41 protein-coding genes (2 of these 41 running past the window's edge) are annotated in these 57,671 nt (G+C 74.9%); 24 read left to right on the forward strand and 17 right to left on the reverse strand.

What is annotated here, in order from left to right; all coding sequences use genetic code 11:
• The 3 genes from ACGF0J_RS15410 to ACGF0J_RS15420 all read left to right on the forward strand — a co-directional run.
• Nucleotides 1-633, forward strand: the 3' end of a protein-coding gene (locus ACGF0J_RS15410; protein ID WP_393146053.1) for a hypothetical protein. The gene continues 678 nt to the left of window position 1, outside the view; the window shows 633 of its 1,311 coding nt (coding positions 679-1,311); its start codon lies beyond the left edge, outside the window; it ends in the stop codon at nucleotides 631-633.
• Nucleotides 634-752: 119 nt separating this feature from the next.
• Entirely contained in the window at nucleotides 753-1,232 is a 480-nt protein-coding gene (locus ACGF0J_RS15415) for a hypothetical protein (protein ID WP_393146055.1), read from the forward strand.
• A gap of 195 nt (nucleotides 1,233-1,427) precedes the next feature.
• Entirely contained in the window at nucleotides 1,428-2,081 is a 654-nt protein-coding gene (locus tag ACGF0J_RS15420) for a class I SAM-dependent methyltransferase (RefSeq protein ID WP_393146057.1), read from the forward strand.
• Between the two features lie 89 nt (nucleotides 2,082-2,170).
• Here ACGF0J_RS15420 and ACGF0J_RS15425 read toward each other — a convergent pair whose 3' ends face one another.
• The 4 genes from ACGF0J_RS15425 to ACGF0J_RS15440 all read right to left on the reverse strand — a co-directional run bounded on the left by ACGF0J_RS15425 (nucleotide 2,171) and on the right by ACGF0J_RS15440 (nucleotide 5,062).
• Nucleotides 2,171-2,707: an NUDIX hydrolase family protein gene (locus ACGF0J_RS15425; protein ID WP_393146059.1), complete on the reverse strand. Its 537-nt coding sequence runs from the start codon at nucleotides 2,705-2,707 to the stop codon at nucleotides 2,171-2,173.
• A gap of 47 nt (nucleotides 2,708-2,754) precedes the next feature.
• A complete protein-coding gene (locus tag ACGF0J_RS15430) occupies nucleotides 2,755-3,738 on the reverse strand; it encodes a CU044_5270 family protein (RefSeq protein WP_393146061.1) in 984 nt (327 codons plus the stop codon).
• Nucleotides 3,731-4,321 carry an RNA polymerase sigma factor gene (locus ACGF0J_RS15435; protein WP_393146063.1) on the reverse strand — a complete coding sequence of 197 codons (591 nt, stop codon included), beginning with the start codon at nucleotides 4,319-4,321 and terminating at the stop codon, nucleotides 3,731-3,733. Before ACGF0J_RS15435 ends, ACGF0J_RS15430 begins: the two co-directional genes overlap by 8 nt.
• A gap of 132 nt (nucleotides 4,322-4,453) precedes the next feature.
• Nucleotides 4,454-5,062: an AAA family ATPase gene (locus tag ACGF0J_RS15440; protein ID WP_393146065.1), complete on the reverse strand. Its 609-nt coding sequence runs from the start codon at nucleotides 5,060-5,062 to the stop codon at nucleotides 4,454-4,456.
• A 149-nt stretch (nucleotides 5,063-5,211) separates the two neighbouring features.
• Between ACGF0J_RS15440 and ACGF0J_RS15445 the strand changes: the two genes are divergently transcribed.
• Nucleotides 5,212-6,252 carry a LacI family DNA-binding transcriptional regulator gene (locus ACGF0J_RS15445; protein ID WP_393146067.1) on the forward strand — a complete coding sequence of 347 codons (1,041 nt, stop codon included), beginning with the start codon at nucleotides 5,212-5,214 and terminating at the stop codon, nucleotides 6,250-6,252.
• 15 nt (nucleotides 6,253-6,267) lie between these two features.
• On the opposite strand, the gene ACGF0J_RS15450 is transcribed toward ACGF0J_RS15445, so the two are convergent.
• From ACGF0J_RS15450 to ACGF0J_RS15465, 4 genes are all read right to left on the reverse strand, one after another.
• The gene (locus ACGF0J_RS15450) at nucleotides 6,268-7,776 is read right to left on the reverse strand and encodes an alpha-N-arabinofuranosidase (RefSeq protein ID WP_393146069.1); all 1,509 of its coding nucleotides are present in this window, start codon (nucleotides 7,774-7,776) and stop codon (nucleotides 6,268-6,270) included.
• A 91-nt stretch (nucleotides 7,777-7,867) separates the two neighbouring features.
• A complete protein-coding gene (locus ACGF0J_RS15455) occupies nucleotides 7,868-8,896 on the reverse strand; it encodes a glycerophosphodiester phosphodiesterase family protein (protein WP_393146071.1) in 1,029 nt (342 codons plus the stop codon).
• 88 nt (nucleotides 8,897-8,984) lie between these two features.
• Nucleotides 8,985-9,620 carry a hypothetical protein gene (locus ACGF0J_RS15460; RefSeq protein WP_393146072.1) on the reverse strand — a complete coding sequence of 212 codons (636 nt, stop codon included), beginning with the start codon at nucleotides 9,618-9,620 and terminating at the stop codon, nucleotides 8,985-8,987.
• Nucleotides 9,621-9,679: 59 nt separating this feature from the next.
• Nucleotides 9,680-10,834 (reverse strand): RtcB family protein, encoded by a 1,155-nt coding sequence (locus tag ACGF0J_RS15465; RefSeq protein WP_393146074.1) that lies wholly within the window; start codon nucleotides 10,832-10,834, stop codon nucleotides 9,680-9,682.
• A gap of 236 nt (nucleotides 10,835-11,070) precedes the next feature.
• Here ACGF0J_RS15465 and moaA point away from each other — a divergent pair, with 236 nt between their 5' ends.
• The 9 genes from moaA to ACGF0J_RS15510 all read left to right on the forward strand — a co-directional run bounded on the left by moaA (nucleotide 11,071) and on the right by ACGF0J_RS15510 (nucleotide 40,186).
• On the forward strand, nucleotides 11,071-12,060 hold the full coding sequence (moaA, locus tag ACGF0J_RS15470) for a GTP 3',8-cyclase MoaA (protein ID WP_393146076.1): 990 nt from the start codon (nucleotides 11,071-11,073) through the stop codon (nucleotides 12,058-12,060).
• 843 nt (nucleotides 12,061-12,903) lie between these two features.
• Nucleotides 12,904-14,322: a thioesterase domain-containing protein gene (locus ACGF0J_RS15475; protein WP_393146603.1), complete on the forward strand. Its 1,419-nt coding sequence runs from the start codon at nucleotides 12,904-12,906 to the stop codon at nucleotides 14,320-14,322.
• Nucleotides 14,319-19,334, forward strand: a complete 5,016-nt coding sequence (locus tag ACGF0J_RS15480; protein WP_393146078.1) for an amino acid adenylation domain-containing protein — start codon at nucleotides 14,319-14,321, stop codon at nucleotides 19,332-19,334. Before ACGF0J_RS15475 ends, ACGF0J_RS15480 begins: the two co-directional genes overlap by 4 nt.
• Before the next feature lie 3 nt (nucleotides 19,335-19,337).
• Nucleotides 19,338-24,944 carry an SDR family NAD(P)-dependent oxidoreductase gene (locus ACGF0J_RS15485; protein WP_393146080.1) on the forward strand — a complete coding sequence of 1,869 codons (5,607 nt, stop codon included), beginning with the start codon at nucleotides 19,338-19,340 and terminating at the stop codon, nucleotides 24,942-24,944.
• Nucleotide 24,945: 1 nt separating this feature from the next.
• The gene (locus tag ACGF0J_RS15490; protein ID WP_393146082.1) at nucleotides 24,946-25,137 is read left to right on the forward strand and encodes an MbtH family protein; all 192 of its coding nucleotides are present in this window, start codon (nucleotides 24,946-24,948) and stop codon (nucleotides 25,135-25,137) included.
• 14 nt (nucleotides 25,138-25,151) lie between these two features.
• Nucleotides 25,152-28,280 carry an amino acid adenylation domain-containing protein gene (locus tag ACGF0J_RS15495; RefSeq protein WP_393146084.1) on the forward strand — a complete coding sequence of 1,043 codons (3,129 nt, stop codon included), beginning with the start codon at nucleotides 25,152-25,154 and terminating at the stop codon, nucleotides 28,278-28,280.
• Nucleotides 28,277-34,999, forward strand: a complete 6,723-nt coding sequence (locus ACGF0J_RS15500) for an amino acid adenylation domain-containing protein (protein WP_393146086.1) — start codon at nucleotides 28,277-28,279, stop codon at nucleotides 34,997-34,999. Before ACGF0J_RS15495 ends, ACGF0J_RS15500 begins: the two co-directional genes overlap by 4 nt.
• Nucleotides 34,996-38,916, forward strand: coding sequence for an amino acid adenylation domain-containing protein (locus ACGF0J_RS15505; protein WP_393146088.1), 3,921 nt, complete (start codon nucleotides 34,996-34,998; stop codon nucleotides 38,914-38,916). The genes ACGF0J_RS15500 and ACGF0J_RS15505 overlap by 4 nt, the downstream gene beginning before the upstream one ends.
• On the forward strand, nucleotides 38,897-40,186 hold the full coding sequence (locus tag ACGF0J_RS15510; protein ID WP_393146090.1) for an MFS transporter: 1,290 nt from the start codon (nucleotides 38,897-38,899) through the stop codon (nucleotides 40,184-40,186). Before ACGF0J_RS15505 ends, ACGF0J_RS15510 begins: the two co-directional genes overlap by 20 nt.
• A gap of 60 nt (nucleotides 40,187-40,246) precedes the next feature.
• On the opposite strand, the gene ACGF0J_RS15515 is transcribed toward ACGF0J_RS15510, so the two are convergent.
• Complete coding sequence (locus ACGF0J_RS15515; protein WP_393146092.1) at nucleotides 40,247-41,299, reverse strand: LLM class flavin-dependent oxidoreductase; 1,053 nt, start codon at nucleotides 41,297-41,299, stop codon at nucleotides 40,247-40,249.
• Between the two features lie 190 nt (nucleotides 41,300-41,489).
• Here ACGF0J_RS15515 and ACGF0J_RS15520 point away from each other — a divergent pair, with 190 nt between their 5' ends.
• Both ACGF0J_RS15520 and ACGF0J_RS15525 read left to right on the forward strand, forming a co-directional pair.
• Nucleotides 41,490-42,242, forward strand: coding sequence for a molybdenum cofactor guanylyltransferase (locus tag ACGF0J_RS15520; RefSeq protein ID WP_393146094.1), 753 nt, complete (start codon nucleotides 41,490-41,492; stop codon nucleotides 42,240-42,242).
• Complete coding sequence (locus ACGF0J_RS15525; protein WP_393146096.1) at nucleotides 42,239-42,496, forward strand: DUF6457 domain-containing protein; 258 nt, start codon at nucleotides 42,239-42,241, stop codon at nucleotides 42,494-42,496. The genes ACGF0J_RS15520 and ACGF0J_RS15525 overlap by 4 nt, the downstream gene beginning before the upstream one ends.
• Before the next feature lie 313 nt (nucleotides 42,497-42,809).
• Here ACGF0J_RS15525 and ACGF0J_RS15530 read toward each other — a convergent pair whose 3' ends face one another.
• The gene (locus ACGF0J_RS15530) at nucleotides 42,810-43,124 is read right to left on the reverse strand and encodes a DUF3099 domain-containing protein (protein ID WP_393146098.1); all 315 of its coding nucleotides are present in this window, start codon (nucleotides 43,122-43,124) and stop codon (nucleotides 42,810-42,812) included.
• Nucleotides 43,125-43,223: 99 nt separating this feature from the next.
• Between ACGF0J_RS15530 and ACGF0J_RS15535 the strand changes: the two genes are divergently transcribed.
• Both ACGF0J_RS15535 and ACGF0J_RS15540 read left to right on the forward strand, forming a co-directional pair.
• Nucleotides 43,224-43,436 (forward strand): dodecin, encoded by a 213-nt coding sequence (locus ACGF0J_RS15535; RefSeq protein WP_393146100.1) that lies wholly within the window; start codon nucleotides 43,224-43,226, stop codon nucleotides 43,434-43,436.
• A 77-nt stretch (nucleotides 43,437-43,513) separates the two neighbouring features.
• Entirely contained in the window at nucleotides 43,514-44,551 is a 1,038-nt protein-coding gene (locus ACGF0J_RS15540) for a linear amide C-N hydrolase (RefSeq protein ID WP_393146102.1), read from the forward strand.
• Here the strand turns inward: ACGF0J_RS15540 and ACGF0J_RS15545 are convergent.
• Complete coding sequence (locus ACGF0J_RS15545) at nucleotides 44,535-45,890, reverse strand: metallopeptidase TldD-related protein (protein ID WP_393146605.1); 1,356 nt, start codon at nucleotides 45,888-45,890, stop codon at nucleotides 44,535-44,537. The two genes, ACGF0J_RS15540 and ACGF0J_RS15545, sit on opposite strands and share 17 nt — an antisense overlap.
• Before the next feature lie 32 nt (nucleotides 45,891-45,922).
• Complete coding sequence (locus ACGF0J_RS15550) at nucleotides 45,923-47,416, reverse strand: TldD/PmbA family protein (protein ID WP_393146104.1); 1,494 nt, start codon at nucleotides 47,414-47,416, stop codon at nucleotides 45,923-45,925.
• A 77-nt stretch (nucleotides 47,417-47,493) separates the two neighbouring features.
• Here ACGF0J_RS15550 and fabG point away from each other — a divergent pair, with 77 nt between their 5' ends.
• Complete coding sequence (fabG, locus tag ACGF0J_RS15555; RefSeq protein ID WP_393146106.1) at nucleotides 47,494-48,189, forward strand: 3-oxoacyl-ACP reductase FabG; 696 nt, start codon at nucleotides 47,494-47,496, stop codon at nucleotides 48,187-48,189.
• 2 nt (nucleotides 48,190-48,191) lie between these two features.
• The gene (fabI, locus tag ACGF0J_RS15560; protein ID WP_393146108.1) at nucleotides 48,192-48,956 is read left to right on the forward strand and encodes an enoyl-ACP reductase FabI; all 765 of its coding nucleotides are present in this window, start codon (nucleotides 48,192-48,194) and stop codon (nucleotides 48,954-48,956) included.
• Between the two features lie 160 nt (nucleotides 48,957-49,116).
• Here the strand turns inward: fabI and ACGF0J_RS15565 are convergent, their stop codons facing one another.
• Nucleotides 49,117-50,004, reverse strand: coding sequence for a hypothetical protein (locus ACGF0J_RS15565; protein ID WP_393146110.1), 888 nt, complete (start codon nucleotides 50,002-50,004; stop codon nucleotides 49,117-49,119).
• A gap of 149 nt (nucleotides 50,005-50,153) precedes the next feature.
• Nucleotides 50,154-51,101: an aldo/keto reductase gene (locus ACGF0J_RS15570; RefSeq protein ID WP_393146112.1), complete on the reverse strand. Its 948-nt coding sequence runs from the start codon at nucleotides 51,099-51,101 to the stop codon at nucleotides 50,154-50,156.
• 64 nt (nucleotides 51,102-51,165) lie between these two features.
• Here ACGF0J_RS15570 and ACGF0J_RS15575 point away from each other — a divergent pair, with 64 nt between their 5' ends.
• The 5 genes from ACGF0J_RS15575 to mshC are packed head-to-tail and all read left to right on the forward strand — an operon-like array spanning nucleotide 51,166 to nucleotide 55,172.
• Nucleotides 51,166-51,852 (forward strand): MSMEG_4193 family putative phosphomutase, encoded by a 687-nt coding sequence (locus ACGF0J_RS15575; RefSeq protein WP_393146113.1) that lies wholly within the window; start codon nucleotides 51,166-51,168, stop codon nucleotides 51,850-51,852.
• A gap of 9 nt (nucleotides 51,853-51,861) precedes the next feature.
• A complete protein-coding gene (locus ACGF0J_RS15580) occupies nucleotides 51,862-52,410 on the forward strand; it encodes a DUF3090 domain-containing protein (RefSeq protein WP_393146115.1) in 549 nt (182 codons plus the stop codon).
• The gene (locus tag ACGF0J_RS15585) at nucleotides 52,407-53,171 is read left to right on the forward strand and encodes an SCO1664 family protein (RefSeq protein ID WP_393146117.1); all 765 of its coding nucleotides are present in this window, start codon (nucleotides 52,407-52,409) and stop codon (nucleotides 53,169-53,171) included. Before ACGF0J_RS15580 ends, ACGF0J_RS15585 begins: the two co-directional genes overlap by 4 nt.
• A gap of 23 nt (nucleotides 53,172-53,194) precedes the next feature.
• On the forward strand, nucleotides 53,195-53,854 hold the full coding sequence (locus tag ACGF0J_RS15590) for an NRDE family protein (protein ID WP_393146119.1): 660 nt from the start codon (nucleotides 53,195-53,197) through the stop codon (nucleotides 53,852-53,854).
• 10 nt (nucleotides 53,855-53,864) lie between these two features.
• A complete protein-coding gene (mshC, locus tag ACGF0J_RS15595; protein ID WP_393146121.1) occupies nucleotides 53,865-55,172 on the forward strand; it encodes a cysteine--1-D-myo-inosityl 2-amino-2-deoxy-alpha-D-glucopyranoside ligase in 1,308 nt (435 codons plus the stop codon).
• Nucleotides 55,173-55,201: 29 nt separating this feature from the next.
• On the opposite strand, the gene ACGF0J_RS15600 is transcribed toward mshC, so the two are convergent.
• The 3 genes in view from ACGF0J_RS15600 to ACGF0J_RS15610 are tightly spaced (each overlapping or abutting the next) and all read right to left on the reverse strand, a layout consistent with a single transcriptional unit that may run on beyond the window.
• Complete coding sequence (locus ACGF0J_RS15600; RefSeq protein WP_393146123.1) at nucleotides 55,202-56,176, reverse strand: UDP-glucuronic acid decarboxylase family protein; 975 nt, start codon at nucleotides 56,174-56,176, stop codon at nucleotides 55,202-55,204.
• The gene (locus tag ACGF0J_RS15605; RefSeq protein ID WP_393146125.1) at nucleotides 56,173-57,057 is read right to left on the reverse strand and encodes a glycosyltransferase family 9 protein; all 885 of its coding nucleotides are present in this window, start codon (nucleotides 57,055-57,057) and stop codon (nucleotides 56,173-56,175) included. The genes ACGF0J_RS15600 and ACGF0J_RS15605 overlap by 4 nt, the downstream gene beginning before the upstream one ends.
• Nucleotides 57,048-57,671, reverse strand: partial view of an SDR family oxidoreductase gene (locus ACGF0J_RS15610; RefSeq protein WP_393146126.1) — the 3' portion only. 51 nt of this gene lie beyond the right edge of the window; the window shows 624 of its 675 coding nt (coding positions 52-675); the start codon falls outside the window, past its right edge; its stop codon occupies nucleotides 57,048-57,050. The genes ACGF0J_RS15605 and ACGF0J_RS15610 overlap by 10 nt, the downstream gene beginning before the upstream one ends.

Here is a 57,671-nt window from a genome sequence, read left to right on the forward strand (position 1 = left end):
ACCGGCCGCAAGCCGTCGAACATGGACTGGCCGCTGTCACGCTGGCCGGCCCGCCCCGGCCAGGCAGGTCACGCCGGGCGCGGGCCCGTCCGCCAGGGGGAGATGGGGCCGGCCGCCTGGCCGGACCGCGCGGCGCGCCTGGCCGCGGAGCCGGTCCGGGGTCGTACGGAGGGCTGGGAGACCTGGCGTTTCCTGCCGGACAAGGCACTCAACCGCTTCTACCCGTCCGGCACGTGGACGATCACGGCGACGGCCCGGGACGCGGCCGGGGCGAGCGTCACCAGGACCACCACGTTCCAGTTGCGCCGCGAGACCAGGCTGACGTCGGTGCGCTTCGGCGAGGCGCAGGGTCCCGCCCAGGTGCGGCTGAGCGGGGTGCTCAACCGGGTGGGGTCACGCGGCCACGCCGGCTACGCGGCGTTCGCCGAGCAGCCGGTCGAGATCCTCTGGCGCGCCGGCGCCTCGGGCTCCTGGCAGAAGGTGGCCGCCGCGTCGACGGGGGAGAGGGGCGCCTTCACCAGGACGGTGCGCGGCCGTCCGGGCGGCGGCCAGTGGCGGGTCCGCTTCGCCGGCACCGAGGACTACGCCCCGGTCCTGTCCCGTGTCTTCGACGTGGGTGGTCACCGGGACTGAGCGCGATGGCCGTTGTCGAATCGTGATCTTCTATGCTGAAACCTTTCTTCCCTTTTGCACATCTTTGTGAGTGACGCGCTCCGCCTGGGGCGTGTGCACACGGGGAAGGACCTTCGATCATGATGCGACGACTCGCCGCCGGCCTGGCGGCGGCCGCCCTCGGGGCCACCGTGCTGGGAGCGGCCTCCGCTCCGGCGCTGGCAGATCCCGGCTACGACGGCGGTCAGACCCGGCTGCAGTTCGACGCCAACCCGGAGCCCGTCTGGCGCGGCAAGACGCTGAGCCTGGAGGGCAAGCTGTCGGTGCAGTGCGACGAGGACTACATCAGCGGCTTCGTCTCCGTCCACCACGCCGACGACTGTGGCGAGTCCGAGAAGTGGCACCGGCTCGGCTGGAAGCGGATCACCATCCTCTTCAAGCCGAACCACAGCGGCCGGTGGCACTACGTGGACTCCGTCCGGACCAGCTCCGACGGCTACTTCCACGCCACCGCCCGGGCCCACACCTCGGGCACGTGGAAGGCCGTCTTCGACGGCTCCCGCGGGCTGGAGCCGGCCGGGGCCACCGACTACGTCAAGGTGATCGGCCGGCACCACTGATCCGGCCGACCGCTCCCGGACGCCCGGCTCCCGTCACGGGACGCCGGGCGTTCCGCGTTCGCGAGCCGTTCCCGGGCATGACCCGCCTCCTCCCTGGGTGCCATGCCGCCGATGATCCCCGGGGACGATGACGAACGGGGGACGGGCGGCTTAGGTTCGTGTCGAGAGGTACCTCGGCCGGAGGGTGGAACCGTCGTGGCGCGACTTCCCGAGCTCATGCACCGGGCCTTCTTCCAGACGATCTCCCTGCTGTCCCCGCGCGGGCAGGGCGAGGTGCTGCGCCGCTACTTCGACTGGTGGCACCGCAGTCCCGACCCGTGGCAGCTGGGCACCGACGGCTACGAGCGGCACAAGTACGAGGCCACCCTCGGCCAGGTGCCGGCCAGGCCGTACCGGCGGATCCTGGAGGTGGGCTGCAGCGAGGGCGTGTTCACCGGACTGCTGGCCGCTGCCCACCCCCGGGCGCGGATCATGGGGATCGACATCTCCCACCGGGCGCTGCTGCGGGCCCGCGACCGGACCAGGGACGCGGCGGCCCGCACGGCGCTCGTCCAGGCCGACCTCGTCACCCTCGCCACGGGGCGCGCCTTCGACCTCGTCTTCTGCGCGGAGACCCTCTACTACGTGGGCCGGCCCGACCGGTTGCGGCGGGCGTCGGAGCGGCTCGCCGGGGTGCTGGCCCCCGGCGGGGTGCTCGTCCTGGTGCACCCGTGGCCGGAGGCCGAGCGGCTGCACCGGTTCGTGGAGGAGGACCGGGCGCTGTCGCGGATCGCCCACCACGTGCACGACGCGTCGCACCGCCCCTTCTCCGTGGCGGTGTACCAGCACGAGCGCCGCGCGGCCGCCTGAGCCGCCGGCACCCGGCACCCGGAAGGGACGACGACGCGCCGGTCGGACTTCCCGGCCCACCCGCGCGCGACCTGCCCGGCCGCGCGCGCCTACGGCAGCCGCCCCACGTGCGCGAGCGCCTGCTTGAGCAGCACCCCGTGCCCGCCGGTCATCTCCTGCTGCACCATTGGCGAGGCCGCCTCCTCCGGCGTGAACCACACCAGGTCGAGCGCGTCCTGCCGGGGCCGGCAGTCGCCCCGCACCGGCACGATGAACGCCAGCGACACGGCGTGCTGGCGCGGGTCGTGGTACGGCGTGACCCCCGGCGTGGGGAAGTACTCCGCCACCGTGAACGGCGCCGGCGACGGCGGCAGGCTGGGCAGCGCCACCGGCCCGAGGTCCTTCTCCAGGTGGCGCAGCAGGGCGTCGCGCACCCGCTCGTGGTACAGCACCCGGCCCGAGACCAGGGCCCGGCTCACGGTCCCGTCCGGGGCGATGCGCAGCAGCAGGCCGACGTGGGTGACGATGCCCGTGTCGTCGACCCGCACCGGCACGGCGTCCACGTACAGGATCGGCATGCGGCCGCGCAGCGACTCCAGCTCCTCGGGAGACAGCCAACCGGACGCGGTTTCGGTCATTTCGGTCATCCGCTGATCGTACTTGCCTCCGGCCGCCGCACGCGGGACCACCTCGGCTACCCGGGGATGTCGCCCGGCCGCTCGACGACGCCCGCGGCGACCACCGCGCTGGCGTAGAAGCTCCCCGCCCGGAAGAGGACCTCGCCCCCCAGGACGTAGTCCCGCAGGTAGTCCACCCGCCTGCCGAGGAACTCGTAGGTCGCGGCGTCCAGGAGCAGGTACGACCGGGCCACCACCCGGCCGTCCGCGTCGCGTTCGGTGCCGACGCCGGGCGCGCCCCGCTCGTAGGCGATGCCCATGCCCGGCCGGCCCGCCGCGTCGCGCACGCCGCGGTCCACCCGGACACCCGGGATCCGGGCCAGGGCGCGGAAGATCGCCGCGTGCAGCCGGGGCGGCAGCGGAACCTCCTGGTCCAGGTAGACCGACAGGACCCGGAAGGCCCGCGCATCCGGGTGCTCGGCCGCGTGCGCCTCGCCCTCCGGCCTGGTCGCCCAGTGCCGGTCGGCCTTGACCCGCGCCAGCAGCTCGCCCGGGTCGGTGGGAAGGGCGGCCAGCCTGGCCGCGAACTCGCGCGGGGTCAGGTCGTCGTCCGCGGGATCCGGCACGGACGTGCGCGTCTCCAGCGGGCCGCGTCCCAGCCGTACGGCCTGCCGGGTGCCGTCGAACCGGGTCCAGTGCTCCTGGGTCTCGGCGGCGCCACCCGGCTGCCGGACGACCGTCTTCCGGTACATCCACTGGCGGGGGCGTGGCGTGGCGGCCGGCCGGCGCCGCTCGGCTGCCTGCGCGGCCTGCAGCAGCACCGCCTCCGCGCTCACCGGCTGCGTCTCCGTCGGCACGGCCGGCCGGCCGGTGGGGTACGGGGTGCCGGTCACGGCCACCGCCACGGCCAGCGCCGCGGCCACGCCCGCCCCCAGCAGGGAGGGCGTCAGCCGCAGCCGGCGCCGGGGCTTCAGCACCCGGGTACGCAGGTCGCGCAGCCGGTCGGCGCCGGGTTCCGGGGCGTCCGCCCGCATCTCGCCCAGCAGCTTCAGGTCATCCACGGGTCGCCTCCTCCTCGACGGCGGACGGGTCGGCTCCGCCCAGGGCCGCACGGGTCCTTCTCCGGGCACGGTGCAGGCGTGACCGCACGGTGCCGATGGGGACGCCGAGAGCCTGCGCGACCTCCTCGTAGCTGAGATCCGCCCAGGCGACCATCAGCAGCACCTCGCGGTCCGCCGGCGACAGCGTCGCGAGCGCTCCCGCCAGCTCGTGGTGCGCCCCCGTGGCCGACACCCGGGCCTCCACCCGGTCGGCGTAGCTCTCGGCCACCTCGTCCGTCCCGGTCCTGGCAAGCGCCCGGTACGCCCGGACCTCGGCGCGGCGGTGCTTGCCGATGAGGTTGGCGGCGATGCCGTACAACCAGGGGCGGGCGTCGCGGTGGGCGGTGTCGTAGCGCCCGAGCCGGCGGAAGGCGGCCAGGAACGTCTCGGCCACGATGTCATCGGCCAGGCTGTCCCCCAGCCGCCGGGTCACGTAGCGGTGCAGCGCGGGGGCGTGGCGGTCGAACAGCACGGAGAAGGCGGCGGGGTCGCGCCGGGCGCGCTCGATCACCTCCGCGTCGTCCGGTTCGGTATCCGTGATCACAAAGGGGCTCCCGTTTCGTGGGTCAGGTCACCCTCTTTCACCCGATGGCGGGAAACGAGTTCTCGGCAGGCCGTGACGAGGCCCCTGCTGCGGGGAGGCGACCGAAGCATCGGCTGGGGCCCCGGCGGAGGGTCAGGGGGTCGTGCCGTCGAAGTCGATGCTCACGAGGAGGTCGGCCGCCGCGCGGTCCAGAACGTGCGCGCCGGCCGCCGGAGCGTACCGGCCCGCCCGTGCCCGCCCCACCAGCGCGGTCCAGTGCCGCCGGTGCGCGGCGAACGTGCGCGGCGGCACCACGCGGCCCCTGGCCCGCTGCCCGGCGAGCGCCGCCTCGGCCGGGGCGTCCAGCAGCAGCAGGTGGAAGGCCGCGCCCGAACGGCGGGCCAGCCAGGCGAACCCGCGCAGGACGACCGGGCCGCACCCCCGGTTGTGGGCGATCACCGCCTGCCCGGACCGCAGGGCCCGCCGGATCCGCCACACGTGCGTGGCGAACACCAGCGCCGTGCGCGCCGGCTTGGGTGCCCAGGTGAGCCTGCCGGCCCACCGCGCCCTCGACTGGGCCGAGTCGATCACCGTCGCCCCGCCGGCCGTCACGGGCGCGGCCTCGGCGCCGTCCAGGCCGTACAGGCGGCGTAACAGGGTGGACTTGCCGGCGCCGGGCAGCCCCGTGAGAATCACCAGCGAGCCCGCCGGATAGCGGAGCGTTCCGGCCGTGGGCGGGACGGCCGGCACTGAGACAACCATGATCTCGACCTCCCGCCGTCTCGGCGACGCAGTATAGATCACATCAAGTGTCCCGCACCAAGGGAACGGCTGCCGGAGATCGCCCGCTGGTGACGCGAACCGGCGACGTCCCTGTTAGCGTTATCGCCACGAAGTGGGGGTGAGCGCACATGGCAGCCGGTTCCGGCGATCCCAGGCCGAGATCCAGACCCGCGGTGCTCGGTGACGTCGCGGCCCTGGCCGGGGTGTCGGCGATGACCGTCTCGCGGGTGCTCAACGCACCCGACCGGGTGCGCGCCGAGACCAGGGCACGCGTGCTCGCGGCGGTCCGCGAGCTCGACTACTGGCCCAACACGGCGGCGCGGCAGCTCGTCACCGGCCGGTCCGGCGTGCTCGGCGTGGTGAGCATCGACACCACCCTGTACGGTCCCGCCTCCACCCTCTACTGCATCGAGCAGACGGCCCGGCTCAGCGGCTACACCGTCAGCATCGCCAGCCTGAGCGCGCTCAGCCGCCGCTCCATCGAGGAGGCCGTGCACCGGCTGCGCTCGCAGTCGGTCGACGGCGTCATCATCGTCGCCCCGCACGAGTCGGCCGGCGACGGCCTGCGCCACCTGCCGCCCGACCTGCCCGTGGTCGCCGTCGACGCCGGCGAGGACATCCCCGTGCCTGTCGCGACGGTCGACCAGCGCGCCGGGGCGGCCCGCGCCACCCGGCACCTGCTGAGCCTCGGCCACGAGACCGTCTGGCACCTCGGCGGGCCGGTGGACTGGATCGACGCCAGCGGCCGCATCGAGGGCTGGCGCGGCGTGCTGGAGGCCGAGGGCCGCCCGGTGCCCGAGCCGCTGCGCGGCGACTGGAGCCCCCGCGCCGGCTACCAGCTCGGCCGGCGGCTCGCCGAGGACCCGGCGGTCACCGCCGTGTTCGTGGCCAACGACCAGATGGCGCTGGGCGTGCTGCGCGCGCTGCGCGAGGCCGGCCGGCGCGTGCCCGAGGACGTGAGCGTCGTGGGGTTCGACGACATCCCGGAGGCGGCCTACTACTGGCCGCCGCTCACCACCGTCCGCCAGGACTTCCGCGAGGTCGGCCGGCTGGCCTTCCACCTGCTGCTCGACCGCATGGCGGGGGAGGAGCGCGAGCCGCGCCGGCTGGTGGAGCCCGACCTGGTCGTCCGCGAGAGCACCGGCGCCCCCGGAAGCCCCGCCCGCTGAACCGCCGGGCGGCGGTCAGGACAGGTGGATCACGTTCCAGGAGACCGGCGGAAGCAGCACCCGGAGCGGGTCGTGCTCGACGTCCGGGTTCGGCCGGGGGGCGACGCGGTCCGGGTCGTCGGCGGTGTTGCGGGCGTAGACGTCGGCGTCGGTGAGCGTGGTGGCCGCCGTGACCCGCGCGCCGCCCAGTGCGCGGGCGTCGATCTCCAGCGACAGCGGCCGATCGGTGGAGCGGTTGACCGCGAACAGCGTCACCCCGCCGTCCCGCGCGCGGGTGGCCGTCGCGTGCAGCAGCGGCACCTCGCCGTACACGGCGGTCTCGTACGTCGGCGAGACGGGCTCGACCCGCAGCACGTCACCGGAGGCGTGCCGGGACGCCTGCGCGAACGGGTGGAAGGTGGTCTGCCGCCAGGCCCGGCCGCCGGGCTCCGTCATGATCGGCGCGATCACGTTGACGAGCTGCGCCAGCGACGCGGCGGTGACCCGGTCGCTGTTGCGCAGCAGGGTGATGAGCAGCCCGCCGAAGGCGACGGCGTCGGCCAGGTGGTAGTGGTCCTCCAGCAGCGGCGGCGCGACCGGCCAGTCGGTGGGCGGCTCGGCGCCGGTGAAGCGGGACAGGTACCAGATGTTCCACTCGTCGAAGGAGATGTCGATCCGCTTGCGCGACTTGAGCCGGGCGCCGACGTGGTCCGCGGTGGCGACGACCGAGCGGATGAAGTAGTCCATGTCGGTGGAGCAGGCCAGGAAGCTGCCGAGGTCGCCGTCGCGCTCCTCGTAGTAGGCGTGGCAGGAGATGGCGTCGACCAGGTCGTAGGTCTCCTCCAGCACCGCCGCCTCCCAGGCGCCGAAGGTCGGCATGGCCGAGCTGGAGCTGCCGCAGGCCACGAGCTCCAGGTCGCGGTCGATCATCCGCATGGCGCGGGCGGTCTCGGCGGCGAGCCGGCCGTACTCGCGGGCGGTCTTGTGGCCGGTCTGCCAGGGGCCGTCCATCTCGTTGCCCAGGCACCACATGCGGATGCCGTGCGGCTCCCTGGCGCCGTTGGCGATCCGCAGGTCCGACAGGGTCGTGCCGCCGGGATGGTTGCAGTACTCGAGCAGGTCCAGGGCCGCCTCGATGCCGCGGGTGCCCAGGTTGACCGCCATCATCGGCTCCACGCCCGCCTTGCGGCACCAGGCGACGAACTCGTCGACGCCGACCTCGTTCGTCTCGGTGCTGTGCCAGGCCAGGTCGAGCCGGCGGGGGCGCTGCGACCTGGGCCCGACGCCGTCCTCCCAGCGGTAGCCGGAGACGAAGTTGCCGCCCGGGTAGCGGACCGTGGACACGCCCAGCTCCCGGGTCAGGTCGAGGACGTCGCGGCGGAAGCCGTCGTCGTCGGCCGCCGGGTGGCCGGGCTCGTAGATGCCGGTGTAGACGCACCGGCCGAGGTGCTCGACGAACGTGCCGAAGGTGCGCCGGCGCACCGGGGCCACCGTGAAGGCGGGGTCGATCGTGAGATGTGCTGCGATGGCCTCGCCGTTGCTCACCGGGCGGCTCTCTCTGCTGGGGTTGGGGGGATGCGGTGCCAATTGTTAGCGCTATCAAGGGATGTGGTCAAGAGCCGCCCAGGTCACTCGCCTACCGGCGGCGGCGGGCGACGACGGCCCGGCCCATCGCCGGGTCGTCACAGAACGCGCCGTCCACGCCCAGCTCCAGCAGCCGATCGAGCCAGCCCGCCACGTCGCCCGTCGCCCGCGGGAAGGCGGGACTCGCCGGATCGCCCCGGCGGTGGTCGAGGGGGAGCTGGGAGTTCTCGTTCCGGATCGTCCACACGTGCACCTCCAGGCCCGCGCGGTGCGCGTCGGCGACGAGCGTGGTCGGCTCCAGCAGCCGCCCGTCCGGGCCGGCCGGGACGACGCGCCGCGTGTCCACGCCGATCCCGTCCGCGTACGCGGCCACCTCGCGCAGCCCCTCCGGGGTCACCATGTCGTCGTACGTGCGCGGGTCACCGGCCGCCACCCGGTCGTAGGGGGCGCCCGCGACAGCGATGAGCTGGATCAGCGGCAGCGGCGTCCGGGCGCGCAGGGCCCGCAGGTTCGCCGTCTCGAACGACTGGATGAACACCTCGCCCATCCCCTGCTCCTCCAGCACCGCCAGCAGCGGCTCCTCCAGCGGCAGCCCGAGGGCGGCGAAGTGGCTGGGATGCTTGGTCTCCGGGTAGACGCCCACGCCGTGGCGCCGCGCGAGCCGGACGACCTCCTCGAACGTCGGCACCTCGGCCAGCCCGTCGAAGGCGGTGTTGCCCGGCCGCAGCTCGGGGACACGCTCCCGGGCCCGCAGCGTCTTCAGCTCCGCGAGCGTGAAGTCCTCGGTGAACCAGCCGGTCACCGGCCGCCCGTCGACGGTCTTCGACGTGCGCCGCCCGGCGAACTCCGGGCGGTCGGCCACGTCGGTGGTGCCGGAGATCTCGTTCTCGTGCCGGGCCACCAGCACGTGGTCCCTCGTCGCGACCAGGTCCGGCTCGATGTGGTCGGCGCCCATGGCGATCGCGGCCTCGTACGACAGGAGGGTGTGCTCGGGGCGGTGGGCGCTGGCGCCGCGGTGCGCGATCACCAGGGGCGCCCGGCCGCGCCCGTCGGCGGCGGCGGGAGTGGAAGCGGACGGCACAAGGGCGACCGTACCGCCCGCCCGGCCGCGCCGCGATCACGGCGAGCCGGTGCACGCCGTGATCAGGGCGAGCCGGTGCACGCCGTGATCAGGGCGAGCCGGTGGCCGCCGGGCTCGGGGTCGCCGTCGCGGGCGCCGGGCTGGGGGTAGCCGTCGCGGGCGGCGGGGAGCCCGTGGGGGCGCCCTGCGGCGCCGGGCTGTAGGTGGCGTACACGCCGGCCCTGGCCAGCACCGGCACCATGAGCTTGAACTGCGGGCCGGCGGCGAAGGTGAACGTCATCGGCACCCACGTGCGCGTGGCCAGGCCGGTGATCGTGCCGATCGGCCGGTCGGCCCCCGCGACCCCGCCCGCCGGGATCTCGACCGTGCCCGCGAGGCGTACCGTCCCGCCGCCCTCGACCGTCACCCGCTCCAGCCGGATGGGCTCGGGCCGCTCGTTCACCAGCACCGCGTACAGCGGTGCCTCCCCGGACGCCTGAGCGGCCCCCGGCCCGGCGCTCGGTGGCCCGCCGGTCGGCCGGCCCGCGGGCTGCTCTCGCCGCTCGGCGCCCTCCGGGCCGAGCAGGAACGCGTTGCGCACGTGCACCTGACCGGCGCTGCCGTTCGCTCCGTCGTTCTGCGGCCGGTGCAGTCGCGTCGGGTCGTTGAAGTCGCTGGACAGGTTGGCGCAGCCCGCGGCGGCAAGGGCGAGCGCGGCGGCGGCTGATGCCACGGCACGGCGCATGACCGGCCCCCTCTCGACGGTCTCTCGGACCGTCGCATACCCGAGGTGGACCGGCCGAATCAGCCCTTGTAGTTGAACACCTGGCTCAGCGTGTGCCGCACCTCGACCAGGTCACGCTGGTCGGCCATCACCTGGTCGATCGGCTTGTACGCCTCGGGGTGCTCGTCCACCAGCGCGGCGGCCCGGTCGGAGTTCCAGGTGCGGCCGCGCATCGCCTCGCTCAGCGACTGCGCCGACAGCTCACGCTTGGCCCGCCCGCGCGACATCCGCCGCCCCGCCCCGTGGGAGCAGGAGTTGTACGACGCCGGGTTGCCGACGCCGCGCACGATGTAGGACCGCGTCCCCATCGATCCGGGGATCACGCCCTCGTCGCCGGAGTCGGCCTTGATGGCGCCCTTGCGGGTGATCCACAGGTCCTTGCCGCCGTGCGTCTCGCGCTCGGAGTAGTTGTGGTGGCAGTTGATGGTGCGCACCCGCGAGCCCTTGCCGACCACCCGGAACAGGGCGTCGACCAGCACCTTGTCCATCCGCGCCCGCGAGGCCATGGCGTAGCGCTGGGCCCACAGCATGTCCTCGATGTACGCGGTGAACTCCGGGGTGCTCTGCGTGAAGTACGCCAGGTCGGGGTCCTCCAGGCCGATCGCCAGGCGGCGCATCAGCGCGCGGGCCCCGGCGATGTGCTTGGTGGCGAGCTGGTTGCCGATCCCGCGCGAGCCCGAGTGGAGCACCGTCCACACCCGGTCCCGCTCGTCCAGGCACACCTCGACGAAGTGGTTGCCCGAGCCGAGCGTGCCGAACTGCGCCGCCACGGTCTTCTCCTGCTTGGGCGTCAGGCTGGTGTGCGGCAGGCCGAGCCCGGCCAGCGTCCGGTCGAGGGCCGGGTCGTCGTGGCCCTTGCCCACCCCGGCCGGGATGCGCCGCTCCACGATCGGCATCAGCCGCGCCAGGTCGTCGGGCAGGTCGGCGGCCGTCAGCGTCGTCTCGGTGGCGACCATGCCGCAGCCGATGTCCACGCCCACGGCGGCCGGGATGATCGCACCCTCGGTCGGGATCACCGAGCCGACCGTGGCCCCGATCCCGACGTGCGCGTCGGGCATGAGGGCGACGTGGCCGGCCACGAACGGCAGCCGGGCGGTGCGCGCGGCCTGCGTGATCGCGCCTTCGTCGATCTCGCTGGCCCAGGACAGCAGGTTGGGTGCGGGCTGGTGAGGCATGACGGGGATCTCCTTACTCGTCCGCGACCCAGTGTGCCGCGATCATGGTCGGAACCCCACTCATTTATCCTCCCACTCCTTCGGGGGGCGACGCGTGATCGAAGGGGTCCCGAGCACGGCGCGCGCGGGGGAATCACGCTCGTGGGGGAGCTGTTGTGGTTAGGGATGGGCGGTGAGGGCGAGCCGGAGAGGGTCGTAGGCTTGCTGTCCCGGCGATCGGACAGGAGGTGACGCCCGTGTTGCGAGACTCGTTCGGACGGGTGGCGACAGATCTGCGGGTGTCACTCACGGACAAGTGCAACCTGCGGTGCACCTACTGCATGCCGCCCGAGGGGCTCGACTGGCTGCCCAACGCCAAGCTGCTGACCGCCGACGAGATCGTCCGCCTGGTCACCGTCGGAGTCGAGCGGCTCGGCGTCACCGAGGTCCGCTACACCGGCGGCGAGCCCCTGCTGCGCCGCGAGCTGCCCGAGATCGTCGCCCGCACCGCCGCGCTGCGTCCCCGCCCGCAGATCTCGCTGACCACCAACGGCATCGGCCTGGTCAGGCTCGCCGCGCCCCTGGCGCAGGCGGGCCTCGACCGGGTCAACGTCTCCCTCGACACGCTCGACCCCGGCACGTTCAAGCGGCTGGCGCACCGCGACCGGCACGACGACGTGATCGCGGGCCTCACGGCGGCGCACGACGCGGGCCTGCGCCCCGTCAAGGTCAACACCGTCCTAATGCGCGGCGTCAACGACCACGAGGCCGTCCCCCTGCTGCGGTTCTGCCTCGACCGGGGCTACGAGCTGCGCTTCATCGAGCAGATGCCGCTGGACGCCCAGCACGGCTGGAGCCGCGCCGACATGGTGACCGCCGACGAGATCCTCGGGCTGCTGTCCGGCTCGTTCGACCTCACGCCCGACGACCTGGAGGAGCGGGGCAGCGCCCCGGCCGAGCGGTTCCTGGTGGACGGCGGGCCCGCCCGGGTGGGCGTCATCGGGTCGGTGACCCGCCCGTTCTGCGGCGCCTGCGACCGGGTCCGGCTCACCGCCGACGGGCAGGTGCGCAACTGCCTGTTCGCCCGGGAGGAGTCCGACCTCAAGACGGCCATGCGGGCCGGAGCCTCGGACGACGAGCTGGCCGAGCGGTGGATCGCCGCCGTGGCCGGCAAGCGGGCGGGGCACGGCATCGACGACCCGTCGTTCCTGCAACCCTCCCGGCCTATGTCGGCCATCGGCGGCTGACCGGGAATTCTTCTCCGGAAAATGCGGAGCAGGCCCTGACAGGGGTCAGTCGAGGAATTGGGGAATTGTGTTATCCCGCTTCCGGTGACGAAGTCCGGGGTTCCGGAGCGGGGCTGCACAGGCGGGGGGCGGAGCCTTGTCGAGAGGGTCCGAAATCCTCGGGGCAGCTTCTTGACTGAGGTGCATTCGCGCCCGGCGGCAAGGCCCGCGTGAGGCGGGCGGCCTCGAATGGGTCAGGCGCCCCGGAAAATGGGGTCACGAACTTCTGTGCGCATTGTCGGACGGCTGTCGCGGGAGGGCTCGTCCGGCGGCTCGCTGTCCGGGCCGGTGACCGCACTTCCAGGCACGAGTGGCGCCACCTCCTCCCAAACAGCCCCAAACGATATCTAGTGGGCTAAAACCAGTATCGGTCTGTCCGAATATCAAGCTATGCATGCCCGTAAGGGATGGGGCCGCCTTATCATCGAGGGCCTGCTCGGGCAAGGTTGCTTGAGGGTTTGACTGTTGTTGCTGGTGAGGTTGCGGCCTACGTAAACACGCTGTTGACGCCGCCCGTAAGTGGTGGATATAAGAGTCTTGCCGTGGTTGACGGCACATCTCATGAAATGTGATAGTCGTCCGGTCGAAATCCCCATAAAGCTTCTTTAAGGCATTTGTCGAGGAGCGCCGTAACATGGCGATTGAACACCTCCACATTCAGCAGCGACGAACACCCCAACCCGCGCCTGCCCCCTCCGACCCCCGCACGACCGCCTCCCTCAGGGGAGGTGCTGGGCCATCACCGGCCAGCTGACCACGTCGCCGCAGGGCGTCCACCCCACCCGCCCGGACCGGCCCCGCACGATCTTCTGCCTGCCGTACGCCGGCGGAGGCGCCAGCGCCTACACCGGCCTCCTGCGCGAACTCGCCGCCGACGTCACGGTGACCCCGCTGCACCTGCCCGGCCGCGAGAGCCGCATCACCGAACCGCCCGTCTTCACCATCGGCCGCATCACCGACGAGATCGCCCTCGCCACCGGCGAGCCGTACGCCCTGTACGGCCACAGCATGGGCGCGCGCATCGTGTTCGAGGTCGCCCGGGAGCTGCGCCGCCGCGGCCTGCCGGCTCCCGCGCGGCTCTACGTCGGCGGCGCGCACCCGCCGCACCGCAGGGTGCCGCTGGCGGTCACCGCCGACCTGCCGGACGAGGCGTTCATCGACCAGCTCGTCCGCCGCGCCGGCGCGCACCCCGAGCTCAGGCACGAACCGGAGCTGCGCGACCTGCTGCTGCCCCTGCTCCGCGCCGACTTCACCTGGATCAAGAACTACCGCTGTCTCCCCGAACCCCCGCTGGACGTCCCGATCGTCGCCTTCACCGGGCTCGACGACGGCGAGGTGAGCGCCGCCGACATGCTCGGCTGGGCCAGGCACACCACGGCCGGGTTCCGGCTGCGCACGCTGCGCGGCGGTCACTTCTTCGTCCGGGACGTCCCTGCCGACCTGGCCCGCCTCATCGCCGCCGACCTGGACGGCATGACCGGCTTGACCGACCCGGCCGGCTTGACCGACCCGGCCGGCCCGGCCGCCGGGGCCGTCACGCCGGAGCCCGACGAGGTCCGCCTCCTCCTGCGCCAGCCGCCCACCACGCCCACACCCGCCGGGAGCCGTCCAACGGACGGGGCCGACGGCGTCCCCGCGGACCCGGACGGGTGGACGAGCGTGAGCCGCGCCGGCGACCTGTGGCTGGCCGCCGCGGCCCGCGACCCGCACGTCGGCGTCGCGCTCGCCCTCGCGGCGCCGTCGGCACCCCTGCGCGCCGCCGGCCCCGCGCAGGCGGGCGGCCGGAGCTCCGGGCACGGAGGCCCCGGAGACCCGGCCGCCGGCCAGGACGCGCCGGGCGCGGCGGAGCTGTTGAACCCGGCCGAGCGGGAGCAGATCGAGGACGCGGCCGAGGAGGACCGCCACTGGCTGGAGCTGCGCGCCGTCACCTCGAAGCGCGCCCTCGCCGCCGCCGGAGCCCGGGACGTCGCACGAGCCGCCTTCCCCGACCTGTCCGACCCCGGCCCGTGGCGCGCCCGGGACGACGAGCCCGGCCCCCACGGCGCGTCCCGCTGGCAGGTTCTGCACCTGCCCCTGCACACCACCCGCGGAGAGGCGCTGGCGGCCGTCGCGGTGCCGTACGCCACGGTACGGCTGAGCCTCGACACGCACCCCACCGGTCCGCACCCCACCGGTCCGCACCCCGCCCGCACACCCGTCGAACCTCCGGAGGCAACGCGGTGACCGTGGCGACCACCGGGCCGCTCCTGCACGACCTGATCACCGCCCAGGCACGCCGGACCCCGGCCGCCCCGGCGATCCGGCAGTGGGAGCACACCCTCACCTACCTGGAGCTGACCACCGCCGCCAACGCGCTCGCCCACCGCCTGCGCGCCGCCGGCGCCGGCCCCGAGACGCGCGTCGGCGTGTGCGGCCGCCGCACCCCCGACCTGCTCGTCGCCGTGCTCGGTGTCCTGCTGTCCGGCGCCGCGTACGTCCCCCTCGACCCCGCGCATCCACGCGGCCGGCTGGCGACCGTCGTCGACGACGCCCGCATCGCCACCGTCGTCGCCGACACCACCGGCGAGCGCCTGCTGGCCGGACTGCCCGTGCGGCTGCTGCCCCCGCACCACGGCCGGCGGGACGACCCGCCGCCGCCGCTCACCCGGCCGGCCAACGCCGCCTACACCCTCTACACCTCCGGCTCTACCGGCCGTCCCAAGGGCGTCACGGTCAGCCACGCCGCCGCCGTCGCGTTCGTCACCATGGCGGGCGAGATGTTCGGCCTGGACGCCGGCTGCCGGTCGATCGGCTTCGCCGCGCTGGGCTTCGACGTGTCCGTGCTGGACGTCTTCGCCCCGCTGGCCCGCGGCGGCTCGGTCGCGTTCGTCGGCGACGACGACCGGGTCGACCCCGCCCGCCTGCAGAGCTTCCTCGAACACCACCACGTCACCTGGGGCACCATCCCGCCCGCGCTGCTGCCCCTCCTCGACCCGGCCCGCCTGCCCACCCTGCGCGACCTGCTCACCGCCGGCGAACCCGCCGGACCCGAACAGGTCGCCCGCTGGACCCGCCCCGGACCGCGCCGCTTCCACAACTGGTACGGCCCCACCGAGACGACGGTGTGCGTCGTCGGCACCGAACTCGACGGCGCCTGGGACCGGCCGTTGCCCATCGGCCATCCGCTGCCCGGCTGCACCGCCCGGATCCTCGACGAGGACCTGCGCCCCTGCCCGCCCGGCACGCCCGGCGAGCTGTGCATCGGCGGCCCCCAACTGGCCCGCGGCTACCTCGGCCGGCCCGGCCTGACCGCCGAACGCTTCGTCCCCGACCCCTGCGGCGGGCCCGGCGAACGCCTCTACCGCACGGGCGACCGGGTCGTGCTCGACGCCGACGGCCGCATCGCCTTCCTGGGCCGCCTCGACCGGCAGGTCAAGATCCAGGGACAGCGGGTGGAGATCGGCGAGGTGGAGGCGGTGCTGCGCACCCACCCCGCGATCCGCCAGGCCGTCGCCGACGCCGCCACCGGCCCGGCCGGGCTGACCGAGCTGACCGCGTACCTGACCCCGAAGGACGCGCCCGGCCTGGACGGCGTCCGTGACCACTGCCGCGACCACCTGCCCCCGTACATGATCCCCACCCGCGTCGTGCGGCTGCCCGTGCTGCCGATGACCGTCGCCGGCAAGGTGGATCTGGCGGCGCTGCGCCGGCTCACCGCCACGCCGGGCCCCGCCGGCGACGCGGCCCCGGCGGGCGGGCCGCCCCGCACTCCCGCCGAACGGGCCGTCGCCGGCGCGTGGGCGCGCGCCTTCGCCACCGCCGAGCCCGGCCGGGACGACGACTTCTTCGCGGCCGGCGGCCACTCCCTGCTCGCCATGCGGCTCACCGCCCTGCTCGGCGAGGCGCTGCGCCGCCGCGTCGCCGTCGAGGACGTGCTCGCCGGCCGGACCGTCGCCGGCATCGCCCGCCGCGCCGAACGGTGCCCGCCGGTGCACGACGAGCCGCCCGCCGTCGCGCCCGCCGCGCTGTCGCCCGCCCAGCGGCGCATGTGGTTCGTCGAACGGCTGGCCCCCGGCACGCCCGCCCACAACATCGCGATGGCGCAGCGCCTCACCGGCCCGCTCGACCTGCCCGCGTTGCGCGCCGCCCTGACCGCGGTCGCCGAACGCCACGAGGCGCTGCGCTGGCGGGTCCCCGAGGACGGCGGCGTGCCCTCCGTCACCGTCGTCCCGCCGGCCGAGGTCCCCCTGCCGGTCGAGGACGTCACCCCCGAAGGGCTGGCCGGCCGCCTGCAGCAGGAGGCCCGCCGGCCGTTCGACCTGGCGGCCGGGCCGCTGTGGCGGGCACTCCTGCTGCGCCTGGGCGACGACGCGCACGTCCTGGCCGTCACCGTCCACCACATCGTCTTCGACGGCTGGTCGCAGGGCGTCCTCTACCGCGACATCAGCGCCGCCTACCGAGGCGAGCGGCCGGAGCCGCCGCCCGCCTCCGCGGGCGGGTACACCGCCTGGCTCGCCGCCCGCGAGACGCCCGCCGACCTCGACTGGTGGACCGCCGCTCTCGACGGCGCCCCGACCGTGCTGGACCTGCCGCGCGACCACCCGCGCCCACCGGTGCAGACGTTCGACGGCGCCGGCGTGACCGCCGAGGCCGACGCCGCGCTGAGCGACGCCGTCCGGCGCCTCGCCGCCCGGCTGGGCGGCACGCCGTACGCGGTGATGCTCGCCGCGTTCGCGCAGGTCCTGGCCCGGCTGACGGGCCGGCGCGACCTCATCGTCGGCACGCCCGTCGCCGACCGCCGCCACCCCGCCCTCGAACCGCTGGCCGGCTGCCTGGTCCACGTCCTGCCCGTACGGCTGCGCGTGGACGACGACGCCGGCTTCGACGCGCACGTCACCCGCTGCCAGGACACCCTGTCCGGCGCGCTGGCCCACCTCGACGTGCGGCTCGAACGGCTCGTGGACCGGCTGGTGCCCGGCCGTCTCCTGTCGCGCAACCCGCTCGTGCAGGTCCTGTTCAACATGTACGACTTCGCCGAGCCGCGCCTGGACCTGCCCGGCGTGCGGTCCGAGCCGCTGCCGCCCGGCCTGCCGGGGTCGCTGTTCGACCTCACCATGTACGTCGCCGAGCGGGACGGGCGCTACCTGCTGCAGGCGGTGTACAACCCGCGCCTGTACCGCCACGACCGCGTCGAGGCGCTGCTGTCGGGCTACCTGCACCTGCTGTCGGGCCTGGTCGCGGCCCCCGAGGCGCCGGTGGGGCGGGCCCGCCTGCGCCCACCCGCCGAGCCCACCGCGCGGGCCGTGCCGCCCGACGGGACCGCGGCGCTGCCGCCGTGGGACGGGCCCGGCGTCGTCGAGAGCTTCCTGCGGCAGGCGTCCGCCCACCCGGACCGGCCGGCCGTCACGGGCGAGGGCGGGGACCTCACCTACGCCGCCCTGGCCGCCCTGGCGCGGGCCACGTGCGCCGCGATCACCGGCGCCCCGCGGCCCGCGCGGCACGAGGCCACGCCGGACGAACCGGACGAACCGGACACGGTGGCGGTGCTGGCGGCGCGGCAGAGCGACCTGCCCGCGCTGCTGCTGGGGGTGCTGGCCGCCGGCGCCCGATGGGCCGTGCTCGACGCCGCGCTTCCCCCCGCCCGCCTGGCCGTACAGGCCCGCGCCGCCCGCGCCCGCGCCCTGATCGCCTGTCACGGCCAGACCCCGCCCGCCGAACTGGCCTGGCTGCCGGTGATCCCCGTGCCCGCCCCCGGCGAGGAAGCCCCCGCTCCCGGCGAGGAAGCCCCCGCTCCCGGCGAGGAAGCCCCCGCCACGGCCCCGGACACCGAGGGCGGCTTCCCCGCCGCACCGCCGGACCGGCGCGGATACCTGGCCTTCACCTCCGGCACCACCGGCGACCCCAAACCCGTCCTCGCCGCCGAGGGCCCCCTGGCGCGCTTCCTCCACTGGTACCCCCGCACCCACGACCTGACCGGCGACGACCGGTTCGCCCTGCTGGCGGGGCTGGCCCACGACCCGCTGCTGCGCGACCTTCTCACCCCCCTCACGCTCGGCGCCCGGCTGTACGTGCCCGCCCAGGACACCGTCCGCGACCCCGCCCGGCTGGCCGGCTGGCTCCGGCGGCACCGCGTCACCGTCGCGCACCTCACCCCCCAGCTCGCCACCCTCCTCACCGCCTCCGGCCGGCCGCTGCCCGACCTGCGGCTCGTCCTGTTCGGCGGCGACCGGCTCACCCACGGCGACGCCGCCCGCTTCGGGCGCGTCGCGCCCCGGGCCCGCCTCGTCAACACCTACGGCACCACCGAGACCCCCCAGGTCCAGGCCGCCCACGACATCACCCACCCCGTCGCCGGCAGCGGCGACCCGCTGCCGGCCGGACACGGCGTCGACGGCGCCGAACTGCTCATCCTCACCCCCGCCGGCCACCCCGCCGCCGTCGGCGAACTCGGCGAGGTCGTCATCCGCAGCCGCCGCCTGGCCGACGCCTACCTCGACCCCCACCTCACCCGCGACCGCTTCACCACCGAACCCGACGGCACCGGCCGCTACCGCACCGGAGACCTCGGCCGCTACGACCCCGACGGCCGCGCCGTCCTGGCCGGCCGCGCCGACACCCAGGTGAAGATCCGCGGCTACCGCGTCGAACTCGGCGAGATCGAACACGCGCTGCTCGCCCACCCCGGCGTGCTGGCCGCCGCCGCCACGGCCGCCGACCAGCCCGGCGGGCCCGTCGTCCGCGCCTACGCCGTCCCCGCCGGCGCCGCCGTACAGCCCGGCGAACTGCACCGCCACCTGCGCGCCACCCTGCCCGACCACGCCCTGCCCGCCGACGTCGTCCTGCTGCCCGCCCTGCCGCTGACCGCCAACGGCAAGCTCGACCGCGCCGCCCTGCCCGTCCCGCCACCCCGCCCCGCGGCCGGCGGCGACCACGAACCCGCCACCGGCACCGAACGGCTCCTCGCCGGCATCTGGCGGGAGATCCTCGGCCGGCCGAGGATCTCCGCCACCGCCAACTTCTTCGACATCGGCGGCCACTCCCTGGCCACCGCCCAGGTCCAGGCCCGGCTGGCCGCCGCGCTCGGCCACGCCGTGCCGATCGTCGATCTGTTCCGCTTCCCGACCATCCGCGCGCTGGCCGCACACCTCGACGGCGAACGCCGCCCGGCCGGATCGCAGCGTGCCGCCCGCCGGATCGCGGCGCGCCGGGCACGTCCCACCACGCACCGGCCTCACCCAGGCCAGACGGGAGAGTAAGGAATGACCGCTGCCACGCCCCACGAGGACCACCACGAGCACGACGCCACCGCCGACGGGGTCGAGCCGATCGCGGTCGTCGGGCTGGCCTGCCGTCTGCCCGGCGCCCCCGACGTGCCCACCTACTGGCGCAACCTCGTCGACGGCGTCGAGTCCGTCACCTTCTACACCCGCGAGGAGCAGGAGGCCCTCGGCGTCCCCGACTACCTCCTCGACGACCCCACCTTCGTCCCCGCCGCGTCCATCGCCGCCGACTACGGCTCCCTCGACGCCGCCTTCTTCGGCATGTCACCCCGCGAGGCCGAACTGCGCGACCCCCAGCAGCGCATGTTCCTGGAACTGGCCAACAGCGCCCTGGAGGACGCCGGCTACGACCCCGCACGCTACGGCGGCGAGATCGGCGTGTACGGCACCATCGGCTCGGACGAGTACCAATGGATGTACATCCGTCCCAACAAGAAGGTGTTCGCCTCCGTCGGCAACCTGGCCGTCTACACCGGCAACCACCCCGACTACCTGGCCACCCTCGTCTCCTACAAGCTCGACCTGCGCGGCCCCAGCCTCACCACCCACACCGCCTGCTCCTCCTCCCTGGTGGCGCTGCACCTGGCCGTCGAGGCGCTGCGCGCCGGCGAGTGCGACATGGCGCTCACCGGAGGAGCCTCCCTGGAGATGCCCGCCGAGTGGGGCTACCAGTACCACCAGGACGGCATCTACGCCCCCGACGGGCACTGCCGCGCCTTCGACGCCGCCGCCCAGGGCACCATCTGGGGCGGAGGCGGCGGCATCGCCGTGCTGAAGCGGCTGTCCGACGCCGTCGCCGACGGCGACCACATCCGCGCCGTCGTCATCGGCAACGCCATCAACAACGACGGCGCCACCAAGGTCGGCTTCTCCGCGCCCAGCGCCGAAGGCCAGGCCGCCGCCGTCGCCCAGGCGCTCGGCGTCGCCCAGATCGACCCGCGGACCGTCACCTACGTCGAAGCCCACGGCACCGGCACGTCCCTCGGCGACCCCATCGAGGTGGCCGCCCTGTCCAGCGTGTTCGGCGCCGGCACCGAACAGGCCGGCTGGTGCGGCATCGGCTCGGTCAAGACCAACATCGGCCACCTCGGCCCGGCCGCCGGCATCGCCGGCTTCATCAAGACCGTCCTCGCGATCGAACACGGCCTGCTGCCGCCCAGCCTCAACTATTCCGCCCCCAACCCGCGCATCGACTTCGGCACCAACCCCTTCCAGGTCGTCTCCACCCTCACCAAGTGGGAGACCGACGGCTTCCCCCGCCGCGCCGGCGTCAGCTCCTTCGGCATCGGCGGCACCAACGCCCACGTCCTCGTCGAGCAGGCGCCGCCCCCGCCGCTGCCGGCCACCGAGCCGCGCCCCGCCCACCTGCTGCACCTGTCGGCCCGCACCCCCGCCGCGCTGGAGGCCGCCGCCCGCCGGCTGGCCGACCACCTCGCGGACCGCGAGACCGACCTGGCGGACGTCGCCCACACCCTGCGCACCGGCCGCCGCGTCTTCCCCCACCGCGCGGCCGTCGTCGCCACCGACCCCGCCGACGCCGTCGCCGCCCTCACCGACACCAGGCGCCTCATCAAGGGCAAGGCCGGCACCCCCCGCGTCGCCTGGCTGTTCTCCGGCCAGGGCGCCCAGTACGCGGGCATGGGAGCGGGCCTTTACCAGGCCGAACCGGTCTTCGCCGCCGCCGTGGACGAGTGCGCCGACCTCCTGCGCGACGAACTGTCCGGGCTGGACCTGCGCACCCTGCTGTTCCCCGGCCCCGACGCCCGCCAGGACGCCGACGATCGGCTGCGCCAGACCGCGCTCACCCAGCCCGCCCTGTTCGCCGTCGAATGGGCGCTCGCCAGGCTGTGGCGCTCCTGGGGCGTCGAACCCGCCGCCATGATCGGCCACAGCATCGGCGAGTACGTCGCCGCCACCGTCGCCGGCGTGTTCGACCTGCCCGACGCGCTGCGCCTGGTCGCCGCCCGCGGCCGCCTCATGCAGTCGGTGCCGCCCGGCTCCATGCTGGCCGTCCGGCAGGACGCCGACGAGGCGCGCGACCGGCTGCCCGACGGGCTGTCCATCGCCACGATCAACGGCCCCGGCACCTGCGTCGTGGCCGGCCCCACCCCCCTGGTGGAGGAGTTCGCCGCCCGGCTCACCGGCGAAGGCGTCCAGCACACCATGCTGCGCACCTCGCACGCCTTCCACTCGGCGATGATGGACCCCGTCCTCGCCGACTTCCACGACACCGTCGCCAGGGCCGCACGCCACGCCCCCGCCCTGCCGTTCCTGTCGAACGTCACCGGCACCTGGATCACCGCCGAACAGGCCACCGACCCCGCCTACTGGACCCGCCACCTGCGCGAAGCGGTCCGCTTCGGCGACTGCGTGGCCACCCTCACCGCCGAAGGCGAATGGCGGCTCGTCGAATGCGGCCCCGGCCGCCAGCTCGCCGGCCTGGCCCGCACCCAGCTGCCCCGCACCGGCCCCGCCCCGCTGCCCAGCCTGCCCGGCCCCGCCGAAGCCAGGACGGACCTGGAGGTGCTGTACACCGCGGCCGGCACCCTGTGGGCTGCCGGCGTGCCGCTCGACACCGGAGCAGCCGCCGGACCCGCCCGCCGCGTGCCACTGCCGCACTACCCCTACGAGCGGACCCGCCACTGGGTGGACACCCCCCTCGACCCCGAACTTGTCTACCCGCGCGCGCCTCGCACCGGAGCGCTGCCGGTGGAGGAGTGGTTCGCGGTGCCGGCGTGGCGGCAGGAGCCGCGGCCCGTCACCGCACGCGCCGGCGCCGACCTCGCGGCGCGGCTCGCGGGCACCCGCTGCCTGGCGTTCGCCGGCCCGGCCGCCGAACCGCTGCTGGACGCCCTGCGCGCGGCCGGCGCCGACGTGGTCCGCGTCGTCCCTGGCGACCACTACGACGCGGGCGACCCCGCCCGCGGCGTCACCCTCCGGCCGGGCGAGCGCGACGACTACGACCGGCTCGTCGCCGACACCGGAGTCCCGGACCGCGTCATCCACGCCTGGGCCCTCGACGGCGCCCCGGCCACCGGCATCGGGCAGACCCGGGCCGCGCAGGACCTCGGCTTCTTCTCCCTCCTCAACCTCGTCCAGGCACTGGCCCAGGCCGAGCCCGGCGGCGTCCACCTCGACATCGTCACCGCGGGCACCCAGCAGGTCACCGGCGCCGACCTGCACCGCCCCGAACACGCCACCGTCGCCGGCATCGCCAAGGTCGTCCCCCTGGAGGCGCGCTGGCTGACCGCCCGCCACCTCGACCTGGACCCCGGCCCCGGCGCGGCCCTGCGCCACCTAGACGCCGTGCTCGCCGAACTGGCCGCCGACCCCGCCGACCCGCCGCACGGCGAACCGCCCTCGCCGGTCGCGCTGCGCGGCCACACCCGCTGGCTGCGCGGCTACCGGCCGCTCACCCTCCCCACCGGCGGCCACGACGACGACCCCGGCAGCCCGCCCGTCCGGCTGCGCGCCGAAGGCGTCTACCTCATCACCGGCGGCCTGGGCGGCATCGGCCTCACCCTGGCCGAAGACCTCGCCCACCGCCTGCGCGCCCGCCTCGTCCTCATCGGCCGCTCCGGGCTGCCTCCCCGCGCCGACTGGGACACCCTCGACGGCGGCGCCGACCGTCAGGGCCGCGCCGTCTCCGCCATCCGCCGCATGGAGCGGGCCGGCGCCGACGTGCTCGTCCTCGCCGCCGACGTCACCGACCCCGCCGCCCTGCGGCGCGCCCGCGAGCAGGCCCTCGACCGGTTCGGCCGCCTCGACGGCATCGTGCACGCCGCGGGCCTGCCCGGCGGCGGCATGGCCGAGGTCAAGGAACGCCACGCCGCCGAACAGGTCATGGCCCCCAAGATCGCCGGCACGCTGGCGCTCCGCGAGGCGTTCGGCGACCTGCCACTCGACTTCGTCATGCTCTGCTCCTCCGTCACCGCCGTCGCCGGCGGCTTCGGGCAGGTCGACTACTGCGCCGCCAACAACTACCTCGACGCCTACGCCGCCACCTGGCCGGGCACCGTCCTGTCCGTCAACTGGGGGGCCTGGCTGGAGGTCGGCATGGCCGCCGAGATCGCGGCCCCCGCCGCCTTCCGCGCCCTGCAACGCGGCGACCGCATCGTCCAGGCCGACCACCCCGTCCTCACCCACCGGCACGAGACGAGCGGACGCCACCCCTGGTACACCGGCTCCCTCTCGCCGGCCACGCACTGGCTGCTGGACGAACACCGCGTCGCCGGCGTCCCCGTCCTGCCCGGCACCGGCTACCTGGAGACAGCCCGCGCCGCGTTCCAGGCGAGCGTGCCCAGCCCCGGCCCCGGCCACGTCGTCGAACTGCGCGACGTCGCCTTCGTCGCCCCCCTCCCGGTCGCCGACGACGCCACCGCCGAACTCCGGGTGCTGCTGACCCCCGCGGGCGACGGCATGGACTTCGAGGTCGTCAGCGTCGCGGCCGGCCACACCACCCAGCACGCCAGGGGAGCCGCCGCCTGGACGCCCGCCGACCCGCACGCCGACGCCCTGACCGACATCCGCGCCCGCTGCGCCTACACCGCTGACGGCGACGGGGCGAGCCCCTTCGCCTCCGCCTCCGGGCTCGTCACCTTCGGCCCCCGCTGGAGCAGCCTGCGCGCCGTCCACCACGGCGCCGGCGAACAACTCGCCCGCCTCGAAGCCGGCCCCGACGTCACCGCCGACCTCGACCGGCTGCCCCTGCACCCCGCGCTGCTCGACGAGGCCACCGCCTACATCGCCGTCACCGGCGAACACAGCTACCTGCCGCTCGGCTACGGCCGCGTCACCCTGCACGCCCCCCTGCCTGCCCGGCTGTGGAGCCACGCCCGCCCCCGCGACACCGGAGGCGACGAGGTCCTCGCCGCCGACCTGACCCTCTACGACGACGCCGGTCACCCCGTCGTCACCATCTCCGACTTCGTGCTGCGCCGCATCGACAAGCAGGCGGTCACCCAGACCGTCGGCGAGGGCGCCCGCCACACCGCCGCCGAACCGGCCGTCGCCGAGGAGTCCGCCGCCGCGGGCAACGCCCTCGACATCGACGGGGCGCGGCGCGGCATCTCCCCGGCCGGCGGCGCCGACGCCTTCCGCCGGCTGCTGGCCGCCCACCTCGGCCCGCAGGTCGTCGTCAACGCCACCCGTCTCGACGAGTTCGTCGCCGGCGTACGCGACCTCACCCACGACACCGTCGCGGCGGACCTCGACGCCGCCGCCGCGACGGGGGACGGCGGCCCCGGCGCCGGCGACGACCACGTCGCCCCCCGCACCGACCTGGAGGCCGCGCTCGCCCGGCTGTGGGGCGAGGTCCTCGGCGCCCGCCAGGTCAGCGTCGAGCAGGACTTCTTCGAACTGGGCGGCAACTCCCTGGTCGCCGTGCAGCTCATCGCCCTGATCCGCAAGAGGATCGGCGTCCGGCTGCCCATGCGCAGCCTGTTCCAGGTGCCGACCGTCGCCGGGATGGCCGCCCTCGTCGAGGAACTCCGCTCCGGCAGCACCGCCACCACCGGGGACGCCGGCGCCACCGCCGGCACGACCGGACCCACCATCACCCGCCTTCCCCGCACCGAAAGGGCCTGACATGCGCGACGGCCACTACAAGGTCGTGGTCAACGACGAAGAGCAGTACTCCATCTGGTTCGCCGAGCGTCCCCTGCCGCAGGGCTGGCACGACACCGGCGTCCAGGGACCCAAGCAAACCTGCCTCGACCACATCGAACAGGTCTGGACCGACATGCGCCCGCGCAGCCTGCGCGAGGCCATGGGGGAGTAGGAGGGCAACCCCGGGTGACCGGCACATACGTCTTCCCCGCGTCGTACGCACAGCAACGCCTGTGGTTCCTCACCCAGCTCGACCCCGACGCGCCCGTCCACCACGTCAACGCCGTGATCGAGCTGCCCGACACCGACCGGGACCGCTGCGCGCACGCCCTGCGGGAGATCGTCCGCCGTCACGAGACCCTGCGCACCGCCCTGACCACCGAGGACGGCGCGCTCGTCCAGGTCGTCCACGCGGACCTGCCGGTCACCCTCCAGCACACCGACCTCACCCACCTGCCCCCCGAGGAGGCGGAGCGGCGCTTCCACGGCATCGCCCGCGCGGACGCCCGCACCCCGTTCCGGCTCGACCGGGCCCCGCTCTGGCGCGCCCACCTGGTCCGCCTGCCCGCACCGGCGGACCCGCGGCGGCCCGCGCACCGGCTCGTCCTCGTCGTCCACCACGCCGTCTTCGACGCCCGCTCCGCCACCAACCTCGTCACCGAGCTGCACGAGCTCCACGACGCCCACGCCCGCGGCCGCCCGCCGCGGCTGCCCGACCTGCCCATCCAGTACGCCGACTACGCCGACTGGCAGCGCCGCCACCTCGAAGGCGGTGTGCTGGCCGAGCAGCTCGCCTACTGGCGCGACCGCCTGGCCGGGCTGCCCGCCGACACCGGGCTGCCCACCGACCGGCCCCGGCCGCCCGCACGCGGCCACGACGGGGCCGAGCACCACCTCCACCTGCCCGCCGACCTCGTCGACGCCCTGGAAGCCCTCGCCCGCCGCCACGGAGCCACCCTGTTCATGGTGCTGCTGGCCGCGCTCAAAGCCGTCATCGCCCGCCACGCCCGCACCCGCGACGTCGCCGTCGGCAGCCCCGTCGCGGGCCGCGACCTGCCCGAGGTGCAGCCGCTCATCGGCATGTTCATCAACACCCTCGTGCTGCGCACCGACCTGTCCGGCGACCCCGCCTTCACCGAGCTGCTGGCCCGGGTCCGGGCCACCGTCCTGGACGCCCTCGACCACGCCGACATCCCCTTCGACCGGCTCGTCGAAGCCCTCCAGCCCCGGCGCGACCCCAGCCGCACGCCCCTGCACCAGGTCGGCTTCAACCTGCTGCCGATGCGCGAGCGCGGCCGGTTCGCCAACGGCACCGCCCAGCTCGACCTCAGCTTCGACGTCGTCAGGACCGCCGACGGCGCCGGTGTCTGGATCGAGTACGCCACCGACCTGTACGACCCCGCCACCGTCGAACGCCTCGCCACCGCCTACCGGCTCGTCCTCACCGCCGTCGCGGCGGACCCCGCCCTGCCCCTGTCGCGGCTGCCGCTCCTCACCCCCGAACAGCGGCACTGGTTGCTGACCGCCGGCAACGACACCGCCGCCCCCTACCCGGACCGCTGCCTGCACGACCTCGTCGCCGACCGGGCGGCCGGCACCCCCGACGCCGCCGCCGTCCGCACCGCGGACGGCGCCCACCTCAGCTACGCCGAGCTCGACACCCGCGCCGGCGCCCTGGCCCGCCGGCTGCGCCGGCTCGGCGTCCGCCCCGAGTCGCGGGTCGCGGTGTGCCTGCCCCGCACCCCCGACCTGGTCGTCGCCCTGCTCGCCGTGCTCAAGGCCGGCGGCTGCTACGTGCCGCTGGACGCCGCCTACCCGCCCGACCGGCTCGCCCACCTGCTCGACGACTCCGGCGCCGGCCTGCTCGTCACCTGCTCCGGGCTGCTGGACCGGCTGCCCGCCGCCCGCCCGACCGCGCTGGTCGTCGACCACCCGCCCCCCGACCCGGACCCGGGCCCGGACGACGAGCCGCTGCCCCACCTCACCCCAGGACACCTCGCCTACCTCATCTACACCTCCGGCTCCACCGGCCGCCCCAAGGGCGTCGAGGTGCCGCATCGCGGCGTCGTCAACCTCGTCACCGACGTCGCCCGCCGGCTCGGGCCCGCCAGCGCCCTGCTGGCGACGTCCCTGTCGTTCGACATCGCCGCCCTGGAGATCTTCACCCCGCTGCTGTCCGGCGGCACCCTCCTGCTGGCGCCCGACGACGCGTCCCGTTCCCCCAAGGAGCTGCGCCGCGCCGCCGAGCACGCCGACCTCGTCCAGCTCACCCCGTCGGTCGCGGGCCTCGTCCACGCCGACCTGCCCCGCGGTGTCCCGCACCTGATCCTCGGCGGCGAACCCCTGCCCACCGAGCTGGCCGCCCGCCTGCACGAGGTCACGCCCGACCTGTGGAACTTCTACGGGCCGACCGAGACCACCATCTGGTCCACGGCCTGGCGGGTGCCGCCGGAGCCCCGCGTCATGCTGATCGGCACCCCGCTGGCCAACACCACCGCCCACATCGTCGACGACCACCTGGAGCCCGTCCCCGTCGGCGTACCGGGGGAGCTGCTGATCGGCGGCGACGGCGTCACCCGCGGCTACCACGGCCGCCCCGGCCTGACGGCGGAGACGTTCGTCCCCGACCCCTTCGGGCCGCCCGGCGGGCGGCTCTACCGCACCGGCGACCTGGCCAGACGCCGGCCCGACGGCACCATCGAGTGCCTGGGCCGCGTCGACCACCAGGTCAAGATCCGCGGCGTGCGCATCGAGCCCGACGAGGTCGCCGCGGCCCTGGCCGAGCATCCCGCCGTACGCCACGCCGCCGTCACCGTACGCGACGACGCGCCCGGCGGCCGCGGCCTCGTCGCCTACCTCACCACCCACGACGGCCGGCCCGCGGCGGCGGGGGAGTGGCGCGCCCACCTGCGCGCCCGCCTCCCCGAGGCGATGATCCCCGCGGCGTTCGTGCACCTCGACGCCCTCCCGGTGCTGCCCAGCGGCAAGCTCGACCGGGCCGCGCTCCCGCCGCCGGCGCCCGACGCCGGCCCCGGCCACGTCCCGCCGCGCACCCCGCTGGAGGAAGCCCTCGCCGCCGTCTGGGCCGACCTGCTCGGCCTGCCCCGCGTCGGCGCCACGGACGACTTCTTCGCCCTCGGCGGCCACTCGCTGCTCGCCGTCCGGCTCATCGGCCGCATCAACGACGAGCTCGACGTGGATCTTCCCCTGCGCCTCGTGTTCGACGCCCCCACCGTCGAGGAGCAGGCGCTGGCCGTGCTGCACCGCCAACTGACCGACGCGGACCTGCTGGAACTGCTGGAGGAGGACCGGTGACCGACGTGGACCGCGCGCGTGAACGCCTGGCCCGGCTCACCCCCGAACAGCGCGCCGCCCTGGAGGCCCGCCTCGCGGCCGGCAGGCGCGTACCGGAACGGGACCGGGCCGGAGGACCGGAACGGGCCCAGGCGGAAGGACCGGAAAGGGGTCGGGCGCGCGGCCCGGTCATCCCGCGCCGGGCCGACCCCGCCGCGCCCGCGCCCCTGTCACCCGCCCAACGCCGCCTGTGGATCGTCGACCGGCTGGACCCCGGCAACCCCGCCTACACCCTGTCGTGGGCGTACCGCGTCGACGGCCCCCTCGACCCCGCCGCGCTGACCGCCGCGTTCGACGCCCTCGTCGACCGTCACCCCGTCCTCGGCCACGTCGTCACCGTCCACGACGGCGCGCCCTGCCAGCGGCCCGGGCCCGTCCGGCCCGCCCTGCGCCTCGACACCATGACCGCCGGCCAGGCCGACGCCGCCGCCCGCGACGAAGCCCGTCACCGCTTCGACCTGGCCGCCGGGCCGCTCACCCGGGCCCGCCTCATCCGCGTCGCGCCGGACCGGCACCTGCTCCTGCTCACCGTCCACCACATCATCGCCGACCGCTGGTCCATCACCGTCCTGCTCGGCGAGCTCCTCGACCTGTACGCCGGCGCCCACCCGCCCCGGCCGTCCGTCGACTACGCCGACTACGCCGCCTGGAGCCTCCACCAGCCCCACGGCGACGACCTCGCCCACTGGCGCGCCACCCTGGCCGGCCTGCCCGACGCCCTGGACCTGCCCGCGGACCGGCCACGTCCGGCCGTCCCCACCCACCGGGGCGGCCGCCTGCTGTTCGAGCTGGCCGCCCCGCTCGCCGCCGGCCTGCGCGACCTCGCCCGCGCCGAACACGCCACCCCGTTCATGGCCCTGACCGCCGGCCTGCAGGCCCTGCTCGCCCGCTACACCGGCCAGACCGACATCCCGCTCGGCACCCCCGTCTCCGCCCGTCCCCACGCCGGCCTCGACCGCACGGTCGGCCTGTTCCTCAACACCGTCGTCCTGCGCGGCGACCTGTCCGGCGACCCCACGTTCGCCGAGCTGCTGCGCCGCACCCGCGGACGCGCCCTCGACGCCTTCGAACACGCCCGCCTGCCGTTCGAGACGCTGGTCGACGAGCTGGCCACCGGACGGGACCTGTCACGCAACCCGCTGTTCCAGGTCATGCTCGCCTACCAGAACACCCCGCCCCTGCCCACCGGCGCGCCCGGCCTGACCCTGCGCCGCCTCGACGTCCACCCCGGCACCGCGATGTTCGACCTGGACCTCATCGTCGAGGAGCGGCCCGACGGGTCGCTGCTGTGCGTCCTGGACTACGCCACCGACCTGTTCGACCGCGACCGCGTCGAACGCCTCGCCGGCCACCTGCGCACCCTCCTGTCAGCGGCCGTCGCCACCCCGGCCCTGCGGCTGTCGGACCTGCCGCTGATGGACCCGGCCGAACGGGACGCCACCCTCCGCCTCGCCGGCCCGCCGCCCACCGCCCACCCCGACGGCGGCGTCCACGACCTCGTCGCCGACCAGGCGGCCCGCACCCCCGACAGCATCGCGGTCGAGCCCGCCACAGAGCCCGCCACAGAGCCCGCGGCTGGACTCGGGGGCGGCGCGCGGCTCACCTACGCCGAGCTGGAGGCACGCGCCCACCGGCTCGCCGCGCGGCTGCAGCGGCTCGGCGTGCGCCGCGAGACCCGTGTCGCGGTGTGCCTGCCCCGCACCCCCGAGCTGGTCGTCGCCCTGCTCGCCGTGCTCAAGGCCGGCGGCTGCTACGTGCCGCTGGACCCCGGCCACCCGGCCGACCGGCTGGGCCACATCGTCGCCGACTCCGGCGCCACGCTGGCCGTCACGGTCGGCGCTCTGCAGGACCGCCTGCCCGCCGGCCTGCCCCGCGCCCTCCTCGACACCGCTCCCGGACCGGACCCCGCGGCCGGCGCCGCCGGTTTCGTCCCGCCCCCCACGCATCCGGACCAGGCCGCGTACCTCATCTACACCTCCGGCTCCACCGGCCGCCCCAAAGGGGTCGTCGTGCCCCACCGCGGGCTCGTCAGCCTGCTGACCCATCTGCGCGACAGCCCCGGCCTCGCCTCCGGGGACCGCTACCTGTTCCTGACCTCGCTGTCGTTCGACATCGCCATGGCGGAGATCTTCGGCCCCCTCACCACCGGCGGCACCGTCGTCGTCGCCTCCACCGAAGACCTCGCCGCCGTCCACGACCGCGTCCGGGCCGGCGACCTGCACACCGTCCAGGCCACCCCCTCCGTCCTCGAAACGCTCCTGCCCGCGCTCGCGCACCACGTCCCGCGCATCGTCAGCACCGGCGAGGCCCTGCCCGCGCCGCTCGCCGCCAAGCTCCTGGCCACCACCGGCGAGCTGTGGGACCTGTACGGCCCCACCGAGACCACCATCTGGTCCACCGGACACCGGGTCACTGCGGACTCCCGCGCGTCCATCGGCACCCCGGTCGCCAACACCACCGCCCACGTGGTCGATCCGGCCACCCTGCACCCCGTCCCCATCGGCGTGCCGGGGGAGCTGCTGCTCGGCGGCGCCGGCGTGACCCGCGGCTACCACGGCCGGCCCGCCCTGACCGCGGAACGGTTCGTCCCCGACCCGTTCGGCGGCTCCGGCGGCCGGCTGTACCGGACCGGGGACCTGGTGCGCCGCCGTGCCGACGGGTCGCTGCAGTACCTCGGCCGCGCCGACGACCAGGTGAAGGTGCGCGGCGTGCGGATCGAGCCCGGGGAGGTGGCCGCGGTGCTCGCCGGGCACCCCCGGGTGCGCCGCGCCGTCGTCGTCGTCCGCGACGACGCCCCCGGCGGCCGCGGCCTGGTGGCGTACGTGGAGCCCACCGCCGCCGCCCCCGCCCCGGACGCCCCTGCCCCGGATGCCCCTGCCCCGGATGCCCCTGCCCCGGACGCCTCCGCCTCGGACGCCCCCGCAGTCGGTGAGGAGGCGGCGGCACTGGCGGCGGAGTGGCGCGCCCACCTGCGCGCCCGCCTCCCGGAGGCGATGGTCCCGGCGGCGTTCGTCCCCGTCGCCGCCCTGCCGGTGCTGCCCAGCGGCAAGCTCGACCGGGCCGCCCTGCCGCCACCCCCACACCCCACCGGCGCCGCCGCGCCGCACCGGTTGCCGCCCCGGACTCCCGCCGAGCGGGCTCTCCACGCCCTCTGGACCGAACTGCTCGAACGCGACGACATCGGCAGGGAGGACGACTTCTTCGCCCTCGGCGGCCACTCCCTGCTCGCCCTCCGGCTCGTCGCCCGGCTCAAGGACGCCTACGGCGTCGACGTGCCGCTGCGCCGCTGCTTCGAGACCCCCACCATCGCCGCCCTGGCCCCCCTCATCCCCGCCACCCCCCGGCCGGCCGGCACCGCCATCCCGCGCGCCGGCGACGGCCCCACCACGCCGACGCACGCCCAGACCCGGCTGTGGTTCCTCGACCAGCTCGACCCCGGCAACCCCGCGTACAACGTCGCCTGGGCGGAGCGCCTGACCGGCCCCCTCGACGTCGCCGCCCTCGCAGCCGCGTTCGACGACCTCGTCGACCGGCACGACGCGCTCCGCCTCGTCATCACCGACGACGGCGGCGAACCCCGCCTCCGCGAGGGCGCCCACCGGCCCCGCCTCACCGTACGGGACCTGTCCGCGAGCCCCGACGCCGCCGCGTCGGCGGGCCGGGAGGAGGCGAGGCACCGCTTCGACCTGGCGCGCGGCCCGCTCGCCCGAGCCGTCCTCGTCACCCGGGCCCCCGGCGAGCACGACCTCTTCCTCACCCTGCACCACGTGATCGCCGACCGGTGGACCCTGTCCATCCTGCTGCGCGACCTCATGGCCCGGTACGCGGCCCGCACCGGCGGGGAGCCGCAACCGTCCGGCCTGCCCGACCTGCCGGTCGGCTACCGGGACTTCGCCGCCTGGCAGCACGCCGCCACCGCCGGCCGCGCGCCGGCCCTGAGCTACTGGAAGGACGCCCTCGCCGGCCTGCCGCCCGCGCTGGACCTGCCCGCCGACCGTCGCCGGACCGGCCTGCCCGACCACCGCGGGCGCCGCCTCACCTTCACCGTCGACGCCCCGACCGTCGCCGCCGTGCACGCCTGCGCGCGCCGCCACCGCGCCACCCCCTTCATGGTGCTGCTCGCCGCCCTGCAGGCGCTCCTCGCCCGCTACACCGGCCAGAGCGACATCCCCGTCGGCACCCCCGTCTCGGGCCGCACGCATCCCGCCGTGGAGAACCTGGCCGGCCTGTTCCTCAACACCCTCGTCCTGCGCGGCGACCTGTCCGGCGACCCCACCCTCGACGAACTGGTGCGCCGTACCCGCGAGCGCGTCCTGGACGCCCACGACCACGCCGACCTGCCGTTCGAGCTGCTCGTCCAGGAGCTCGCCGAGGAGCGCGACCTCACCCGCAACCCGCTCTTCCAGGTCATGTTCGCCTACCAGAACGTGCCGCCCGCCCCGCCGGAGGCCGCGGGCGTCCGGCTGCGGACCCTCGACGTCGACCCCGGCGTCACGCAGGCCGACCTGCATCTGATCATGGAGGAGTCCGGCGACGGGCTCACCGCGATCCTGCACTACGCCACGGACCTGTTCGACCACGACCGCATGAGGCGGTTCGCCGACCACTACCGGGCGCTCCTCGGCCACGCCCTGGCCCACCCCGGGCAGCCCGTCGCGGACGCCCCGATCCTCACGCCCGCCGAGGCGCGCACCATCGCCTCCGCCAACGCCACCACCCGCCCGCCCGACGGGCGGCCCGGCACGCTGCCGGCCCTGCTCGCCGCGCAGGCCCGGCTGACCCCCCACGCCGCCGCCCTCGGCCACGACCTCCCCGGCCGGCCCGGCGAGCGCGGCTGGATCACCTACGGCGAGCTGGCCGCAAGGACCAACCGACTGGCCCGCCGCCTGCGCGCCCTCGACGCCGGCCCGGGCCAGGTGGTCGGGGTCTGCCTGGAGCGCGGCCCCGACCTCGTCGTCACCGCGCACGCCGTGGTCACCGCGGGCGCCGCCTACCTCCCCCTCGAACCCGACCACCCGCGCGACCGGCTCCACGCCATGACGAGCGACGCCCGCGCCCGCCTCGTCATCGCCACCGGCCGGACCGCCGCCCGGCTGCCCGGCGACGTCACCCCTCTGCTGCTCGACGACGACGCCGCCGCGATCGCCGCGCAGGATCCGGGTCCGCTGGACGTACCGGTGCATCCGGACGGCCTGGCGTACGTCATCTTCACCTCGGGCTCCACGGGCCGGCCCAAGGGCGTCGCGGTCTCCCACCGCGCCATCGCCAACCGGCTGCACTGGATGCAGGACACCTTCCGCCTCACCCCCGACGACCGGGTCCTGCACAAGACGCCCTTCTCCTTCGACGTGTCCGTCTGGGAGCTGTTCTGGCCCCTCATCACCGGCGCGCGGCTCGTCGTGGCCCGCCCGAACGGCCACGCCGACCCCGCCTACCTGGCCGACGTCCTCGACGCCGAAGCCGTCACCACCGTGCACTTCGTCCCGTCACTCCTGGACGCCTTCCTCGACGAGCCCGGCCTCGCCAAGCGGCTCACCCGCCTGAGCACCGTCGTCTGCTCCGGCGAGGCGCTCACGCCCGACCTCGCCGACCGGTTCGCCGCCGCCCTGCCGCACGTCCGCCTGCACAACCTGTACGGCCCCACCGAGGCCGCCGTCGACGTCACCTGGCACCCCTGCGCCCCCGGCGAGACGACCGTCCCCATCGGCCACGCCATCGCCAACACCCGCGTCGAGATCCTCGACCACCGGATGAACCGGGTCCCCCTGGGAGTGCCGGGCACGCTCTGGATCGGCGGCGTCCAGCTCGCCCGCGGCTACCTCGGCCGCCCCGGCCTGACCGCCGAACGCTTCGTCCCCGACCCGTACGGCCCGCCCGGCGCCCGCCTCTACGACACCGGCGACCTGGCCCGCCGCCGGCCGGACGGCGCCGTCGAGTATCTCGGCCGCACCGACCACCAGGTCAAGATCCGTGGCATCCGCGTGGAGCTCGGCGACATCGAGGCCGCGCTCGCCGCGCTGCCCGGCGTCCGCGCCGCCGCCGTCCACACCACCCCCGACAGCGCCGGCCTGCGCCTGACCGGCTACGTCGTCCCCGCTCCCGGCGCACCCGCCGATCCCGGCCACTGGGCCGGGCTGCTGCGCGACAAGCTCCCCGACCACATGGTCCCCACGAGCTGGGTCCACCTCGACGCCCTGCCGGTCACCCGCAGCGGCAAGCTCGACCGGGCCGCCCTGCCCCGCCCCCGCACCACCGCGCCCGGCACGGACGACACGGGTGGCACGGACGGCACGGGTGGCACGGACGGCACGGGTGGCACGGACGGCACGGGTGGCACGGACGGCACGGGCGCGGCGCCGCACAGCGCGCCCCGCACCCCCGAGGAGCACGCCGTCGCGGCCGCCTGGCGCGACGTCCTCGGCCTCGCCGACGTCTCGACGCGGGACAACTTCTTCGCCGTCGGAGGCGACTCCATTCGCAGCCTCAAGGTCGTGGCCCGGCTGCGTGACGCCGGCTACGCCGTACGGCTCGAACAGCTCTTCCTGCACCAGACCGTCGCCGAACTCGCCCAGCGGCTCACCCCCGCCGAGACCGGCCCACCACCCCCCGCGGCATCCACCCCGTTCGCCCTGCTCAACCCCGACGACCTGGCCCGAATGCTGGAAGGCGGCGCGCGATGACCCTCACCACCCAGACGGCGCACGGACTGGAGGACGCCTACCCTCTCGCCGCGCTCCAGGCCGGGATGCTCTACCACAGCGCCTACGAGCCCGACGCGCCCACCTACCACGACCTGACCACCATCACGCTGCGCGGCCGCCTCCACCAGCCCGCCCTCACCGCCGCCCTCGCCGAGGTGACGGCCCGGCACCCCGTCCTGCGCACCTCGTTCGACCTGACCGGTTTCAGCGAACCCCTCCAGCTCGTCCACCGCACGGCCGCCATCCCGCTGGAGGTCACCGACCTGACGGCGGACCCGCGCCCCCGCGAACGCCTGCACGCCTGGGCCGAGGAGGAGAAGCGCCGCCCGTTCGACTGGGCGAACCCGCCGCTGGCCCGCACCCACGTCCACCTGCTGCCCGACGAGCATTTCGCGTTCAGTCTCAGCTTCCACCACGCCATCCTCGACGGCTGGAGCGTCGCCGCCCTCGTCACCGAGCTCTTCCGCCGCTACCACGCCCACCTGCGGAACGACCCGCTGCCCAGCACCCCGCCGCCGGCCGCCTTCCGTGACCTGGTCGCCGCCGAACGCGCCGCCGTCGCCTCGCCCGACGCCGAACGCTTCTGGCGGGAGCAGGTCGCCGACGCCCCCGACACGCGCCTCCCCCGCCCGCCCGAGCCGGACAGCCCGGGGCCGCAACGCACCGTCGAGGTGCTGCGCCGCCCCCTCGACCCCGACCTCCTCGACCGCCTCCAGCAGACGGCGCGCGGGCTCGCCGTGCCCCTGCGCACCGTGCTGCTCGCCGCCCACCTGCGGGTCGTCGCCCTCCTGTCCGGCGACGCCGACGTCATGAGCGGGCTGGTCACCCACAGCCGCCCCGAGAGCGACGCCGGCGCGGACGTCCTCGGCCTGTTCCTCAACACCGTGCCGGTGCGCGTCGACACCGCCGTGCCCACCTGGGCCGCGCTCATCCGCCGCGTCTTCGACGCCGAGGTCGCCCTGCTGCCGCACCGGCAGTACCCGCTGTTCGAGATCCAGCGCGCCGCCGGCCGCTCACCCCTGCTCGACGTGCTGTTCGACTACCGCGACTTCCACGTCTACCGGGGCATGCCCGGCATCGACATCGTCGACCAGGACTTCTTCGAGCAGACCGACCTGCCGCTCACCACCGGCTTCACCCGCTCCCGCGACCACGGCGGCTTCGACCTCACCCTGACCTACGACCGCACCCAGTTCGCCGCCGACCAGCTCCACCGGGTCGCCGACCACTACCTCACCGCGCTGAACCAGGCGGCGTCCCCCGACGCCGACCCCCGCCCCAGCGCCGCGTACCTCGCCGACGACGGCGCCGCCATCGACCGGTGGAACGACACCGCCCGCCCCTATCCACCCGCCACCCTGCACCGGCTCATCGCCGCGCGGGCCGACCGCGGCCCCGACGCGCCCGCCGTCTGCTTCGACGGCACCTGGCTCACCTACCGGCAGCTCACCGCCCGCGCCCGCGCCGTCGCCGCGCGGCTGCGCGCCACCGGCACGCGCCCCGGCGACGTCGTCGGGGTGTGCCTGGACCGCGGCCCCGACCTGCTGCCCGCCCTTCTCGGCGTCCTCACGGCCGGCGCCGCCTACCTGCCCCTCGAACCCGCCCTGCCGCCCGAGCGGCTGGCCTACATGCTCGACGCGGCCGGCGCCGGCACGGTGGTCGCCGACGCCGCCACCGCCCACCTCCTGCCGCCCGGCACCACCGTCCACCGCGCCGACGCCGCGGCCGCCGCGCAGGATCCGGGTCCGCTGGACGTGCCGGTGCATCCGGACGGCCTGGCGTACGTCATCTTCACCTCGGGCTCCACGGGCCGGCCCAAGGGCGTCGCGGTCTCCCACCGCGCCATCGCCAACCGGCTGCACTGGATGCAGGACACCTTCCGCCTCACCCCCGACGACCGGGTCCTGCACAAGACGCCCTTCTCCTTCGACGTGTCCGTCTGGGAGCTGTTCTGGCCCCTCATCGCCGGCGCGGGGCTCGTCGTCGCCCCGCCGGACAGCCACCGGGACAGCGGTCACCTCGCCGCCCTCATCGCCGGGCACCGCATCACCACCCTGCACTTCGTCCCGTCGATGCTCGACGTCTTCCTCGACGAGCCCGACTTGCCGGGCGCCCCCCTCCGCGTCATCTGCTCCGGCGAGGCGCTCGCCCCCGACCTCGCCCAGCGCTTCCACGACCGGCTCCCCGCCGCCGAGCTGCACAACCTGTACGGCCCGACCGAGGCCGCCGTCGACGTCACCTGGCACCCCTGCGTCCCCGGCGAGACGACCGTCCCCATCGGCCACGCCATCGCCAACACCCGCCTGGAGATCCTCGACGCCGGCGGGCACCGCGTGCCCGTGGGCACCCCCGGCGAACTGTGCCTCGGCGGCGTCCAGCTCGCCCGCGGCTACCTCGGCCGCCCCGGCCTGACCGCCGAACGCTTCGTCCCCGACCCGTACGGCCCGCCCGGCGCCCGCCTCTACCGCACCGGCGACGTCGCCCGCCGGCTGCCGGGAGGAGAGGTCCACTACCTCGGCAGGTCGGACTTCCAGGTGAAGATCCGCGGCCAGCGCGTCGAGCTCGGCGAGATCGAGACCCACCTGCTGGCCGACCCCGGCGTCCGCGCGGCCGTCGTCACCCTCCACGACCAGCGCCTCGCCGCCTATCTCGTGCCCGCCGCGGACCTGCCGCCCGACACCGGCGCCCTGGCCGCCCGGCTGCGCGCGCACCTGCCCGACCACATGATCCCCGCCTTCTGGATCACCCTGGAGGCCCTGCCCGTCACCGCGAACGGCAAGCTCGACCGCGCCGCGCTGCCCGCCCCCGACACCGCGACCGGTACGGCCGCCGGCCGTGCCCCCTACCTGCCGCCCCGTGACCCCTTCGAGGCCCGCCTCGCCACCCTCTGGGAGGACACCCTCGGCGTCGACGCCGTCGGCGTCCACGACGACTTCTTCGCCCTCGGCGGCCACTCGCTGCTCGCCCTGCGCCTCACCATGCGGCTGCGCAAGGAGCTCGGCCGGACCGTCCCCCTGTCCACCGTCCTCACCGCGCCCACCGTCGCCCGGCTGGCCGCCGAACTGCGCCGCCCCGACGACAACGACGCCCCGCCCCAGCGGATCGTCCCCCTCCACCCCCACGGCGACCGCCCGCCGGTGTTCCTCTTCCACGCCCTCGGCGGCCAGGTCTTCCGCTACCTCCCCCTCACCCGCCATCTCGGCCGGGACCAGCCCGTCTACGCCGTCCAGGCGGCCGGGCTGGCCCTCGGTGAGGAACCCCACGCCACGCTCGCCGACATGGTCGACGACTACACCGAGCACCTCCTCGCCGCCCGCCCGCACGGCCCCTACGTCCTCGGCGGCTACTGCATCGGCGGCAACATCGCCCTCGAAGTCGCCCGCCGGCTGCGCAGCCTCGGCCACCGCGTGCCCCTCGTGGCGCTCTTCTACTCCGACGCCGACGAGCCGGTGCTGCGCGCCTCGCTGGAGGACGACGCCGTCCTGCTCACCCACGCCCTCGCCGGCGGCCGGGTCCAGGTGAACCTCGACGACCTGCACCGGATGGACCCCGAACAGCGGCTCCTCGCCGTCATCGACGCGGCGGCCCGCGCCGACACCCTCCAGCCCGACACCGCCGACCTGAGTCAGGCCCGCCGCTTCGTGGACGTCTTCCGCGCCAACGCGCACGCCGTCGGCCACTACCGCCACGACCCCTACGACGGTGACCTGCTGCTGTTCTCGCCCACCACTGAAGGAGCCCCGCCCGACGACATGGGATGGCGCGCCGTCGCCACCGGAAACCTGCACATCTCGCCCATCCACGGCGAACGCTTCACCGTCATGTACGAACCCCGCGTCGCCCACGCCGCCGCCGAGCTGAGGAAGCACACCGACCATGGCCTCACCGAGCACTGATCCCGCCACCCATCCCGCCGCGGAGCCCGCCTCCCTGACGAAGAACCACGACTTCCTCAAACTGTGGGCGGGGCAGAGCCTGTCGCTCATCGGCTCCCAGGTGACCGTGCTGGCCATGCCCGTCGTCGCCTTCCTCATGCTGGGCGCCTCCGTCGCCGAGATGGGCATCCTCGGCGCCCTCGCCCGCCTGCCGATGGTCCTCTTCCTCGTCATCGGCGTCTGGGTCGACCGCATGCGCCGGCGCCCCGTGCTCATCGTCAGCGACGTCGTCCGCGCCCTCATGCTCGCCACCGTCCCGGTGTTCTTCCTGCTCGACGTCCTCACCCTCTGGTGGCTGTACGTCGTCGTCCTCGTCATGGGCGTCTTCGGGGTGCTGTTCGAGATCGCCTACCGGTCCTACCTGCCGACCCTCGTCGCCCCCGAGCACCTCGGGCAGGGCAACAGCCACCTGCAGCTCAGCGACTCCATCTCCAAGGCCGCCGGGCCCAGCCTCGCCGGGCTGCTGATCGCCGCCCGCTCGGCGCCGCTCGTCATCCTCGTCGACGTCGCCAGCTACGTCGCCTCGGCCGTCGCCCTGCTCACCATCCGCAAGCGCGAGGAGCCTCCGGCGTCCGACGGCGGCCCCGGCCTGCTCACCGCCATCCGCCACGGGTTCGGCTGGGTCATGGGCCAGCCGCTCATCCGGCCCCTCGCCATCGCCAGCGCCGTCTACTCGTTCTTCGACATCGGCATCCTGCAGACCCTGTACATCCCGTACCTCGTGGACGGCGTGGACGTCCCCGCCACCTGGGTCGGGGGCGTGCTGGCCGTGGGCGGCGTCGGCGCCGTCGTCGGCGCCTGGTTGTCCGTCCGCGCCATGAAGCGCTTCGGTCCCGGCCCCACCATGCTGTGGTCCACGGTCGTCGGCAACAGCGCCCTGATCCTCGTGCCGCTCGCCGGCGGACCGCTCTGGCTCGCCGTCGCCGTGCTCGCCGTCTCCCAGCTTCTCGTCGGCCTGTGCACCCAGATCTTCGTCGTCAACAACATCACCGTCCTGCAGACCGCCACGCCCCGGGAGCTGACCGGCCGGGTCATCGCCACGATCTGGGCGATGGGCCTGGTCCCCGCGCCGCTCGGCGCCCTCGCCGCCGGCCTGCTGGGCGAGGCGTTCGGCATGCGCCCGGTCGTGCTCGTGGCCGCTCTCGCCGGCGCCCTCATCCCCATCGCCGTGCTCGCGCTGTCGCCCATCCCGAGGATGCGCTCCATCCCCGACGCGCCTCTGAGCGCCTGACGAACGCCGCCGGGCCCGGTTCACGTCGTACCCGCGAGCCGGGCCCGGCCGTCCGGCCGGTCAGCTCCCGGCCGTCCCCGCGGTGAGCTCCGCCAGCCATGCGAGCTGCTCCAGCCGGTCCTCCACCGTCGGCGCGTTCAGGCCGACGATCACCCGGGTAGCCCCCGCCTCGGCGTACGCGACCAGCCGCTCCCGTACCCGGCCCGGCTCCCCGCACAGGCACAGCGCGTCCACCAGCTCGTCCGGGAGCTCCTCCATGGCCGCCCCCAGACCGTCCTCGAAGTACGCGGCCTGCGCCCGCTCCGCCGCCCCGCCGAACCCGAGCCGGACCGCCAGCCGGTTGTAGAAGTTCACCCCCCGGCTGCCCATCCCGCCCACGTACAGCGCCAGCATCGGCCGCACCATGTCGCGCGCGTAGTCGGCGTCGTCGTCCACCATGGCCATCACCATCGGCGACACCTCCACCTCCGCCACCGGCCGCCCCGCCCGGGCCGCGCCCGCGGCCAGCCGCGCCGACATCTCGGCCACGTGCTCCGGCGGGAAGTGGATGGGCAGCCACCCGTCGGCCACCTCCCCGGCGAGCTCGACCGCCTTCGGCCCCATCGCGGCCAGGTGGACCGGCAGCGGACGCCGCACCGGCCCGACCGTCATCGTCAGCGCCTTGCCCTCGCCGTCCGGCAACGGCAGCGTGATCTCCGGCCCCTCATGCGTCACCGGCCGCCCCTCCAGCGCCGTGCGCACGACCGCCACGTAGTCGCGCAGGTGCGCCAGCGGACGCTCGAACCGCCGCCCGTGCCAGCCCTCGGCCACCTGCGGGCCGGAGGCCCCCAGCCCCAGCAGGAAGCGGCCGCCCGACAGCCGGTCGATCGTGGCGGCCGACATCGCCGCCGCGACCGCCGCCCGCGCCGACACCTGGAGCACCCCGCTGCCCAGCCCGATCCGCTCGGTGCCCGCCGCCAGCCACGCCAGCGTCGCGGCCGGGTCCACCCCGTAGCCCTCCGACGCCCACACCGAGTCGAACCCGAGCCGCTCGGCCTCCCGGACCAGCCGGAGCTGAGCCTCGTGCCCGGCCGCCACCGGCCCCAACGTCCCGATGCTGAACCCCAGCCGCACCGCAGCCTCCTCGACCCGTAAGCACTCGATCTTGAACGACACTGTCCCGCACAACCGGCCCCGGCACCAGACCCCGCACTCCGGCGCCACCGCCGGTGGACGGCGGCCGTCTCCCGGCGCGTGCCCGTCCGGCGGGCGCGGGTCGCCGGGGGGCGGGTCGTGGCGGGCGGGCGGTGCGTACGGTAGAGGCATGGGTGACGGAACCGGCGGCGGGTACGACGCGGTGATCCTGGCCGGGGGAGAGGCGCGACGGCTGGGCGGGGCGGACAAACCGGGCCTCGTCGTGGGCGGCCGGACCCTCCTGGAGCGGGTCGCGGCGGCCGTGCCCGGCGCGGGCCGGGTCGTGGTGGTCGGTCCGGCCCGGGAGCTGCCCGGCGCCGTGTTCACCCGGGAGGACCCGCCGGGCGGCGGCCCGGTGCCCGCCCTGCGCGCCGGGCTGCGCGAGGTCACGGCGGCGCGGGTGGCGCTGCTCGCCGGGGACCTGCCGTTCCTCGCCCCCTCGCACCTGGCCGTGCTCCTCGACGCCTGCGGCCGGCCCGGCGGACGGCCGGACGGGCAGCCCGACGGGCAGCCGGGCGGACGGCCGGGCGGACGGCCGGGCGGACGGCCGGGCGGGGCGCTGGGTGGGCGGCCGGGCGGGCGGCCGGGCGGGGCGGTGGCCGTGGACGGCGACGGGCGCGAGCAGTGGCTCCTCGGCGTCTGGGACACCCGCGCGCTGCGGGAGGCGCTCGACCGCTACGCGGGCCGGTCGCTGCGCGGCCTGCTCGGCCCGCTCGTCACGGCCCGGGTGGCGCTCCCCGAGCGGGCCTGGTTCGACTGCGACACAATGGACGACCTGAACCACGCCCGCCTCGACGACACGTCCCGTGTCCCATCCCGACGACAGGAGGAGGCGCGCCCCCCGGGCTGCGACGGTCCCGGGCGCGCGCCGGCACCCCGATGAACGTGCTGACCGAATGGACCGCGCTGGCCTGCAAGGAGCTGGGCGTCGACCCGGCCCGGGTCGACCGCGACCTGATCCTCGACCTCACCAAGGACGTGGCGCACGGTGTCGCCCGCCCGGCCGCGCCGCTGACTGCCTATCTGCTCGGCCTCGCCGAGGGGTCCGGCTCCGCGCCGCAGGACGCCGTCGAGCGGCTGAAGACCCTGGCCGCCAACTGGGGCGAGGCCACCGCCCAGACCATGACAGGCGACTGACACTCGACTCAACTCGCGATGTCAAGACCCCGTCCGAACCTGAACGTTTCCTGTGAATTCGGCGCGTCACGCGGGTAAACGATTTCGGGAAAGCGGCCCTATCGGACGGGGCCCCCGCAGCGGAACGATCGTCCACGAGAAGGATCAACCCCGGAAAAGGGCGACGCCGGGTGGTTACGGGGGCAAACCACCCGGCGTCGCTTCATCGGCGTTCCGACGGGGGCCCGGAACGCCGGCACCAGCACTCCGACGGGGGACCGGAGTGCTTGGCTAAAGCGTACACCTACAACCCATGGGATGCGTCAAGACTTAGTCACGACCCGATCTCGCGTCGGTGCAGTGGTATCTCGGTTTGGTTAGCCCCTGGGCTCTGAAAGGTCGGGGGAGGGGCATCCCTTCCCCTCTCATTGGCCCCGATTACGGCTATGTATGGCAAAAAGACCGCACCGGCGATGAACAGCAGCCGGTACGGCCACGGCAACGGCACCACGACCGCCAGGATCAGGCACATCGTCCGGATCCCCATCTTGATGAGGTAGCGGACCTCCCGGCCACGGATGTCCGCGCTCAGCGACGGCCGGGCATCGGTGACCTGGTGGACGTCCTGCCTCCTCCGTCCCCACTTCATGCCTTCCACCGTAGACCTCGGACATGCCGGGTGTGACAGCCCCCCGGGCGGGCGCGACCGGTCATGCGATCATGGCCTTCGAGTAAGGAGGGTGCGGAGATGACGGATCGAACGTACCGGGTCACCGAGATCGTCGGGACCTCGGCGGAGAGCGTCGACGAGGCCATCCGCAACGGCGTCAGACGCGCCGCGCAGACGCTCCGTCACCTCGACTGGTTCGAGGTGACGGAGATCCGCGGGCACATCGACGCCGGAGAGGTGGCCCACTTCCAGGTGGGCATGAAGGTGGGGTTCCGGCTCGAGGACGCCTGAACGGCCGCCCGGGCCCGGTAGGCGGCCTTTCCCGTACGGGAGCTGACAAGCCGGGCCCGGGACGAGACACTGCGATCATGCGTGCCCCCACCGCGGCGCTGCTGGCGGCGCTGACCCTGACCGTGCCGTCGGCCGTCGCCTGCGCGCCCGACAGCGCCCCGCCCGCCAGCCCGCCCCCCAGCCCCGCGCCCCGGCAGGCCGAACGCGGCGGTGCGCCGCTGCGCCAGACGCCCGACGAGCGCGCCCGCACGATCGCGAGCCTGCGCCAGGTGGACGACCTGCCGCTGTACGAGATGACCTACCACGGCGGCTACGACATCGAGGCGCCGCTCACCGACGAGGAACTCGGCCGCGGCGAGGACGGCTGGGCCTGCTCCCTGTTCCACCGGGGCACGGAGTTCGGCCGCAACTTCGACTGGGACCCCAACCCGGCCATGGTGGTGCGCGCCGACCCGCCCGACGGCCACGCCTCCCTGAGCGTCGTGGACGTGTCCTACCTGCTCGGCAGGAAGGGCCCGGCGGACCTCGGGGCCACCGCCGACCGCAGGCGGCTCGCCCACGCGGTGCTGTCACCCTTCGACGGCATGAACGACCAGGGCCTGGCCGTCGGCCTCGCCCAGACACCCGACGCCGAGCTGCCCGCCCGCACGCCCGGCCGCGCCCAGGTGAGCAGCGTGCGCGTCATGCGCCTCGTCCTCGACCGCGCCGCCACCGTGGACGAGGCCCTCACGCTGATGCGCCGCTACGACGTCGACTTCACCGGCGGCCCCCAGGTGCACTACCTGCTGGCCGACCGCTCCGGCCGCTCGGCGGTCGTCGAGTACGGGCAGGGCAGGATGCACGTGATCGACGACCGCGTCCTCACCAACATCACGATGGCCGGCACCGACCGCGGCACCCGGCTCGCCGACACCCGCTACCGCACGCTCGCCGAGGGCGTCGGCACCCGCGCCGACGCCCTCGCCCTGCTGCGCCGCGTCGCCCAGCCGCACACCCGCTGGTCGGTCGTGTACGACCTGAAGGCCGGCACCGCCCGGATCGTCACCGGGCAGCGCTGGAGCCGCGTCCACACCTTCGCGGTCGCCGCCGCGGCCCCGGTCAGCTCGCCTGGCTGACCGTCGACATGTTGAAGTCCGGCACCCGCAGCGCCGGCATGACCGCCCGGGTCCAGTAGTCGTTCCACTCGCGCGGCAGCGTCTGCGTGCTGGAACCCACCTCGGTGATCCGGCCGAGCAGGTCGACGGGGCTCTCGTTGAAGCGGAAGTTGTTGACCTCGCCCACCACCTCGCCGTGCTCCACCAGGTAGACGCCGTCACGCGTCAGCCCGGTCAGCAGCAGCGTCTGCGGTTCGACCTCGCGGATGTACCACAGGCAGGTCAGCAGCAGCCCCCGCTCGGTGGAGGCGATCATCTCCTCCAGCGACCGGCCGCCCTGCGGCCCCGTCATGACCAGGTTGTCGATCATCGGGGTCACCGGGAGCCCGCTCAGCTCGGCCGAGTGGCGGGTCTGCAGCAGGGCCGCCAGCGTGCCGTCCCGCACCCAGTCGGTGGGCGTCAGGGGCAGCCCGTTGTCGAACACCGACGAGTCGCGGCCCGAGGCGTGCGCGACGACGAACGGCGCGCACTCGATGCCCGGCGCCGACGGGTCGCCGGACAGCGTCACCGGCAGCGCGGCCAGCCGCTCACCCACCCGCGTGCCGCCGCCCGGCCTGGCGAACACCGACCGGCCGTCGAGGGCGTCCCTGGCGCCCCCCGACCAGAGCATGTACAGCATCAGGTCGGCCACCGCGCTCGGCGGCAGCAGCGTCTCGTAACGGCCGGCCGGCAGGTCGATCCGGTTCTTCGCCCAGTCGAGCCGCCGCGCCAGCGCCGAGTCGAGCCCCGTCACGTCCACGTCGGCGAAGTCGCGGGTCGCCACACCCGTCCACGCCGAGCGCTTGAGGTCGGCCGACTTCGCGTTGAGCTCCAGCCGGCCGGTCGGCTGGTCGTGGCGCAGCCGCAGCCCGGCGGACGTGCCCAGGAACGTCGTCGTCCTGGAGTGCTCGGCGAAGCCGTACAGCCGCCGGCCGCCCGCCTCGGCGGCCGCGAACGCCTCACCCAGCGCCGGCGCGAACCCCTCGAACACGCCGATGTCGGTCGGGGTGACCGGCTCATCCCACGACGGGCTGGCCGGAACCCCCTCGACCAGCGGGCGGACGTCCTCGGCCGGCTGCGCCTCGCGCGCCGCCCGGTCGGCCGCGGCCACCACGTCGGCGAGCTGGTCGGCCCGTACGGCGGCGCGCGACACCACGCCGACACGGTCGCCGGCGATCGCGATCACCGTGAGCCGCGTCGAACGGGCGACGCCGTTGGTGGTGAGCGTGTTGCCGGCGAAGCGCAGGTTGGCGGTGGAGTCGTCGTCGGCGAGCACGATGCAGCCGTCGCTCGCCGACAGCTCCAGCGCCCTGTCCACCATCTCCTGCGGAGACGGCGACCCGTCGGTGATGCTCACTTTCCACCCTCCTGCACGGTGTTGAGGATCCGGACGCCCCTGAACAGGGCGGACGGGCAGCCGTGGCTGACCGGCGCGACCTGGCCCGGCTGGCCCTTGCCGCAGTTGAAGGCGCCGCCCAGCAGGTGGGTCTGCGGACCGCCGACCGCCTCCATGGACTGCCAGAAGTCCGTCGTGGTCGCCTGGTAGGCGAAGTCGCGCACCTGCCCGGCCAGCCTGCCGCCCGAGATGCGGTAGGCGCGCTGGCCGGTGAACTGGAAGTTGTAGCGCTGCATGTCGATCGACCAGCTCTTCTCGCCCACGATGTACAGGCCGCGCTCGACGCCGGAGATCAGCTCCTCGGTGGCCGGGCCGCCGGGCGCGGGGGCCAGCGAGACGTTGGCCATCCGCTGCATCGGCATGTGGCCGGGCGAGTCGGCGAAGGCGCAGCCGTTGGACCGGCCGAGCCCCTTCATCAGCGCCATCCGCCGGTCGAGCTGGTAGCCGACCAGGATCCCGTCGCGGACGATGTCGAACGACTGCCCCTGCACGCCCTCGTCGTCGTAGCCGATCGTGGCCAGGCCGTGCTCGACCGTGCGGTCGCCGGTCACGTTCATCAGCGGCGAGCCGTACACCAGCTCGCCCAGCTGGTCGAACGTGGCGAAGCTGGTGCCGGCGTAGGCCGCCTCGTAGCCGAGCGCCCGGTCCAGCTCGGTGGCGTGGCCGATCGACTCGTGGATGGTCAGCCACAGGTTGGACGGGTGGATCACCAGGTCGTGCTCGCCCGCCTCGACCGACGGCGCGGTCAGCTTCTCCGCCAGCAGCTCCGGCAGCTCCGCCAGCTCGGCCGCCCAGTCCCAGCCGGTGCCCGTCAGGTACTCGTAGCCGCGGCCCACCGGCGGCGCGATCGTCGACATGTCGTCGAAGCGCCCGTCGGCCGCCTTCATGGCGTTGAGCCGCGGGTGGACCCGCACCCGCTGCTGGGTGGTGACCGTGCCGGCCGTGTCGGCGTAGAACTTCTGCTCCTTGACCTGGTGCAGCCGGGCCGAGACGTGGTCGGCGCCCTTGAGCAGCCCCGCCGACCAGTCGGCCAGCAGCGCGACCTTGTCGGCCGACGGCACCGTGAACGGGTCCACCTCGTAGGAGGACACCCAGGTCACCTCGCCGTGCACCGGCTCGGGGGCCAGCTCGATCGGCTCGCGGTTGATGGGGGCGCTCACCTCCGCCACCCGCACCGCCTGCTCGGCGACGGCGGCGGCCGCCTGCGGCGTCAGGAGGATGCCGGAGGCGAACCCCCAGGTGCCCCCCTTGACCACGCGCACCGCGTAGCCCAGGTCGTCGGCGTCCATCGCGCCTTCGAGCCGCGTGTCGTAGAGGCTCAGGGTCTCGGCCCTGACCCGTTCGAGCCGGAAGTCGGCATGCTCGGCACCGAGGTCGCGAGCGCGTTGCAGGGCCGCGTCGGCCAGCTGCCGCAGCGGCAGCTCCAGGAAGTCGGGATCGATCTGGCGCATGTCCACGATCCTAACCCTGTGATCTTGTCTCTCCCGGACAACCGCATACCGGTCGGTAGGAGATAGCGTCTGGTGCCATGGCACGCTCTGTTCTCGTCACCGGAGGCAATCGCGGCATCGGCCTCGCGATCGCCCGCGAACTCGCCGCGGCCGGCGACGCCGTCGCCGTCACCTACCGCTCGGGAGAGCCCCCGGAGGGGCTGTTCGGGGTGCGCTGCGACGTCACCAGCACGGCCGACGTCGAGGCCGCCTTCGACAAGGTGGAGGCCGAGCAGGGCCCGGTCGAGGTGCTGGTCGCCAACGCCGGCATCACCAAGGACACGCTCCTGGCCATGATGAAGGAGGAGACCTTCACCGAGGTCCTCGACGCCAACCTCACCGGCGCCTACCGCGTCGCCAAGCGCGCCATCCGGCCCATGATGAAGCTCAAGCGCGGCCGGATCATCCTCCTCTCCTCGGTCGTGGCCCTGTCGGGCTCGGCCGGCCAGACCAACTACGCCGCCTCCAAGGCGGGCCTGATCGGCTTCGGCCGCTCCATGGCCCGCGAGTACGGCTCGCGCGGCATCACGGTCAACGTGGTCGCGCCCGGCTTCGTGGAGACCGACATGACGGCCGGGCTCGACTCCGAGGCCATCGTCAAGAACATCCCGCTCGGCAGGCAGGCCAAGCCGGGCGAGGTGGCCCGCGTCGTCCGCTTCCTGGCCGGCGACGACGCCTCCTACATCACCGGGGCCGTGATCCCCGTCGACGGCGGACTCGGAATGGGGCACTGACCATGGGCATCCTCGAAGGCAAGCGCATCCTCGTCACCGGCGTGCTGACCGACGCCTCGATCGCGTTCTCGGTCGCCAAGCTCGCCCAGGAGGAGGGCGCCACCGTGGTGCTCACCGGCTTCGGCCGGTTGAGCCTCGTCGAACGCATCGCCAGGCGGCTTCCTCGGCAGGCGCCCGTCCTGGAGCTCGACGTCCAGAACACCGAGCACCTCGACACCCTCGCCGCCCGCGTCGGTGAGCACGTCGACGGCCTCGACGGCGTCGTCCACTCGATCGGCTTCGCCCCGCAGACCGCGCTCGGCGGCAACTTCCTCAACACCACGTGGGAAGACGTCTCCACCGCCCTGCACGTGTCCACCTACTCGTTCAAGTCGCTGGCCGTGGCCTGCCTGCCGCTGATGAAGGAGGGCGGCGCCGTCGTCGGCCTCGACTTCGACGCCACCAAGGCGTGGCCGGTCTACGACTGGATGGGCGTCGCCAAGGCGGGCCTGGAGTCGGCCTCCCGCTACCTCGCCCGCGACCTCGGCAAGCAGGGCATCCGGGTCAACCTGGTCGCCGCGGGCCCGCTGCGCACCATGGCCGCGAAGTCGATCCCGGGCTTCAAGGAGTTCGAGGACAGCTGGCCGGAGAAGGCGCCTCTCGGCTGGGACCTGTCCGACACCGTCCCGGCCGCGAAGGCGTGCGTCGCCCTGATGTCCGACTGGTTCCCCGCGACCACGGGCGAGATCGTCCACGTCGACGGCGGCGTCCACGCCATCGGAGCCTGACCGTCCCTCCCGCCGGATGGGCGCCGCACCCGGCAAGGTCCGTCCGCGGCCCCCTCCGGCGCGGGTCCTCCTTCCCGTACGGCCCGCCCGGCGAGGCGCCACCCACGCGCGGGCCGGCCCGCCGTGCGTGGGGACCGGGCGAGCAAGGAGAGGGAGAGGATCAGGCCAGCAGGTGGCGGCCGGCGTTGGCCGGGGCCGGCTCGAAGGGGATCGACTCCGGCTGCTCGACCCGCCGGCGGCGCTGCTGCACGATGCGGGTGGCGGCGATGGCCGAGACGAGCAGCGCGATCGTCAGCGACGTGCCCAGCACGTCGGACGCCGGCGGGCTGGGCCGCACGACCTGCCGGTCGCCCATCGGGAGCCTGAGGTCCTTGACGAGGGGGTTGGGCCACAGCAGGTCGATGCGCGCGTCGTCCGGGTCGGCCGTCGGCTCGTCGGTCACCGGCTCGCCGGCGGGGTCCGCGGTGAGCGTGTGCGGCTCGTTGTGGGGCTGGCGGGGCGTCCCGGTGGGCGGCGTCACGACCGTCTCCTCCCGCACGCGCCGCTCCGTGCGGCCGTCGTCGGTCTCCCGCGGCTCCGGTGAGGTGGAGGGCCGGGGGGCGGAGCCGGAGGACTCGGGCGCGGGGACCGCGGGCTCGCCGGTGCCGCGCCGGTCCGCGGCGCAGGCCAGCACCGGCAGGCACACCTCGGGGAGCGTCTCGGGCAGCAGGGTCGGCTTGGACGTGCCGGGGTCGGCGTCGGCCGCGCGGTCCGGCGTGGCGTCTACGCCGGGCTTGCGGGTGGGGGCCACCTCGCCCACCTTGCCGAGCACCTTGCCCGTCGTGTCGTCGAGGCCGTCGGTGACGGGCTTGAGCTTGTCGCCGGTGAGCGTGTCGACCGTGCCGGTGACCTTGTCGACCGTGTCGCACACCGCGTCGGTCACGCCGCCGAGCAGGCCGCCGCCGCCCGGGCAGTCGCGCACCAGGGCCGCCGAGGCCGGCGGGGCGAGCGGTATCGCCACCAGCGCCACCGCCAGGACCCCAGCCGAGATCGCGGTCCTGCTCCCCATCGGTCTCCTTCCGCATCGCCTGCCAAAGGAAATCTTTACGGACATCGGGCGTGAGAGGCAGGTGTTTCTCGTCAAAGACGCGATCTGGTATGGACTAGTGACACGCGAGGCCGACTCTCGTTCGCCCGGCGCCGTACGGCGGCCGGGCGTCAGTCGGGGGAGGAGACGTCGTCGAGGGCCTCGCGGATCTCGCGCGGCAGCACGACGTCCTCGGCCGCCAGCGCGCCGGCGAGCTGGACGCGGGTCCGGGCGCCGACGATGGCCGCCGCCACCCCCGGCTGGTCGCGCACCCAGGACAGCGCCACCGCCACCGGCGAGACGCCGAGCCCGTCGGCGGCCGTCATCACCGACTCGACCACCCGGCGGCTGCGCTCGTCGAGGTAGGGCCGGACGAAGTCGGCGAAGTGCGGGGTCGCCGCCCGCGAGTCGGACGGGACCCCGGTGCGGTACTTGCCGGTCAGCACCCCGCGGCCGAGCGGCGACCAAGCCAGCACGCCGGCGCCCACGTGCTCGGCGGCGGGCAGCAGCTCCCGCTCGGGCTCGCGGGCCAGCAGGGAGTATTCGGCCTGGGCGGAGGTGATGGGGACACGGCCGGGCACCGCGCGCTGGGTGACCGCCGCCGCCGCGAGCTGCCAGCCGGTGTAGTCGCACACGCCCGCGTAGACGGCGCGGCCGGAGGAGACGATCGCGTCGAGCGCGGCCAGCGTCTCCTCCAGCGGCACCTCCTCGTCGTAGGTGTGCAGCTGCCACAGATCGACGTGGTCGACGCCGAGCCGGGCGAGCGAGGCGTCCACGGCGGCGATCAGGTGGCGGCGGGAGGCGTCGCGCGGCCGGCGGCCCAGCGGGGTCACCACGGCCTTGGTGGAGATCACCAGCTCCGAGCGCGGCACCGAGTCGCGCAGCATCCGGCCGAGGAGCCGTTCGGCCTCGCCGCCGGTGTAGACGTCGGCGGTGTCCACGAGCGTGCCCCCGGCGTCCACGAACGTGCGGAGCTGTGCCGACGCCTCCTCGGCGTCGGTGTCGCGCCCCCAGGTCATCGTGCCGAGCCCCAGGCGGGACACCGAAAGGCCGCTACGGCCGACATAGCGTTGCTGCATGGTCCCGCCAGGTTACCGTCCGGGCCGGTGAAACGCCGTGATCCTCGCCTGCGACACTGGGCCCGTGACGACGCTGCTTCTCGCCCGCCACGGGCTCACCGCGCTCACCGGGCCGGTGCTGGCCGGCCGCATGCCCGGGGTCCACCTGAACGACGCGGGCCGCGCCCAGGCCGCCGCGCTCGCCGGACGCGTCGCGGGCGTCCGGCTGGACGCGATCGTCTCCAGCCCGCTGGAGCGGTGCGTGGAGACTGCGCGGGCGGTCGCGGAGGGCCGCGGCGCGGACGTGGAGATCGACGAGCGGTTCGTCGAGTGCGGCTACGGGCGGTGGACCGGGCGGCCGCTGAAGGAGCTCGCCGAGGACCCGCTGTGGCCGGTCGTGCAGGCCCATCCCAGCGCGGCGACCTTTCCCGGAGGGGAGTCGCTGGCCGACATGCAGCACCGGGCGGTGGCCGCGGTCCGCGACTGGAATCACCGTCTCGGGGAGAAGGCTGTCTACCTGGTGTGCAGCCACGGAGACGTGATCAAGGCGATCGTGGCCGACGCGCTCGGCCTGCACCTCGATCACTTTCAGCGGATAACTGCTGATCCGGCAGCTCTCACCGTCATTCGCTATACGCCCCTGCGTCCCTTTCTCAGCAGGCTTAACGATATGGGGCAATTGCGGCTGCCCGAGGATTCGGAGGAGAAAGACGGGGGAGAAAACATCACCGGGAGCGATGCCGCCGTCGGCGGTGGACCCGGGACCACGTAAGGTCAGGCTATGCCGGTCTTCGACTACGACCCACCGGAGAGGTTCGTGGCCGGTGCCCTGGGGCAACCGGGCGCCCGAGCCTTCTTTCTGCAGGCCAGAGCCGAGGGCAGACTCACCACGGTCGCGCTGGAGAAACTCCAGGTCGCCGCACTCGCGGGCAGGCTGGACGAGCTGCTCGACGAGGTGCTGCGCCGCAGCGGCGGCACCGCCCACGTGCCCGCCATGGCGCCCGCCGACCTGACCGACGACGCCCCCCTCGACGTGCCGCTGGCGGAGGACTTCCGGGTCGGCACCATGGCGCTGGCCTGGGACCCGGAGACGTCGCAGGTGGTGATCGAGGCGCAGGAGATGGTCGACGACGAGGATCTCGAAGCGCCGGAGCCGGCCGTGCTCCGGGTGCGCATCAGCGCGGGGGCCGCGCGGGCGTTCACCCAGCGCGCGCTGCGGCTCGTCGCGGCCGGCCGGCCACCGTGTCCCCTGTGCGGGCAGCCGCTCGACGCCGAAGGGCACGTCTGCGTGCGACTCAACGGATATCGCGGGGGTGAGGCGGCTTCATGAGCGCGCCGGAGAGCGAGCCGGTCGTGAGGCCCTCGCACGCGCCGGTCATGGACGACGACAGGGCGCTCCGACTGCTGCGCGACGGGCGACTGGAGGTGGCGGGCCGCCTGGTGGAGGCGACCAACATGACCCTCTACTGCTCCGTCACCCTCGGGGAGCGCACCGCCGCCTGCGTCTACAAGCCCGTCCGTGGCGAGCGGCCGCTGTGGGACTTCCCCGACGGCACCCTCGCCGCCCGCGAGGTGGCCGCGTTCGAGGTGTCCCAGGCCACCGGGTGGCGGATCGTCCCGCCGACGGTCTACCGCGACGGCCCGTTCGGACCCGGCATGTGCCAGCTGTGGATCGACACCGAGCGCGAGATCGACCTCATGCGGCTGGTGCGCAGCCGCAACCCGGTGGTGCGCCGGATGGCGGTCTTCGACGCCATCGTCAACAACGCCGACCGCAAGGGCGGCCACCTGCTGCCGCTGCCCACCGGCCACGTCTACGGCGTCGACCATGGCGTCTGCTTCGCCACCGAGGACAAACTGCGCACCGTGCTGTGGCAGTGGCGCGGCAAGCCGCTGTCCCGCGAGGCGGTGGGCGTGCTCGCCAAGCTCGAACGCGACCTGGAGGCGGGCGAGCTCGGCCGCAGGTTGCGTGAGCTGCTCGCGCCGGCCGAGGTGGAGGCCACCTGGCACCGGGTGCGGCGGCTGCTCGACACCGGCGTCCATCCGTACCCGTCCGAGGACTGGCCGGCCATCCCCTGGCCACCCATCTGATCGGGTTCACTACGCTTTGCCTCATGTGCACCGTGATCGTGAGAACGGGGCCGCCGCTCACCCTGCTGGGCGTGCGCGACGAGTACACCGACCGCCCCTGGGAGGCGCCGGGCGAGCACTGGCCCGCACACCCGGGCCTGCTCGGCGGGCGCGACCTCAAGGCCGGCGGCACCTGGCTCGCCGTCCACCCGGCCGCCCACCGCGCCGCGGCGCTGCTCAACGGCCACGGCACCCCCGCCCCCGAGGCCGTCAGGACCTCCCGCGGCGACCTGGCCCTGCACGCCGCAGCCACCGGTGACCTGCCCGGCCCCGACCTGACCCGCTACGACCCGTTCCACCTCGTGCTCGCCGAGCCGGGACGGGCACGCCTGGCCAGCTGGGACGGCACCCGGCTGACCACCGCCGACCTGCCCGACGGCACCAGCATGATCGTCAACACCGGGCTGGACCCGGCCCACCCGCGGGTGGCCGCCCACCTGCCCCGCTTCGCCGCCGCCCCGACGGCCGGCGCCTGGCGCGAACTGGTCGTCGGCGAGCCGTCCGGAGCCCCCGAGGCGCTCCTCGTCCGCCACGGGACACCCGATGGCCGCGTCTTCGCCTCGCTGTCGGTCATGCGCGTCACGCTGGACACCGACGGTGTGACCTACGACTTCACCGACCTGACAGCCGACCGGGACAGATAGGCTCAAAACTATGAGATCGTGGTCCGCCCCGAACATCCCCGACCTGCCCGGCGCCGGCGTCCCGCTGCGGCTCCACGACACCGCCACCGGGCAGGTGCGCCAGACCGACCCGGGTCCCACCGCGAGGCTGTACGTCTGCGGCATCACCCCGTACGACGCCACCCACCTGGGCCACGCCAACACCTACCTCGCCTTCGACCTGGCGGGCCGCGTCTGGCGCGACAACGGGCACGAGGTGCACTACACGCAGAACACCACCGACGTCGACGACCCGCTGCTCGAACGCGCCCGGCAGACGGGCATCGCCTGGCAGGACCTCGCCGAGCGGGAGATCGAGCTGTTCCGCGGCGACATGGAGGCGCTGCGCATCGTGCCGCCCCGCGAGTACGTCGGCGTCACCGAGGTGATCGACCGGGTCGCCGAGCTGATCACGGCGCTGCGCGCCAAGGGCGTCACCTACGAGCTCGACGGCGACGTCTACTTCAGCTCCGCCGACGCCCCCAAGTTCGGCGAGGTGTCCGGCTACGACGAGACGCTGATGCGCGACCTGTTCGCCGAGCGCGGCGGCGACCCCGACCGGCCCGGCAAGCGCCACCCGCTCGACTGGCGGCTGTGGCAGGCCGAACGGCCGGGCGAGCCGTCATGGGAGTCGCCGCTGGGCCGCGGCCGTCCCGGCTGGCACGTCGAATGCACCGCCATCGCGCTCGACTACCTGGGCGCCGGGTTCGACGTGGCGGGCGGCGGCTCCGACCTGATCTTCCCCCACCACGAGTGCGGCGCCTCCGAGGGGCACGCCGCCACCGGCGAGTGGCCGTTCGCCAAGTCGTACACGCATGCCGGCATGGTGGCCCTCGACGGCGAGAAGATGTCGAAGTCGCGCGGCAACCTCGTGTTCGTCTCCAAGCTGCGCGCGGAGCACCACCCGATGGCGGTGCGGCTCGTGCTGCTGGCCCACCACTATCGCGCCGACTGGGAGTACACCCCCGACCAGCTTGCGGCCGCCGAGCGGCGGCTGGCCCGCTGGCGCGCGGCGGTGGCCCTGCCTGCCGCCCCGCCGGCCGGCGACGTGCTGGCACGGGTGCGCGAACGGCTCGCCGACGACCTCGACGCGCCGGGGGCGCTGGCCGTCATCGACGCCTGGGTCGACCGGGCGCTCGCCACCGGCACGGCTCCCGGCGGCGCCCAGGCGGACGCGCGGACGGACACCGCCGCGGCCGCGGCCGCGGCCGCGGGCACGGGCACGGGCACAGGCACGGATACGGGCGCGCCCGGACTGGTCCGCGACCTGGCCGACGCCCTGCTCGGGGTGGCCCTCTAGGGCGAGCGGGATCAAGACCTGCCGGTTCCCTAGCGGACCGCGTCGGGCGCCCAGTGGTCCAGGCGCTGCCGGCGCGACAGCTCGTCCACGAACCACGCGATGGTCCGGCGCAGCCCCTCGGCCGCCGGCACCACCGCCCGCCAGCCGAGCCGTTCGGCGGCCAGCGACGTGTCGGGCCGGCGCACCATAGGGTCGTCGGGCGGCCGTTCGACGAACTCGATCGGCGACGACGACCCGGTCAGTTCCTTGATCAGCGTCGCCAGCTCCAGCATGGTCAGCTCGTCCGGGTTGCCGATGTTCACCGGCCCGGCGAAGTCGCTCGCGGCCATGGCGAGGATGCCCGACACCGTGTCGTCCACGTAGCAGACGGAGCGGGTCTGCGAGCCGTCACCGGTGACGGTGATCGGCTCGCCCAGCAGCGCCTGACGGACGAAGGTCGGGATCGCCCGCCCGTCGAAGGGGCGCATCCGCGGCCCGTACGTGTTGAAGATCCGCACGATGCCGGTGTCGGTGCCGCGCGACTGCCGGTAGGCGGTGGTCAGCGACTCTGCGAAGCGTTTGGCCTCGTCGTAGACGCTGCGCGGGCCCACCGGGTTGACGTTGCCCCAGTACGACTCCCGCTGCGGATGCTCCAGCGGGTCGCCGTACACCTCGCTCGTCGAGGCCAGCACGAACCGGGCGCCCTTCTCGCGCGCCAGCCCCAGCGCGTGCAGGGTGCCGGTGCTGCCGACCCGCAGCGTCTCGATCGGGTAGCGCAGGTAGTCGGCGGGTGAGGCGGCCGAGGCGAAGTGCAGCACCAGGTCGAGCCGGTCGGGCACGTGCACGAACCCGGTCAGGTCGCACTCGATGATCCGGAACGCCGGCCGGTCGATGAGGTGCTCGACGTTGCGCGGCCCGCCGGTGAGGAAGTTGTCCATGCAGATGACTTCCGCCCCCTGGTCGAGCAGCCGTTCGCACAGGTGCGAGCCGAGGAACCCCGCCCCGCCGGTGACCAGCGCTTTCATGAGATGACCTCCAGTGCGGCCTCGACGACTTCGGACACTTCGATCTTGAGCAGGCCGGGGTCGACCCGCCGGCCGTGCGGGTCGCCGTGCAGCCCGGCCCACAGGGCGACGTGCCGCCGGCCCGGCGGCGGCCCCCACCGGGCCGGCGGGACCGGCCCGAACAGCACCACCGACGGCACGCGAAACGCGGTCGCCAGGTGCGCCACCCCGGTGTCGCCGGACACCACCAGCCGGGCCCGGCCCACCAGCTCGACGAGTCCCGCCAGGCCGGTACGGCCCGCCAGCACGCGGTCCGGCGGCAGCCCGGCCAGCTCGGCGACCTGCCGCGCGATCCCGGCCTCCGCGGCGGAGCCGGTGACGACCACGTCGTGCAGGGCGTCGTCCAGGACGGCGGCCACCTGCGCGAACCGCTCCGGCGGCCACCGCCGCGCCGGGAAGGCCGCGCCGGGATGGACGACCACGGGCCCCGACCGGTCGGAGACGCCCAGCGTCAGATCGTCCGGGTCGGCCCTGACACCGTGCCACTCGAGCAGGTCGCACCAGCGGCGCACCTCGTGCACCCGCTCCGGCCAGGCCGGGCCGGACCCGTAGCTGATCAGCCGGTCCGGCCGGGTGGCGCGCAGCGCCGCGACGCTCTGCGGGCCGCGCCCGTGCAGGTTCACCGCGACGTCCGGCCGGTCGAACGGCACCGGTCCGGGCCCCGACACGTCGATCTGGTCGTCCACCGCGCCGATCAGCGGCATCAGCGCCGCCAGCGAGGCGGGCGCGGCGATCGTGACACGGTGGCAGGGGAACGCCCGGCGCAGGGCGCGCAGCGCGGGCACGGCCGTGAGCAGGTCGCCCAGCCCCAGCCCGCGCAGCGCCAGCAGCTCTAGGGCCATGACGTCTCCGTCGAGGGGCAGACGACGAGTTCCCTGACCTCGCAGCCGGGCGGCTGGCTGAGCGCGAACACCACGGCCCGCGCCACGTCGGCGGGGTCGTTCAGGCCCGCCTCGGGGCCCGGCCGGTACTGTTCGGGCCGGCCGTCGAAGAAGGGCGTCCGCATCCCCCCGGGAACCAGCAGCGTCACCCCGATCTCGCCGCGCGTCTCCACGGCCAGCGCCCGGCTGAACCCGACCACGCCGAACTTCGACGCGCAGTAGGCCGTCGCGTCGCTCAGCGGGCGCAGCCCCAGCGTCGAGGCGCAGGTGACCACCGTGCCGCGGGTCCGTCTCAGGTACGGCAGCGCCGCCCGCACCACCGAGACCGTGCCCAGCAGGTTGACCATGACGACCCGGTCCCAGTCGGCGGCCGGGACCTCGTCCAGCCGCCCGCAGGCGTCGATGCCCGCTGCCGTGACGACGCCGTCGAGCCCGCCGGCCCGCTCGGCCAGCTCCCGCACGGCCCGCTCGGCCTGCCCGCGGTCGGCCAGGTCGGCGAGCTCGTGCTCGACGTCCCGGCCGGGGGCGCGCACGTCCACGACGAGCGGCCGCCAGCCCTCCTTGCGCACGGCCTC

The sequence above is a fragment of the Nonomuraea sp. NPDC047897 genome (genome assembly GCF_043204415.1).
Taxonomy (GTDB): Bacteria; Actinomycetota; Actinomycetes; order Streptosporangiales; family Streptosporangiaceae; genus Nonomuraea.

Bases quoted from the DNA above. Each gene is read 5' to 3' on its own strand.
- ACGF0J_RS15605 (WP_393146125.1), bottom strand. From the start codon at position 57,057: ATGGCCCTAGAGCTGCTGGCGCTGCGCGGGCTGGGGCTGGGCGACCTG.
- ACGF0J_RS15460 (WP_393146072.1), bottom strand. From the start codon at position 9,620: ATGCGCCGTGCCGTGGCATCAGCCGCCGCCGCGCTCGCCCTTGCCGCC.
- ACGF0J_RS15590 (WP_393146119.1), top strand. From the start codon at position 53,195: ATGTGCACCGTGATCGTGAGAACGGGGCCGCCGCTCACCCTGCTGGGC.
- ACGF0J_RS15580 (WP_393146115.1), top strand. From the start codon at position 51,862: ATGCCGGTCTTCGACTACGACCCACCGGAGAGGTTCGTGGCCGGTGCC.
- ACGF0J_RS15445 (WP_393146067.1), top strand. From the start codon at position 5,212: ATGGCAGCCGGTTCCGGCGATCCCAGGCCGAGATCCAGACCCGCGGTG.
- ACGF0J_RS15550 (WP_393146104.1), bottom strand. From the start codon at position 47,416: ATGCGCCAGATCGATCCCGACTTCCTGGAGCTGCCGCTGCGGCAGCTG.
- ACGF0J_RS15425 (WP_393146059.1), bottom strand. From the start codon at position 2,707: ATGACCGAAATGACCGAAACCGCGTCCGGTTGGCTGTCTCCCGAGGAG.
- ACGF0J_RS15585 (WP_393146117.1), top strand. From the start codon at position 52,407: ATGAGCGCGCCGGAGAGCGAGCCGGTCGTGAGGCCCTCGCACGCGCCG.
- ACGF0J_RS15465 (WP_393146074.1), bottom strand. From the start codon at position 10,834: ATGCCTCACCAGCCCGCACCCAACCTGCTGTCCTGGGCCAGCGAGATC.
- ACGF0J_RS15565 (WP_393146110.1), bottom strand. From the start codon at position 50,004: ATGGGGAGCAGGACCGCGATCTCGGCTGGGGTCCTGGCGGTGGCGCTG.
- ACGF0J_RS15600 (WP_393146123.1), bottom strand. From the start codon at position 56,176: ATGAAAGCGCTGGTCACCGGCGGGGCGGGGTTCCTCGGCTCGCACCTG.
- ACGF0J_RS15490 (WP_393146082.1), top strand. From the start codon at position 24,946: ATGCGCGACGGCCACTACAAGGTCGTGGTCAACGACGAAGAGCAGTAC.
- ACGF0J_RS15505 (WP_393146088.1), top strand. From the start codon at position 34,996: ATGACCCTCACCACCCAGACGGCGCACGGACTGGAGGACGCCTACCCT.
- ACGF0J_RS15540 (WP_393146102.1), top strand. From the start codon at position 43,514: ATGCGTGCCCCCACCGCGGCGCTGCTGGCGGCGCTGACCCTGACCGTG.
- ACGF0J_RS15535 (WP_393146100.1), top strand. From the start codon at position 43,224: ATGACGGATCGAACGTACCGGGTCACCGAGATCGTCGGGACCTCGGCG.
- mshC (WP_393146121.1), top strand. From the start codon at position 53,865: ATGAGATCGTGGTCCGCCCCGAACATCCCCGACCTGCCCGGCGCCGGC.
- ACGF0J_RS15520 (WP_393146094.1), top strand. From the start codon at position 41,490: ATGGGTGACGGAACCGGCGGCGGGTACGACGCGGTGATCCTGGCCGGG.
- ACGF0J_RS15415 (WP_393146055.1), top strand. From the start codon at position 753: ATGATGCGACGACTCGCCGCCGGCCTGGCGGCGGCCGCCCTCGGGGCC.
- ACGF0J_RS15530 (WP_393146098.1), bottom strand. From the start codon at position 43,124: ATGAAGTGGGGACGGAGGAGGCAGGACGTCCACCAGGTCACCGATGCC.
- ACGF0J_RS15570 (WP_393146112.1), bottom strand. From the start codon at position 51,101: ATGCAGCAACGCTATGTCGGCCGTAGCGGCCTTTCGGTGTCCCGCCTG.
- fabI (WP_393146108.1), top strand. From the start codon at position 48,192: ATGGGCATCCTCGAAGGCAAGCGCATCCTCGTCACCGGCGTGCTGACC.
- fabG (WP_393146106.1), top strand. From the start codon at position 47,494: ATGGCACGCTCTGTTCTCGTCACCGGAGGCAATCGCGGCATCGGCCTC.
- ACGF0J_RS15440 (WP_393146065.1), bottom strand. From the start codon at position 5,062: ATGGTTGTCTCAGTGCCGGCCGTCCCGCCCACGGCCGGAACGCTCCGC.
- ACGF0J_RS15510 (WP_393146090.1), top strand. From the start codon at position 38,897: ATGGCCTCACCGAGCACTGATCCCGCCACCCATCCCGCCGCGGAGCCC.
- ACGF0J_RS15525 (WP_393146096.1), top strand. From the start codon at position 42,239: ATGAACGTGCTGACCGAATGGACCGCGCTGGCCTGCAAGGAGCTGGGC.
- ACGF0J_RS15545 (WP_393146605.1), bottom strand. From the start codon at position 45,890: ATGGTGGACAGGGCGCTGGAGCTGTCGGCGAGCGACGGCTGCATCGTG.
- ACGF0J_RS15485 (WP_393146080.1), top strand. From the start codon at position 19,338: ATGACCGCTGCCACGCCCCACGAGGACCACCACGAGCACGACGCCACC.